Annotated in this window: 60 protein-coding genes (1 of these 60 only partly in view); 21 read left to right on the top strand and 39 right to left on the bottom strand. The window is 66.2% G+C overall.

Annotation, left to right across the window (positions count from 1 at the left end; genetic code table 11):
- Positions 1-147: 147 nt before the first annotated feature.
- Positions 148-1,140 (bottom strand): LysM peptidoglycan-binding domain-containing protein, encoded by a 993-nt coding sequence (locus L2A60_RS00005; protein ID WP_235702312.1) that lies wholly within the window; start codon positions 1,138-1,140, stop codon positions 148-150.
- 246 nt (positions 1,141-1,386) lie between these two features.
- Between L2A60_RS00005 and L2A60_RS00010 the strand changes: the two genes are divergently transcribed.
- Positions 1,387-1,986 carry an LOG family protein gene (locus tag L2A60_RS00010; protein WP_235702313.1) on the top strand — a complete coding sequence of 200 codons (600 nt, stop codon included), beginning with the start codon at positions 1,387-1,389 and terminating at the stop codon, positions 1,984-1,986.
- On the opposite strand, the gene L2A60_RS00015 is transcribed toward L2A60_RS00010, so the two are convergent.
- From L2A60_RS00015 to hisG, 6 genes are read right to left on the bottom strand one after another with little or no spacing between them, the layout of a single operon-like run.
- Complete coding sequence (locus L2A60_RS00015) at positions 1,935-2,099, bottom strand: DNA gyrase inhibitor YacG (RefSeq protein ID WP_235702314.1); 165 nt, start codon at positions 2,097-2,099, stop codon at positions 1,935-1,937. The genes L2A60_RS00010 and L2A60_RS00015 overlap by 52 nt on opposite strands.
- On the bottom strand, positions 2,096-2,965 hold the full coding sequence (locus L2A60_RS00020; protein WP_235702315.1) for a ribonuclease E/G: 870 nt from the start codon (positions 2,963-2,965) through the stop codon (positions 2,096-2,098). Before L2A60_RS00020 ends, L2A60_RS00015 begins: the two co-directional genes overlap by 4 nt.
- Positions 2,953-3,516, bottom strand: a complete 564-nt coding sequence (locus L2A60_RS00025; RefSeq protein WP_235702316.1) for a Maf family protein — start codon at positions 3,514-3,516, stop codon at positions 2,953-2,955. Before L2A60_RS00025 ends, L2A60_RS00020 begins: the two co-directional genes overlap by 13 nt.
- 14 nt (positions 3,517-3,530) lie before the next feature.
- Positions 3,531-3,749 carry a translation initiation factor IF-1 gene (gene infA, locus L2A60_RS00030; RefSeq protein WP_174503779.1) on the bottom strand — a complete coding sequence of 73 codons (219 nt, stop codon included), beginning with the start codon at positions 3,747-3,749 and terminating at the stop codon, positions 3,531-3,533.
- 58 nt (positions 3,750-3,807) lie between these two features.
- Positions 3,808-5,094 carry a histidinol dehydrogenase gene (gene hisD, locus L2A60_RS00035; protein WP_235702317.1) on the bottom strand — a complete coding sequence of 429 codons (1,287 nt, stop codon included), beginning with the start codon at positions 5,092-5,094 and terminating at the stop codon, positions 3,808-3,810.
- Positions 5,094-5,792, bottom strand: coding sequence for an ATP phosphoribosyltransferase (gene hisG, locus L2A60_RS00040; RefSeq protein WP_235702318.1), 699 nt, complete (start codon positions 5,790-5,792; stop codon positions 5,094-5,096). The genes hisD and hisG overlap by 1 nt, the downstream gene beginning before the upstream one ends.
- Positions 5,793-5,976: 184 nt before the next feature.
- On the opposite strand from hisG, the gene L2A60_RS00045 reads away from it, so the two are divergent.
- From L2A60_RS00045 to L2A60_RS00060, 4 genes are read left to right on the top strand one after another with little or no spacing between them, the layout of a single operon-like run.
- The gene (locus L2A60_RS00045) at positions 5,977-8,331 is read left to right on the top strand and encodes a TonB-dependent receptor (protein WP_235702319.1); all 2,355 of its coding nucleotides are present in this window, start codon (positions 5,977-5,979) and stop codon (positions 8,329-8,331) included.
- 59 nt (positions 8,332-8,390) lie between these two features.
- A complete protein-coding gene (locus tag L2A60_RS00050) occupies positions 8,391-9,311 on the top strand; it encodes a hydroxymethylglutaryl-CoA lyase (protein WP_235702320.1) in 921 nt (306 codons plus the stop codon).
- Entirely contained in the window at positions 9,308-10,495 is a 1,188-nt protein-coding gene (locus L2A60_RS00055) for a CaiB/BaiF CoA transferase family protein (RefSeq protein ID WP_235702321.1), read from the top strand. Before L2A60_RS00050 ends, L2A60_RS00055 begins: the two co-directional genes overlap by 4 nt.
- A gap of 11 nt (positions 10,496-10,506) precedes the next feature.
- Positions 10,507-11,373 carry an NAD(P)-dependent oxidoreductase gene (locus L2A60_RS00060; protein WP_235702322.1) on the top strand — a complete coding sequence of 289 codons (867 nt, stop codon included), beginning with the start codon at positions 10,507-10,509 and terminating at the stop codon, positions 11,371-11,373.
- A gap of 3 nt (positions 11,374-11,376) precedes the next feature.
- On the opposite strand, the gene L2A60_RS00065 is transcribed toward L2A60_RS00060, so the two are convergent.
- On the bottom strand, positions 11,377-11,571 hold the full coding sequence (locus tag L2A60_RS00065; protein ID WP_235702323.1) for an EexN family lipoprotein: 195 nt from the start codon (positions 11,569-11,571) through the stop codon (positions 11,377-11,379).
- Between the two features lie 138 nt (positions 11,572-11,709).
- Between L2A60_RS00065 and L2A60_RS00070 the strand changes: the two genes are divergently transcribed.
- The 3 genes from L2A60_RS00070 to rlmN are packed head-to-tail and all read left to right on the top strand — an operon-like array spanning position 11,710 to position 13,702.
- A complete protein-coding gene (locus L2A60_RS00070) occupies positions 11,710-11,949 on the top strand; it encodes a hypothetical protein (RefSeq protein ID WP_235702324.1) in 240 nt (79 codons plus the stop codon).
- 48 nt (positions 11,950-11,997) lie between these two features.
- Entirely contained in the window at positions 11,998-12,543 is a 546-nt protein-coding gene (locus L2A60_RS00075) for an invasion associated locus B family protein (protein WP_235702325.1), read from the top strand.
- A 4-nt stretch (positions 12,544-12,547) separates the two neighbouring features.
- Positions 12,548-13,702 (top strand): 23S rRNA (adenine(2503)-C(2))-methyltransferase RlmN, encoded by a 1,155-nt coding sequence (rlmN, locus tag L2A60_RS00080; RefSeq protein WP_407932495.1) that lies wholly within the window; start codon positions 12,548-12,550, stop codon positions 13,700-13,702.
- Positions 13,703-13,705: 3 nt separating this feature from the next.
- On the opposite strand, the gene L2A60_RS00085 is transcribed toward rlmN, so the two are convergent.
- On the bottom strand, positions 13,706-14,113 hold the full coding sequence (locus L2A60_RS00085) for a type II toxin-antitoxin system VapC family toxin (RefSeq protein WP_235702327.1): 408 nt from the start codon (positions 14,111-14,113) through the stop codon (positions 13,706-13,708).
- Complete coding sequence (locus tag L2A60_RS00090) at positions 14,110-14,349, bottom strand: type II toxin-antitoxin system VapB family antitoxin (protein WP_235702328.1); 240 nt, start codon at positions 14,347-14,349, stop codon at positions 14,110-14,112. The genes L2A60_RS00085 and L2A60_RS00090 overlap by 4 nt, the downstream gene beginning before the upstream one ends.
- A 149-nt stretch (positions 14,350-14,498) precedes the next feature.
- Between L2A60_RS00090 and L2A60_RS00095 the strand changes: the two genes are divergently transcribed.
- Both L2A60_RS00095 and L2A60_RS00100 read left to right on the top strand, forming a co-directional pair.
- The gene (locus tag L2A60_RS00095; RefSeq protein ID WP_235702329.1) at positions 14,499-14,975 is read left to right on the top strand and encodes a PRC-barrel domain-containing protein; all 477 of its coding nucleotides are present in this window, start codon (positions 14,499-14,501) and stop codon (positions 14,973-14,975) included.
- Positions 14,972-16,186, top strand: a complete 1,215-nt coding sequence (locus L2A60_RS00100; protein WP_235702330.1) for an MFS transporter — start codon at positions 14,972-14,974, stop codon at positions 16,184-16,186. Before L2A60_RS00095 ends, L2A60_RS00100 begins: the two co-directional genes overlap by 4 nt.
- Here L2A60_RS00100 and L2A60_RS00105 read toward each other — a convergent pair.
- Positions 16,165-18,291, bottom strand: coding sequence for an amylo-alpha-1,6-glucosidase (locus tag L2A60_RS00105; protein WP_235702331.1), 2,127 nt, complete (start codon positions 18,289-18,291; stop codon positions 16,165-16,167). The two genes, L2A60_RS00100 and L2A60_RS00105, sit on opposite strands and share 22 nt — an antisense overlap.
- Before the next feature lie 208 nt (positions 18,292-18,499).
- On the opposite strand from L2A60_RS00105, the gene rpmB reads away from it, so the two are divergent.
- The 3 genes from rpmB (at position 18,500) to proC (ending at position 20,290) form a co-directional block, all read left to right on the top strand.
- Positions 18,500-18,802, top strand: coding sequence for a 50S ribosomal protein L28 (gene rpmB / locus L2A60_RS00110; RefSeq protein ID WP_235702582.1), 303 nt, complete (start codon positions 18,500-18,502; stop codon positions 18,800-18,802).
- A 175-nt stretch (positions 18,803-18,977) separates the two neighbouring features.
- Complete coding sequence (locus L2A60_RS00115) at positions 18,978-19,481, top strand: type III secretion system chaperone family protein (protein WP_235702332.1); 504 nt, start codon at positions 18,978-18,980, stop codon at positions 19,479-19,481.
- Positions 19,478-20,290, top strand: a complete 813-nt coding sequence (gene proC, locus L2A60_RS00120; protein WP_235702333.1) for a pyrroline-5-carboxylate reductase — start codon at positions 19,478-19,480, stop codon at positions 20,288-20,290. The genes L2A60_RS00115 and proC overlap by 4 nt, the downstream gene beginning before the upstream one ends.
- Here the strand turns inward: proC and L2A60_RS00125 are convergent.
- Complete coding sequence (locus L2A60_RS00125) at positions 20,287-21,228, bottom strand: LysR family transcriptional regulator (protein ID WP_235702334.1); 942 nt, start codon at positions 21,226-21,228, stop codon at positions 20,287-20,289. The two genes, proC and L2A60_RS00125, sit on opposite strands and share 4 nt — an antisense overlap.
- Before the next feature lie 113 nt (positions 21,229-21,341).
- Here L2A60_RS00125 and L2A60_RS00130 point away from each other — a divergent pair, with 113 nt between their 5' ends.
- Genes L2A60_RS00130 through L2A60_RS00140 form a run of 3 tightly spaced genes read left to right on the top strand, consistent with a single transcriptional unit; the run spans position 21,342 to position 23,564 of the window.
- Positions 21,342-22,400, top strand: a complete 1,059-nt coding sequence (locus L2A60_RS00130) for an FUSC family protein (RefSeq protein ID WP_235702335.1) — start codon at positions 21,342-21,344, stop codon at positions 22,398-22,400.
- The gene (locus L2A60_RS00135; RefSeq protein WP_235702336.1) at positions 22,397-22,615 is read left to right on the top strand and encodes a DUF1656 domain-containing protein; all 219 of its coding nucleotides are present in this window, start codon (positions 22,397-22,399) and stop codon (positions 22,613-22,615) included. Before L2A60_RS00130 ends, L2A60_RS00135 begins: the two co-directional genes overlap by 4 nt.
- Positions 22,616-22,631: 16 nt before the next feature.
- A complete protein-coding gene (locus L2A60_RS00140) occupies positions 22,632-23,564 on the top strand; it encodes an efflux RND transporter periplasmic adaptor subunit (protein WP_235702337.1) in 933 nt (310 codons plus the stop codon).
- A 47-nt stretch (positions 23,565-23,611) separates the two neighbouring features.
- Here the strand turns inward: L2A60_RS00140 and L2A60_RS00145 are convergent, their stop codons facing one another.
- From L2A60_RS00145 to L2A60_RS00180, 8 genes are all read right to left on the bottom strand, one after another.
- Positions 23,612-24,076 (bottom strand): Hsp20 family protein, encoded by a 465-nt coding sequence (locus L2A60_RS00145; protein ID WP_235702338.1) that lies wholly within the window; start codon positions 24,074-24,076, stop codon positions 23,612-23,614.
- Positions 24,077-24,216: 140 nt separating this feature from the next.
- Entirely contained in the window at positions 24,217-24,684 is a 468-nt protein-coding gene (locus L2A60_RS00150; RefSeq protein WP_235702339.1) for a DUF1203 domain-containing protein, read from the bottom strand.
- A 101-nt stretch (positions 24,685-24,785) separates the two neighbouring features.
- On the bottom strand, positions 24,786-25,013 hold the full coding sequence (gene rpmE, locus L2A60_RS00155; RefSeq protein ID WP_235702340.1) for a 50S ribosomal protein L31: 228 nt from the start codon (positions 25,011-25,013) through the stop codon (positions 24,786-24,788).
- 92 nt (positions 25,014-25,105) lie between these two features.
- Positions 25,106-25,558, bottom strand: a complete 453-nt coding sequence (locus tag L2A60_RS00160) for a GNAT family N-acetyltransferase (RefSeq protein WP_235702341.1) — start codon at positions 25,556-25,558, stop codon at positions 25,106-25,108.
- A complete protein-coding gene (locus L2A60_RS00165) occupies positions 25,555-25,905 on the bottom strand; it encodes a cupin domain-containing protein (protein ID WP_235702342.1) in 351 nt (116 codons plus the stop codon). The genes L2A60_RS00160 and L2A60_RS00165 overlap by 4 nt, the downstream gene beginning before the upstream one ends.
- Before the next feature lie 51 nt (positions 25,906-25,956).
- A complete protein-coding gene (locus L2A60_RS00170; RefSeq protein ID WP_235702343.1) occupies positions 25,957-26,589 on the bottom strand; it encodes a DNA-3-methyladenine glycosylase family protein in 633 nt (210 codons plus the stop codon).
- A 10-nt stretch (positions 26,590-26,599) separates the two neighbouring features.
- Complete coding sequence (locus tag L2A60_RS00175; RefSeq protein WP_235702344.1) at positions 26,600-27,181, bottom strand: hypothetical protein; 582 nt, start codon at positions 27,179-27,181, stop codon at positions 26,600-26,602.
- A gap of 43 nt (positions 27,182-27,224) precedes the next feature.
- Positions 27,225-29,270, bottom strand: a complete 2,046-nt coding sequence (locus L2A60_RS00180; protein ID WP_235702345.1) for a DUF6600 domain-containing protein — start codon at positions 29,268-29,270, stop codon at positions 27,225-27,227.
- Positions 29,271-29,606: 336 nt separating this feature from the next.
- On the opposite strand from L2A60_RS00180, the gene L2A60_RS00185 reads away from it, so the two are divergent.
- Entirely contained in the window at positions 29,607-29,882 is a 276-nt protein-coding gene (locus L2A60_RS00185; RefSeq protein WP_235702346.1) for a hypothetical protein, read from the top strand.
- A gap of 237 nt (positions 29,883-30,119) precedes the next feature.
- Positions 30,120-31,442 carry a DEAD/DEAH box helicase gene (locus tag L2A60_RS00190; RefSeq protein WP_235702347.1) on the top strand — a complete coding sequence of 441 codons (1,323 nt, stop codon included), beginning with the start codon at positions 30,120-30,122 and terminating at the stop codon, positions 31,440-31,442.
- Between the two features lie 100 nt (positions 31,443-31,542).
- Here the strand turns inward: L2A60_RS00190 and L2A60_RS00195 are convergent, their stop codons facing one another.
- The 10 genes from L2A60_RS00195 to pspA all read right to left on the bottom strand — a co-directional run bounded on the left by L2A60_RS00195 (position 31,543) and on the right by pspA (position 40,676).
- On the bottom strand, positions 31,543-32,481 hold the full coding sequence (locus tag L2A60_RS00195; protein WP_235702348.1) for a dimethyl sulfoxide reductase anchor subunit family protein: 939 nt from the start codon (positions 32,479-32,481) through the stop codon (positions 31,543-31,545).
- Positions 32,478-33,221 carry a 4Fe-4S dicluster domain-containing protein gene (locus tag L2A60_RS00200; RefSeq protein WP_235702349.1) on the bottom strand — a complete coding sequence of 248 codons (744 nt, stop codon included), beginning with the start codon at positions 33,219-33,221 and terminating at the stop codon, positions 32,478-32,480. The genes L2A60_RS00195 and L2A60_RS00200 overlap by 4 nt, the downstream gene beginning before the upstream one ends.
- Positions 33,218-36,061, bottom strand: a complete 2,844-nt coding sequence (locus L2A60_RS00205) for a molybdopterin oxidoreductase family protein (protein WP_235702350.1) — start codon at positions 36,059-36,061, stop codon at positions 33,218-33,220. Before L2A60_RS00205 ends, L2A60_RS00200 begins: the two co-directional genes overlap by 4 nt.
- A gap of 73 nt (positions 36,062-36,134) precedes the next feature.
- Positions 36,135-37,580, bottom strand: a complete 1,446-nt coding sequence (locus L2A60_RS00210; RefSeq protein WP_235702351.1) for a pyridoxal phosphate-dependent decarboxylase family protein — start codon at positions 37,578-37,580, stop codon at positions 36,135-36,137.
- Positions 37,581-37,654: 74 nt separating this feature from the next.
- On the bottom strand, positions 37,655-38,320 hold the full coding sequence (locus L2A60_RS00215) for a head GIN domain-containing protein (protein ID WP_235702352.1): 666 nt from the start codon (positions 38,318-38,320) through the stop codon (positions 37,655-37,657).
- A 74-nt stretch (positions 38,321-38,394) separates the two neighbouring features.
- The gene (locus tag L2A60_RS00220; RefSeq protein WP_235702353.1) at positions 38,395-39,027 is read right to left on the bottom strand and encodes a GIN domain-containing protein; all 633 of its coding nucleotides are present in this window, start codon (positions 39,025-39,027) and stop codon (positions 38,395-38,397) included.
- A complete protein-coding gene (locus L2A60_RS00225; protein WP_235702354.1) occupies positions 39,027-39,287 on the bottom strand; it encodes a hypothetical protein in 261 nt (86 codons plus the stop codon). Before L2A60_RS00225 ends, L2A60_RS00220 begins: the two co-directional genes overlap by 1 nt.
- Before the next feature lie 28 nt (positions 39,288-39,315).
- Complete coding sequence (locus tag L2A60_RS00230) at positions 39,316-39,726, bottom strand: PspC domain-containing protein (protein ID WP_235702355.1); 411 nt, start codon at positions 39,724-39,726, stop codon at positions 39,316-39,318.
- Positions 39,727-39,741: 15 nt separating this feature from the next.
- Positions 39,742-39,966: a phage shock protein B gene (locus L2A60_RS00235; RefSeq protein ID WP_235702356.1), complete on the bottom strand. Its 225-nt coding sequence runs from the start codon at positions 39,964-39,966 to the stop codon at positions 39,742-39,744.
- Positions 39,967-39,992: 26 nt separating this feature from the next.
- The gene (pspA, locus tag L2A60_RS00240; protein WP_235702357.1) at positions 39,993-40,676 is read right to left on the bottom strand and encodes a phage shock protein PspA; all 684 of its coding nucleotides are present in this window, start codon (positions 40,674-40,676) and stop codon (positions 39,993-39,995) included.
- Between the two features lie 169 nt (positions 40,677-40,845).
- Here pspA and L2A60_RS00245 point away from each other — a divergent pair, with 169 nt between their 5' ends.
- Complete coding sequence (locus L2A60_RS00245) at positions 40,846-41,799, top strand: sigma 54-interacting transcriptional regulator (protein WP_235702358.1); 954 nt, start codon at positions 40,846-40,848, stop codon at positions 41,797-41,799.
- On the opposite strand, the gene L2A60_RS00250 is transcribed toward L2A60_RS00245, so the two are convergent.
- The 5 genes from L2A60_RS00250 to L2A60_RS00270 form a co-directional block, all read right to left on the bottom strand.
- Complete coding sequence (locus tag L2A60_RS00250; RefSeq protein WP_235702359.1) at positions 41,780-43,018, bottom strand: DNA polymerase IV; 1,239 nt, start codon at positions 43,016-43,018, stop codon at positions 41,780-41,782. The genes L2A60_RS00245 and L2A60_RS00250 overlap by 20 nt on opposite strands.
- A 73-nt stretch (positions 43,019-43,091) precedes the next feature.
- Positions 43,092-44,021, bottom strand: coding sequence for a sterol desaturase family protein (locus L2A60_RS00255; protein ID WP_235702360.1), 930 nt, complete (start codon positions 44,019-44,021; stop codon positions 43,092-43,094).
- Positions 44,021-45,022, bottom strand: coding sequence for a YVTN family beta-propeller repeat protein (locus L2A60_RS00260; RefSeq protein WP_235702361.1), 1,002 nt, complete (start codon positions 45,020-45,022; stop codon positions 44,021-44,023). Before L2A60_RS00260 ends, L2A60_RS00255 begins: the two co-directional genes overlap by 1 nt.
- A complete protein-coding gene (locus tag L2A60_RS00265; protein ID WP_235702362.1) occupies positions 45,019-46,344 on the bottom strand; it encodes an O-antigen ligase family protein in 1,326 nt (441 codons plus the stop codon). Before L2A60_RS00265 ends, L2A60_RS00260 begins: the two co-directional genes overlap by 4 nt.
- On the bottom strand, positions 46,341-46,928 hold the full coding sequence (locus L2A60_RS00270; RefSeq protein ID WP_235702363.1) for a class I SAM-dependent methyltransferase: 588 nt from the start codon (positions 46,926-46,928) through the stop codon (positions 46,341-46,343). The genes L2A60_RS00265 and L2A60_RS00270 overlap by 4 nt, the downstream gene beginning before the upstream one ends.
- Positions 46,929-46,991: 63 nt before the next feature.
- On the opposite strand from L2A60_RS00270, the gene L2A60_RS00275 reads away from it, so the two are divergent.
- Together L2A60_RS00275 and L2A60_RS00280 are read left to right on the top strand one after the other, a co-directional pair.
- Positions 46,992-47,753: an alpha/beta fold hydrolase gene (locus L2A60_RS00275; protein WP_235702364.1), complete on the top strand. Its 762-nt coding sequence runs from the start codon at positions 46,992-46,994 to the stop codon at positions 47,751-47,753.
- Positions 47,750-48,991, top strand: a complete 1,242-nt coding sequence (locus L2A60_RS00280; protein WP_235702365.1) for a Zn-dependent hydrolase — start codon at positions 47,750-47,752, stop codon at positions 48,989-48,991. The genes L2A60_RS00275 and L2A60_RS00280 overlap by 4 nt, the downstream gene beginning before the upstream one ends.
- Before the next feature lie 69 nt (positions 48,992-49,060).
- Here the strand turns inward: L2A60_RS00280 and L2A60_RS00285 are convergent, their stop codons facing one another.
- The 4 genes from L2A60_RS00285 to L2A60_RS00300 all read right to left on the bottom strand — a co-directional run.
- On the bottom strand, positions 49,061-50,863 hold the full coding sequence (locus L2A60_RS00285; protein WP_235702366.1) for an NAD(P)/FAD-dependent oxidoreductase: 1,803 nt from the start codon (positions 50,861-50,863) through the stop codon (positions 49,061-49,063).
- A 28-nt stretch (positions 50,864-50,891) separates the two neighbouring features.
- Positions 50,892-51,743, bottom strand: a complete 852-nt coding sequence (locus L2A60_RS00290; protein WP_235702367.1) for an alpha/beta fold hydrolase — start codon at positions 51,741-51,743, stop codon at positions 50,892-50,894.
- A 128-nt stretch (positions 51,744-51,871) separates the two neighbouring features.
- Positions 51,872-53,806 (bottom strand): acetate--CoA ligase, encoded by a 1,935-nt coding sequence (gene acs / locus L2A60_RS00295; RefSeq protein ID WP_235702368.1) that lies wholly within the window; start codon positions 53,804-53,806, stop codon positions 51,872-51,874.
- 67 nt (positions 53,807-53,873) lie between these two features.
- Positions 53,874-54,267: the 3' portion of a J domain-containing protein gene (locus L2A60_RS00300; RefSeq protein ID WP_235702369.1), read on the bottom strand. Its footprint extends 71 nt past the window's final position; 394 of the gene's 465 nt are visible here — the last part of the coding sequence; its start codon lies beyond the right edge, outside the window — the gene reads right to left on this strand; its stop codon occupies positions 53,874-53,876.

A 54,267-nucleotide genomic window follows, 5' to 3' on the forward strand; every position in this document is an offset into this window, starting at 1 on the left:
TGTCTGCTGAGGTTGGGATGGCAACCCAAACTTCTCAGACAGGAGACCGTCGCGTGAAGTGCGCCATCAACGGCGCCGCAAAATCAGCCGGAAATCACTACCGCAGAGCGGTTTTGTTCAATCCCCCCGGTCAAATGACGACACACCCTAATTCTGCGCCGGCTGCGGCAGCACGAATCTCTGGCCGGGATAGATCAGGTTGGGGTCGCGGATGCTCGCTTCGTTGGCGCGATAGATCAGAGAATATTCGGTGCCCTTGCCGTACACCGCGCGCGCGATCAGCCAGAGGCACTGGCCGCGCTTGATCACGACATGGCCGGGTGCCAGCGACGCGACGCGATGCGGCGCGAAGGCGGTCTGCATGGTCGCGGTGACGGCACCGTTGCTGCCCGTGGTTTCCAGCCGGAACGTGCCGGGCTTGGCTTGCATGTGATCGGTGCGCATCTGCCATCGCCCGTTGGCGCCGGCGATCGCGGTGCCGAGCTTGGTGTGGCCGAGGAACAGCGACACATGCGCGCCCGGCTTCGCGGTGCCGGCGATCACCGCGTTGCCGGTGGCGTCATAATCGACCGAACCGAGGCCGAGGCTGCCGGGTTTCGGCCCCTGGCCGGTCAACACCTCGGACGGGGTTTTGCCGATGCCGCTCAGCACCGCGAGCGCACCCTCGTTCGGCGCGTTGGGCACCGAAACCGTCACGCTGCGCGCGCTCGCCAGGGTCTGGCCATTGCCCAGCGCCTCGGAGATCGCGATCTGCTGGCCGCCCGGCGCCAGCGGCTTGGAGGTGACGAAGGCGAAGCTGCCCGAGGAATCCGCCTTCACCGTGCCGATCGGTTTGCCGTTGGCGGTGATCGTCACCGTGGCGCCGGGTGCTGCGCGCCCCGCGATCACCGCATTGCCGCCGGCATCGACGCGCACGGTGTCGAAAGTCGGTCCGTTCGGCGCTGCCTGCTTCTGAACCGTTGCCTGGGCGATTTTCGGCGCGGCCTTGGTCGGTTCGAAATGGCTCTTGCCGCTGAGGAATACGAGGCCGAGCAACGCGAGCACGCCGAGCGTGGCGATCGCCGCCGGGGCGGCCCAATCGGGGATCGCCGGTCGCCGATCGATTTTGTCGGGTCCGGCCTGCTGCGCGTTCTGAGACATCGGAGACTCTGTCGCTAGTGTGGCGGTTCTGAAGTTCCTATGCATTCGCGGCGGTGGTTTTAGGAACTCCAGAACCAAAAACCACACTAGAATCATATATTTGCTAGTGTTTTTCCGATTCGGAAGGTCGTAAAACGCCGCTTTTGGCACCGACGAACTTCCGAATCGAGACACTAGCTTGCTTCGGTGGAAAGACCCTGCCACGAAGGCGCGCTGTTCGATAGTATCGGTGGGTAATTCTGGATGATGAGTCACATTTCGGTCACGGTATTCTGCGGGTCTTCGGTGGGTGCCGAGCCCGACTACATGGCGGCGGCGCGCGCGCTGGGAAAGGGTCTGGCGGCGCGCGGCATGGGCCTCGTGTTCGGCGGCGGCAATGTCGGGCTGATGGGCGAACTCGCCGGTGCGGCGCTCGGCGCGGGCGCTCATGTCACCGGCATCATTCCCGAATTCCTGCGCGCCCGCGAGGTCGAGTTTCCCGGCCTCAGCGAGCTGATCGTGACGGATTCCATGCACACCCGCAAGCGGCGCATGTTCGCCCGCGCGGATGCCTTCGTGGTGCTGCCGGGCGGGCTCGGCACGCTGGACGAGCTGATTGAAATCATCACCTGGAAGCAGCTCGGCCGGCACGACAAGCCGATCATCCTGGTCGATATTCTCGGCTGGGCGCAGCCGGTCGCCGCTCTGCTCGACCACGTGATCGCGGCCGGTTTCGCCCGGCCTTCGGCGCGGGGTTTGATCGAGATGGTGAAGGATGTGCCGGTGGCACTCGCCCGGCTGGAGGCGCTGGCAGATTATTCCGAGCCGGAATCGTCCGTGGGGATTTCCGCGGTCGGCAGCCGGTAATCCTCGCCGAACCAGCGGCCGAGATCGACTTCCCGGCACCGGCGCGAGCAGAAGGGTTTGTGCTCCCGCGTGGCCGGTTTATGGCAGATCGGGCAGAGCGGCGGCGTGGTCACCGCAGGATCTCGTGCAACGGCGTGCGGACGCGCGGGCGCAGCACTTCGGCGAAACCGAGGACGGTGAAGCCGAGCAGACGGGGTTTCAGGGGATCGCGCGCGAGGGCGGCGGCGAGATCGGGGCCGAGTGCCGCGCGGGACGACGCTTTCATGCCGGCAAAATCGATCAGGATCGCGCCGCCGAGATTGCGCAGCCGGATCTGGCGGGCGAGTTCGGGAATCACCGCGCGGTTCAGCCGTGCCTGGGATGCGGCTTTGCCGCCGCGTTCGGCGGTCGCGGCGCCGGCGTCGATGTCGATCGCGGTGAGCGCGGGGGTCGGCGTGATGGTGGCGCGCGCGCCGCCGGGAAGGGCGATTTCGAGGTCTTCGAGAGACGCGATTTCGTCTTCGATGTCGGCAAAGCAGCCGGATTTGTATTCGACCAGGGCAAATCGGGGGCGGAGCGCGGCGATCAGGGCGTAGTCATCGGCGTAGATCGGGGCGGTCGGGTGCAGTGCGCGCCAGTCGCCGAGCGGGCCAGGCCCGCGCGCGATCAGGCCGGGTCTGGCGCCGGGCGCGTCCTTCGCGAGCGCGAGGCGCGGTCCCTTGGCGCCCTGGGCTGCGCGGGTGACGCGGAAGGCGGCGATATCGCCCTCCGACAGGGTCTTGCCGCCCGCGCTGTCGGGCAGGAAGCCGGTGGTGTCGCCAAGATCGGCGAACGCGCCGCCGAGGGCCGAAGCGCGGGTGCTGACTCGCCCGGTATAAAGATCGCCCACGCCGTCCGGGCTCGCCGGGCGCCAGAGCGTGTATTCGGCGAGCGCGCCGTTCTCGATCAGGGCGAGCCTGACGGCTTCACCACGCGCGGAGGCCAGAATTACGGTCGCCATCCGAGGCCGCGCAGCAGATTCGCCGTTTCGTGCAGCGGCAGCCCGACCACGCCGGAATAGGAGCCGGCGAGAAAATCGACGAAGCCGGCAGCGCGGCCCTGGATCGCGTAGCCGCCGGCCTTGCCGCGCCATTCGCCGCTGGCGATGTAGGCATCGACCATCGCGGGTTCGAGCCGGGCGAAGCCGACCACCGAGGCGACGTTGCGCGCGGCGATCCGCCCATCCGGCGCGCGGAGCGCGATCGCGGAATAGACCCGATGGCGGCGCCCGGCGAGCAATTCGAGGCAGCGCCGCGCTTCGGTTTCAGTGCCGGCTTTCGGCAGGACGCGCCGACCGAGCCCGACCACGGTATCGGCGGCGAGAATGAAGGCATCGGCGCGCGGCACGGCGGCGCATTTGGCGCGGGCGAGGCGAGCGGCGAGTTCGCGCGGGGTTTCGCCGCGCAAGGGCGTCTCGTCGATTTCGGGGACGACAATCGCGTCGGGCGCGATGCCGAGCTGGCGCAGCAGATCGAGCCGACGCGGGCTCGACGAGGCGAGAACCAGAGTCACTTGAAGCGGCCCGCTTACTTGAAGCGAAACGTGATCCGGCCCTTGGTGAGGTCGTAGGGGGTCATTTCCACGTTCACCCGGTCGCCGGCCAGGACGCGGATGCGGTTCTTGCGCATCTTGCCACTGGTATGCGCCAGAATCACGTGGTCGTTGTCCAGCTTGACGCGGAACATGGCATTGGGCAGCAGCTCGGCGACGGTGCCGCTGAATTCGATCATGTCTTCTTTCGACATCTATCCTCGTCGGTCGGTCATTGAACGATCGTTCCCATGAGCCCGAGCGGCGAATTGGTCAAGCTTCGAGCCGGATCGCGACCGAGCGGGCATGGGCGCCGAGCCCTTCGGCTTCGGCGAGGGTGACGGCCGAGGGGCCGATCGTGGCGAGGGATGCGGCATCGAGTTCCGCCCAGGTGGTGCGCTTAAGAAAATCATAGACCGACAGGCCGGAGGCGAAGCGCGCGGTTCCCGAGGTCGGCAGCACGTGGTTCGGCCCGGCGATGTAATCGCCGATCGCCTCGGGCGTGTGCCGGCCCAGGAAAACCGCGCCGGCATGGCGGATGCGCGCGAAATCCCGCGCCGGATCGGCGGTCATGATCTGCAGATGTTCGGGGGCGATGCGATTGGCAATGGCGGTCGCCTCGTCGAGGTTGCGCACCAGGACGATTGCGCCATGGTCGCGCCAGCTTGCCCCGGCGACGGCCGAGCGTGGCAGGGTTTTGAGCACGCGTGCGATGGTTTCGGCAACCGCGTCGGCGAAACCGGCATCGTCGGTGATCAGAATGGCCTGCGCTGCCTCGTCATGCTCGGCCTGGGCGAGAAGGTCGAGGGCGACGTGATCGGGGTTCTGCGCCGCATCGGCGATGACCAGGACTTCCGAGGGGCCGGCGATACTGTCGATGCCGACCCGGCCGAACACAAGGCGCTTGGCCTCGGCGACATAGGCATTGCCGGGGCCGACGATGCGATCGACCGGGGCGATGCGCGCCGTGCCGTAGGCGAGTGCTGCGACCGCCTGCGCGCCGCCGACGCGGTAGATCTCGGTCACGCCGGCGCGGTGGGCGGCGGCCAGAACCAGGGGGTTCGTCACCCCGTCCGGTGTGGGCACGCACATGGCGATGCGCGAAACCCCCGCGATGCGCGCGGGGATCGCGTTCATCAGAACCGAGGACGGATAGGCCGCCTTGCCGCCCGGCACATAGATGCCAACGGCATCGAGTGGTCCCCAGCGCAGGCCGAGGCGCGCGCCGGTTTCGTCGGTGAAGGCGAGGTCGGCGGGCATCTGGGCGCGGTGGAATGTCTCGATGCGGGTCGCGGCGCGGTCGAGCGCTGCACGCTGCGCCGCCGGCACGGCGGCGACCGCCGCGCCGATTTCGGTGGCGCCGATGTGGAGCGTGGTTTCGGTGAGCGGGAAACGGTCGAAGCGCGCGGTCAGGTCGATCAGCGCCGCGTCACCCTCGGCGCGCACGCGGGCTATGATCGCGGCGACGGCTTCGCTGACATCGATCGCCGTGGCGCGATCGGCGAGCAAGGCGGCGAGCGCGGCATCGAACCCAGGATCGGTGGTGGCGAGGCGGCGCATCAGGCGGCGGCTTCGAGGGCGGCGCGGAACCGGGCGATCCAGGCGCCGATTGCCTCGGGTCGGGTTTTCAGCGCGGTTCGGTTGACGATCAGCCGCGAGGTGACATGGGCGATCACCTCGGTCTCGACCAGGCCGTTGGCGACGAGGGTGCTGCCGGTCTGCACCAGATCGACGATCAGGCGCGACAGACCGAGGCCGGGGGCGAGTTCCATCGCGCCGTTGAGCGTGACGATTTCCGCCTGGATGCCGCGCATCGCGAAGTGCTTGCGGGTGATGCTGGGGTATTTGCTCGCCACCCGCACCCGCGACAGGCGCGAAAAATTGGTGCGCCCGGCCGCGTCCGCCGGTTCGGCGACCGAGATGCGGCAATGGCCGATGCCGAGATCGAGCGGCGCGTAGATATCCGGGTAGTCGAACTCCATCAGCACGTCGGCGCCGCAAATGCCGATTTCGGCGGCGCCGAAGGCGACGAAGGTGGCGACGTCGAAGCTGCGCACCCGGATCACGTCGAGCTCGGGGGTTTCCGTGTGAAAGCGCAGGCGGCGGGAGCTTTCGTCGGCATAATCCGCTTCCGGGACGATGCCGGCGCGGGCGAGCAGCGGCGCGCATTCGGCGAGAATGCGACCTTTCGGCAAAGCGAGAACCAGCGTGCGGCTCGCAACGTCGGCTGCCGGTGGAATAGGGGTCACGGCGGTCATGGCGCGGCGTTTACCACCGCACCGCGACCCTGCCAAACCTGCATCGGGCACGACGGTGCGTCATCGAGGCGCAACCAAACCGTCCCGAAAGCTTAACACCCCGCGCGGCCGGTTCCGGCTATCCCCCGCTCGATCTTTCGCGCCGTTACCGGCGCATTACCGACGCGATACAGAGGGGACTTCGATGAAAAGCGGTTTTTCCGGCCGGCGCATGGCGCGCCAGGGCTTGCGCGCGGCGTTGCTGGGTGCGGCGAGCATGATGGCCATGGCCGGAGCGGCACAGGCGCAGGCGGTAAACGCGGGAACGGTGTCGGCGAGCGGGACGATGAATGCCGCCGCCGCAGCGCTGAAAAAAACCGACCGGAGACTCACCAAAAAGCAGATTTTTGCCTCCGGCCAGAGCAAAGCGGTTCTGACCAGACAGCAGATTCAATCGGTCGGGCCGGCAGCGGGTGCCGCACAGGCATTGTCGCTGGCACCAGGCGTTGCGGTGCGTGGTTATGGCGGATCGGCAGGAACGGCGCGCTATGAGTTTTCGCTGCGTGGCGCGAAGGTTGGCTGGTCGTCGGTGAACGGCGATGCCGAGCGCAACGGGATCACGGTTCTGTTCGATGGCATTCCGATGAACAACCTAACCGCGCATAACGGCCAGTGGGATTCCAACGAAATTCCGATTCTGCAAATGATCAGCGGCATCAACGTGATCAACGGACCGGGCAATCCGGCGTCGCGCTGGTTCGACAGCATCGGCGGCACAGTCGATTTCGTGCCGGTGCAGCCGACCGCCAAGCCGGACTACGAGGTTGGCGGCACGTTCGGCAGCGATGCCACCTATGGCGGGCATTTCATCGCCAATTCCGGCCTGATCGATGGGTGGAGCATCCTTCTCGCGGGCGGCTATATCCGCAACGATACGTTCCGCGTTGGCGTGCCGGGCGTCAGTTTTCACGCGCCATCCGAATCCAATGCCTATTTTGGCAAGGTGACCCGGGTGTTCGACGGCGGCGCGATCAGTTTCGGCGGTTATGTCGACAACAATCATGAAGAGCGCCCCAGTCCACTGTTCATCCCGATCGCGCCGATCGCCGGAATCACGACTGAAGGGCTGGGTGCCAATGCGCCGCTCTACAGCCAGTCGACCAGCGGCTATTACAGTCTGTTGTCGCCCGCTGTCTGGTTCAAGCGCATTCAGGTGCGCGACTACATGCTTTACGGCAAACTGGCGCTCGATCTCGCGCCAGACTTGACCTTCCACAACAATACCTGGTTCCGGCACGGGGCGCGCGTTCATTACAGGATGAATAATTATATTCCGGGCAACGCGGCGAATACCGAGTATTATTATACCGAATCCGACACGTATGGCGATCAGGCCTACATGGACTGGAAACTGCCGGCGAACGATGTAAAGTTCGGGGGCTACGCGATCCATCAGCGCTATCAGCCGATCTATCTCGGCTATACGCCGAGCCTTGGCACCAACCAGCCGAATCCCTCTCAGATTTCAAACTTTACGCTCTATAACACGTTTCTTGACGCATACATTCAGGACACGATCACGCCGTTCAAGGGATTGAGCATTACCCCAGGTATTGCGGGTGTGGAGTATCAAACCAGCTTCTATAATAACGCCCTGGGCAATCCAAACAACGTTTCGGTGACGGGCAATACGCAGAAAACATTTACCAACCCGGAGCCTTCGGTGAGCGTGCGTTACCAACCGGTACCTTGGGGCGCGTTGTATGCGAGTTACGCGACATCCTATCAAAATCCAACCGATAACGGGTTCGGCGCCAACAACAGTAATGCCGGTGCCGTGGATATCGCGACGCTGAAGCCGGTCAAGAGCGTCGATTACGAAATCGGCGCCAAGCTGCTGTTTCACGATGCGGGCTTTCTGCACAACGCATCGCTCAACATCAATTACTTTCACGACAAACTAACCAACGAGACGATCGCAACCTATGTTACGAATTTTGCGCTGACCAAATTCGCATCTGCCAACGCCACGCTGAAGGGATTCAATATCGCGGCGACCGCCGATCCGAACTTCCATTGGCATCTGTTCGCCAATGTCAGCTTCAGCAACAACATCTACAATTCCTATCTGCCGGGCGGCGCGACCATGCCGCTCCAGGGCGTTCCGATCTCCTATAACCCGAAAGTCCTGGCCTCCATCGGTATCGACTACAAAACTTTCGTACGCGGCATTCTGGTGAATGTCGGCTTCCTCGATCAATATACCGGCTCGCAATATCTGTTCAACAATCTGACCGGTGCGCCCTCGAATGTGAAGCAGAAGAGCTTCAACATCGCCAATCTGAGTCTGGGTGCCGATATTCCGGTGCCGCAAAATGTTTCCCGCGCAGTGAAGGTGCTGAAACTGGCATTCAATATCAACAATCTGTTCGGCACCCGCTACAACCCGGTCCAGTATATTTCGAGTGGCGGGTATTTCGGCGGTAACAGTGCGGGAACGATCCTGGTTGCCCCAGGTGCACCGCGCCAGTATCTGGTATCGCTGACCGCGAAATTCTGAATGTCTGGGTAACCGGCACGACCCTTGCCGCGCCGGCGCGGGCGGCGCAGATTGGCCGCATGAGCGAACATGTAATGGTCTGCGAGGTCGGCCCGCGCGACGGGTTGCAGATGGCGAAATCGGTCATGCCCACCGAGGCGAAATGCGCCTGGATCGGCGCATTGGCGGCGTCGGGTCTGCGGGAGATCGAGGTGGGCAGTTTCGTGCCGGCGAAACTGATCCCGCAAATGGCGGATACCGATGCTGTGGTGCGGTTTTCGCGCGGAATTCCAGGGCTGACCGTGGTGGCGCTGGCGCCCAATCTGCGCGGCGCGGAAGCAGCCCTTGCGGCGGGGGCGCACCGGATCAGCATTCCGGTATCGGTCAGCGAGGGGCATTCCCGCGCCAATCTCAACCGCTCGCCGGACGAGCAGGTCGCGGTGGTGGCGAAGATCGTCGCCTGGATGCGCGAGGCGGGCGACAAGGCGGAAATCGAGGTCGCCTGCTCCACTGCCTTCGGCTGCTCGATCGACGGCGCGGTGCCGGAGCATGCGGTGGTGCGGATCGCATCGGCGCTGGCCGAGGCCGGGGTGAGCCAGATCGCGCTGGCCGATACGGTCGGCTACGCCAATCCCGCACAGATCAAGTCGGTGGTGCGCGCGGTGCGCGCCGAGATCGGGCCGGTGCTGCGCGGGCTGCATCTGCACGATACGATGGGACTCGGCATCGCCAATGCGCTGGCAGGGCTGGAAGCAGGCATCCGCGATTTCGATTCCGCGCTGGCCGGGCTCGGCGGCTGCCCGTTCGCGCCGGGGGCCTCGGGCAATATCGTCACCGAGGATCTGGTGTTCATGCTGGAGAGCATGGGGTTTGAAACCGGCATCGATCTCGCGAAACTGATCGCGGCGCGCGGCCTGCTGCATGCCGGATTGCCGGCCGAGCCGATGCACGGCCAGCTCGCGAAAGCGGGGATTCCCCGAACATTTCAGAAAGCCGCATGAGCGCCGCGGCGCTGGCGGGGCTCCGCGTCGTCGAATTCGCGCATATGGTGATGGGGCCAACCGCCGGGTTGATCCTGGCCGATCTCGGCGCCGACGTGGTGAAGATCGAACCGACGCCCGACGGCGACAACACGCGACGGCTGACCGGCTCGGGCATCGGCTTTTTCACCATGGCGAGCCGCAACAAGCGCAGCGTCATGCTCGATCTGAAATCGCCCGAGGGGCTCACGGTGGCGCGCCGACTGATCGGGCGCGCGGATGTGCTGACCGAGAATTTCCGCCCCGGCGCGCTGGACAAGCTCGGGCTCGGCTATGCGGAATGCGGTGCGGCGAATCCCCGCCTGATCTATTGCTCGCTGAAGGGTTTCCTGCCCGGCCCGTATGAGCACCGCACCGCGCTCGACGAGGTGGTGCAGATGATGGGCGGCCTCGCCTACATGACCGGCCCGGTCGGCCAGCCCTTGCGCGCCGGGGCTTCGGTGATCGACATCATGGGCGGCACCTATGGCGCGCTCGCGGTGCTGGCGGCGCTCGCCGAGCGGGAGCGCACCGGGCTCGGCCAGCACGTGCAGTCCGGCCTGTTCGAGAGTGTCGCGATGCTGATGGCGCAGCACATGGCACAGGCGGCGATTACCGGCACCGAGCCCAAGCCGATGAGTGCGCGCGATGTCGCCTGGCCGGTCTACGATATTTTCGATACCGCGGATGGACGGAAGATTTTCATCGGCGTGGTGACCGATACGCAATGGCGCGTGCTGTGCGCGGAATTCGGACTCGCCGGACTCGCGAACGACCCCGTTTTGTCCACCCAGGCGGAGCGCCGCGCGGCACGGCCGCGCACCCTGCCGGTGATCGCGAGCGCGTTCGCGCGCCTGACCGAAACCGAGCTGATCGCGCGCTGCGAACGGCTCGGCCTGCCGTTCGCGCCGATCGCGCGACCCGCCGATCTGTTCGAGGACCGGCATTTGCGGGATTCGGGAGGATTGGTTTCGGTGTCGCTGCCGGATGGGCGGCGCGTCGATCTGCCCGGATTGCCGATCAGCATGGGCGGCGAACGATTGCCGCTCCGGCGCGACGTGCCGGCGGCGGGGGCGGATAGCCGAAACGTGCTGGCGGAGCTTGGTTATGGCGAGGCTGAGATCGACGCGCTGATCGGCCTTGGTGCGGTGGGCGCAAACGGATAAGGAGCAAAAATATGGCGAAAATTGCATTCATCGGTCTCGGCGTGATGGGTTTTCCGATGGCCGGGCATCTTGCGTCGGGTGGGCACAATGTCACGGTCTATAACCGTTCTCCGGCGAAAGCCGAGGCCTGGGTCAAGAAACATGGCGGACGCAGCGCACCGACGCCGGAAGCGGCGGCGCGCGACTGTGCGTTCGTGTTCGCCTGTGTCGGCAATGACGATGATCTGCGCACGGTGACGATTGGCGACGGCGGCGCCTTCGCCGGGATGCAGCCGGGCTCGGTATTCGTCGACCACACCACCGCCTCGGCCACCGTCGCGCGCGAGCTGGACGCGGCGGCGCGGGAGCGGAAACTCGGATTTCTCGATGCGCCGGTCTCGGGCGGTCAGGCAGGTGCGGAATCTGGCAAGCTGACCGTGATGGTCGGCGGCGATGCGGGCGATTTCGAGCGCGCCAGGCCGGCGATCGGCTGTTTCGGTGCGGCGATCAGCCATATCGGCCCGTCGGGCAGCGGCCAGTTGACCAAGATGGTCAACCAGATCTGTGTCGCCGGCGTGGTGCAGGGGCTCGCCGAGGGGCTGCATTTCGCCGAGGCGGCGGGACTCGATGTCGCGGCGGTGGTCGGCGCGATTTCCAAGGGGGCCGCGCAAAGCTGGCAGATGGAGAATCGCTGGAAGGCGATGGTCGCGAAGGACTTCGATTTCGGCTTCGCGGTCGACTGGATGCGCAAGGATCTGGGCATCTGCCTCGCCCAGGCGCACGAAACCGGGGCGCGGCTGCCGGTGACCGCGCTGATCGATCAGTTCTACGCCGATGTGCAGGCGATGGGCGGCAGCCGGTGGGACACGTCGTCGCTGATCGCGCGGTTCGGGAAATGATCGTTAGAACAACTGGCTGTTGATCCGCAGCACCTTGCGGCAGAGCGGCGTGTTGGCCAGCGCGCCGCCGTTGTTTTCGCACCTCACCACTTCGCGCATCAGGGTGTGTGGGTGCTTGTGATAATAGGTGGCGGTGCTGTCGGCACAGCCGGCGAGCAGCGCGGTGGCGAGGATCAGCAGGATCGCGAGCGGTTTCATCGGTGCCTCAAAATTACGGCGTGCAGGTCGGATTGCCAAGACGATGGCCGTTTACATTTCGTTGCCGAACCGCCCGATACGCGCCATGATCCGCCGCGATAACGTGTTCGTGTTCAACACCGGATGGGAGACGAATTCATGACATTGAGCAAGACCAGAGCCGCGATCATGGCCGGCGTTCTGCTGGCGAGCGGTGCCGCGAGCGGGGTTGCCCTGGCCTATCAGGGTCATATGTTCCAGGCGCGCAACGCACTCTACGCCGCGCGCAGCCAGTTGCTCGCGGCAAGGCACAACAAGGGCGGCCATCGGGTCGCGGCGCTGCGGGCGGTCGATGCGGCGATCGCCCAGGTGAATATCGGCATCCGCGTCGGGCGATAAACGCGGGACAGCTTGTCGCGGCGGGGCGGGGCGCGTATTTCTCCGGTCATGAAACACGCACCCGCCCTCCTGCTTCTCGCCGCCGTCGCCCTGCCAGGCTTGGCCGTCGCGGCGCAAACCCCGGCCGCCGATGCGCCGAAACCGCTCGGCGTGTTCAAATCCTGGACCGCCGCGACCTACGGCACCGGCGCGGACAAGGCCTGCTATGCCTTCGCCACGACGAAACTGCCGAAAGGCAGCAAGGCCACGCCGGCGATGCTGACCGTGACCGAGCGCGCCGCGTTCCGCGACGAGATTTCGCTGAGCCAGGGCATCACCTATTCCAAGGGCGCCAAGGTGACGCTGGCGGTGGGCCCGACCACGCTGAAATTCTTCACCAAGGACAATATGGCCTATGCGATGAAGGGTGCGGCGACCACCAAGGCGTTCCTTGCCGGCAGTTCCGTCACCGCGACCGCGACGGCGCCCAACGCCAAGCCGGTGACCGATACGTTCGGGCTCGACGGGTTCGCCGATGCCTATAAGGCGATCCAGAAAGCCTGCCCGGCCGCTTCAGGAGCAAAAACGCCCGGCAGCACCAAGACGAAAAGCTGAAGAATTGTCCGCGACCCTCGACCTCGACGAAGCCGAACGCACGCGAATTCTCGCCAAGGCGGCAATTTTTGCGCCGCCTTCGGCGACCTTGGACGATGGGCGGCGCGATCTGGTCGGGCTGTCGCGCGCGGAACTGGCCGAGGCGGTGGCGAGCGTGGGCGAGGCGCCGTTCCGCGCCAAGCAGCTCTGGCACTGGATCTATCACCAGGGGGTGACCGATTTCGCGCTGATGGCGAATATCGCCAAGCCCTTGCGCGAGAAACTGGCCGCGCATTTCGCGATTTCCCGGCCGGATATCGCCGCCGACCGGCTCAGCGCGGACGAGACCCGCAAAATGCTGCTCCGCTTCCGCGACCATGAGGCGGTGGAGACGGTGTATATCCCGGATGTGACCGAGGATCGCGGCGCGGTGTGCATTTCCTCGCAGGTGGGCTGCACCCTGTCGTGCCGGTTCTGCCATACCGGCACCCAGCGGCTGACCCGCAATCTCTCGCCGGGCGAAATCGTCGGCCAGTTCATGACGATGCGCGACGCCTATGGCGAATGGCCGAGCCCGAAGGGCGAGACCCCGCGCCTGCTCTCGACCATCGTTCTGATGGGCATGGGCGAGCCGCTGTATAATTACGAGAATGTCGCGGCGGCGATGAAGATCGTGATGGATGGCGAGGGGATCGGCCTGTCGCGCCGGCGGATCACGCTGTCGACCTCCGGCGTGGTGCCGATGATGGACCGGGCCGGCACGGAACTCGGGGTCAACCTCGCGGTGTCGCTCCATGCGGTGCGCGACGACGTGCGCGACGTGATCGTGCCGCTCAACCGCAAATACAATATCGCCGAACTGATCGCCGCCTGCCGGCGCTATCCCGCCGCCTCGAACGCGCGGCGGATCACCTTCGAATATGTCATGCTCAAGGGGATCAACGACAGCGAAGCCGACGCGCGCGAACTGGTGCGGCTGATCGCGGGGATTCCGGCCAAAGTGAACCTGATTCCGTTCAACCCCTGGCCGGGCTCGACCTATGAAACATCGAGCGGCAACGCGATCCGCCGCTTCGCCGATATCGTGATGAATGCCGGCTATTCGTCTCCAGTGCGCACCCCGCGCGGACGCGACATCCTGGCGGCCTGCGGGCAGTTGAAGTCGGTCGAAGCCGCCTGAGCGTCAGACCAGCGCGGGCGTGATGTCGGTTCGGGCGAAATCATCGCCGAGAAACAGCAGCTTCGCATCGTTCGATCGCGCGCAGGCATAGGCGAAGCAATCGCCCATGTTGAGTGCGGCTTGGTGCCGGCCCTTGCCGAAGCGCGCATAAGCTTCGGTGGCGAGGGCAAATTCGCGTTCCGCAATGGGGACGAAGCCAAAACCCAGATTCTCAAGAAAAAGATCGACGCGGGCGCGGGTGATGTCGATCGGCAGGGCGTGGCTGCGGCAAAGCGCGGCGACGGTTTCCCACGCCGACAAGGCTGAACAGAGCCGTGATGACGCGGCATCGAGACAATCGGCCAAAGCGATTGCCGCAGGCTCCTTCGCGAGAATCGCGACCAGCGCGGAAGCGTCGGTGAAAACTCTCACGGTTCGCCGGAAAGGTCGTCGAAAAACGCCTTGTCGGCGACGAGCCCGGATTTCGGCGGCAAAGGATGTTCGGCCCAGAGCTGCCGGAGCCGCTCGCGCAGCGGGATGGCTTCGCGGTCGTGATCGAGAGCGGCGCGCACCGCCTGTTTCACCGCGTCCTGCTTGGTGCAATGGCGCTTTTGCGCGAGTTCGGCGACCAGCGCGGCGGTTTCGTCGTCCTTGATGAACAGGGGCATCGCACCCTCCATGGGGGGATATCCAATTTCATATAGTTGGATATCCGGCCGGGCGCAAGCCGGTTGGCCGGGTTGGAAACCCATGCGGCGCCCGCCATTTCGTACAGGATAAAGTGTGGAGGCCGGCGGCATGACAAGGAAGATGATCGATGCGGAATGATGCGCGGGCGGCCTGTCTCGCCGTGCTGCTCGCCGTCCCGGTGGCGCACCCGCAGACGCCCTATGGCGCGAGCGGCGCGGCGCGGCTGCCGCCGCCGCCGGTTCGACCGCCCAAGCCCAAGCCGCAGCCGCCGAAGCTGGAGCATTTGCGGAAAGTCCATGCCGAGGGGTTGCTTGGCCAGCCCGTGCTCGACACCAAGGGAAAAGCGATCGGCACTATTGTCGATGTGCTGATCGATCAGCGGGGTGATCCGAACGCCGCGGTGATCGAGTTTGCCGGGTTCCTCGGCGTCGGCAACCGCAAGATCGCGGTCGCCTGGACCGCGCTGCATTTCAGTGTGGTCAAGCAGCGCATCGCGATCACCATCGACCTCGACGCCGCCAAACTGAAATCCCTGCCGGAATACAAGCCGAGCGCGCCGTCGGTGCCCGTCGCCATCCAGCCCCGCGCCAAAGCGGCCCAGTGAACGGTGATCCGGTCTCGCCGCGCAGCCTGCGCGGCCTGGATTGGCTGAATTTCTTCGTCGCCGACGTGCAGACCGGCTTCGGCCCGTTCATCGCGATCTATCTGACCACCCAGCACTGGACCGATCTCGCGATCGGCGGCGTGCTCTCGCTCGGCACCATCGTCGCGATGGCGAGCCAGTTGCCGGCCGGCGCACTGGTCGACTGGATGCCGAGCAAGCGGCTGGCGGCGGCGCTGGCGATCGGCGCGATCACCGGCAGCGCGCTGTTGTTCGTGCTGATGCCGTCGCATTTCGGCATCGGCCTCGCCGAAATCCTCCACGGTTTCGCAAGCTGCATGTTGAACCCTGCGATCGCGGCGGTGAGTATTTCGCTGGTCAGCGTCGCCGCCCTTGGCGAGCGGCTGGGCCGCAACGCGCGCTTCGCCTCGATCGGCAACGGCGTGGCGGCGGCGGTGATGGGCGGTTTCGGCTATTATTTCGCGCCGGGTTCGGTGTTCTGGCTCACGGCGGCGCTCGGGGTGCCGTCGCTGCTGGCCTTGTCGCGGATCGAATCCCGCCGGGTGGTGCGCGATGCGGCCGAGCGCCGGCGCCCGCATGGCGGCACCTGGGCCGAATTGCGGGCGCTGTTCCTGGACCGGCGATTGCTCGCCTTCATGGCCTGCATCGTGCTGTTCCAGATGGCGGATGCGGCGATGCTGCCGTTCGTCGGCAGCGAAATCGCCGGCAAGGCGGGTAGTGTCGCCAATCTGGTGATCGCCGCCTGCATCGTCTGGCCGCAAATGGTGGTTGCGGCGATCTCGCCCTGGGTCGGGCGTGCCGCGCAGCGCCACGGACGGCGGCGGCTTCTGCTGCTCGGCTTCGCCGCGGAACCGTTGCGCGGGTTGTTGTTCGGCCTGACCGGATCGCCGGTGCCGGTGGTGCTGATCCAGGGGCTGGACGGCATCAGCGCCGCGGTGATCGGGGTGCTGCTGCCGCTGATCGCGGCCGACATCGCGCGGGAACGCGGCCATTTCAACCTGACCATGGGCGCGATCGGGCTTGCGGTCGGGCTGGGGGCGACGGTCAGCAGTGGCGCCGCCGGGGCGATCGCCAATGGGGTCGGGGTGCGCGCGGCGTTTTTCGCGCTGGCCGGCGCTGGGCTTCTGGCGACGGTGGCGGTGTGGTTCCTGATGCCCGAAACGGTGACGGATCAGGAGTCCACCACGACCTGACCGTCCGTGTTGCGCTGGAACGCGAAGCCGCGCGCGGCATTGCCGATGGTCAATCCCTCGATCCGCAAATGGGGAATACTGGCCGGAAGCGCCGGCAGGATCGCGCTGCCCGTGTCTGCCGCCGGGTCGACGCTGATCCCGGTACAGGCGTCCAGCAACGCGAACAAAGCGCCCGCCGCCCAGGCCTGCGGCGCGCAGGCGACCGGATAGGCGGTCGGCGCCCGGTCCCGCGCGCGGGGAAACCCGCAGAACAATTCGGGCAGCCGGTAGCGTTCCGCCCAGCTTGCGGTTGCGAACAGGGAATCGAACAGACGGGCGGCGGCGTCGCGGCGTCCGTAGCGGGCGAGGCCGAGGCCGATCAGCGCATTGTCGTGCGGCCAGACCGAGCCGTTATGGTAGGACATCGGGTTGAACCGCGCCTGGCCGCGCGCGAGGGTGCGAATGCCCCAGCCCGAGAAGAAATCCTCGCCCATCAGCCGGTCCGCGACCGATGCGGCGCGTTCGGGCAGGGCGATGCCGGCGAACAGCGCGTGTCCGGCATTGGAGGCCAGCACCCGGCAGGGCCGCTTCTCGCCATCCAGGGCGAGCACATAGAAACCGAATTCCTCGTCCCAGAACGCCGAATCGAAGGCCGCGCGGAGGGATGCCGCCTCGCCGGCAAGCGAAGCGGCGCGATCCTTCATGCCGAGCGATGCGGCGATGCGGCTCGCCGCCGATTTCGCGGCGAACACATAGGCCTGCACCTCGCACAGCGCGATCGGCCCGCGCGCGAGCGCGCCGTCGGCATGGAAAATCGAGTCCCGGCTGTCCTTCCAGCCCTGGTTGGCGAGGCCATGGGCCGATTTGCGGCCATATTCGACGAACCCGTCGCCATCGGCGTCGCCATATCGGTCGATCCAGTTCAGCGCCGCCTCGATATGCGGCCAGAGCATACGGATGAACGCGATATCGCCGGTGCGATCGGCATAGGCGCCGGCCAGCATCACGAAGAGCGGCGTAGCATCGACCGAGCCGTAATAACGCCGGAACGGCACTTCGCCGAGCCTTGCCATCTCACCGTCGCGGGCTTCGTGCAGGATCTTGCCCGGCTCGGCATCGGCGGCTGGGTCGGTTTCGGTGGCCTGATTGGCGGCGAGGTAGGCCAGAACGCCGCGCGCCAGCGCGGGCGCGAGCCACAGAACCTCCATCGCGGTGATGATCGCGTCGCGGCCGAACGCGGTGCTGAACCAGGGTACACCGGCATAGGGAAACGGCCCGTACTCGGTTTCGGTGGTCAGCATGAGCAGATCGTCGCGTGCCCGGCGCAGGATCGCATCGGCCAGCGGATTGCCGGTCGCGAGGGTGGCGGCATCGTCGCGCAGCCTCTGCCGCTGCGTGCGGGCTGCTTCCCGCGCGGGGGCGAAGCCCTCGATGGTCGGCGTATCCTCGTCGATCCCGGCCTGGATCGCCAGGGTGATCCTCTGTGTTTCACCCGGCGCGAGGTCGAGGACGAATTCGGCGCGCTCGCCATCCAGCCGGTCGGGCTTCGGGTCGAAATGCAGCCTGGTCCAGCGCCGCACGCCGTCGAGCCCGAGACAGGCGAGCGTGGCGCCGTGACCCGTGCAGGAAGGCGGCTGGATCGTGCCGTGCCGTGCGCGCCTGGTGCCGCGAATCTCGAACAGATCGGCGAAATCCGATCCAAAACCGATGGATACCGGCACGTGCTGCGCCAGTTGCGACCAGTTGGTGACGGTCAGAGTGTCGTGCCGCGCCGCGCGCCACAGGAAGCTTTCCCAGCGCAGCGCAATCTCGTTCGTATCGTCGCCCATGTCGGTGTTCGGCTTGGGCGCCGGACAGGCGAGATCGCAGACCAGGGCCGCGTTGTCCGCGCTGATCGCGGCACTCAGCAGGCGGGGTCGCGCGCCGGAGAGCGCGACCGCGAGCCGCGAGAGGTGGCGGGTGTCGCGATGATACAGCCCCTCCGCTCCGGCCTCCATGTCGCCGTTCGGGCCGAATATCGCGAAACTGTCGTCCGATTTCAGGGTGTGCGGTCGGTGTTCCGCGCGGGTGGCATCCGCCGCGACGGGAAAATGGCGCGGTTTCTTTTCTGGGATAGGCTGAGCCATCATAACTCCCTTTGCTGGTCTTCGTCGGGTACTTGGTACGTTGCCGGGCAGATTTCTCCGGTGAAATGGGGCGCCTTGCTTGACCCGAGCGCACGATTTGGCGATATAGCGCACGAACACCGTGGCACGGGGGCGTGTCACGGTTGATTTTTTATTGTCCGACACCAAACCGGCCTTGGCCGGGACTTTCTGGATCGAGGTTTCCGCCATGACCCGTCGCTGCGACATCACCGGCAAGAGCGTGCTCTCCGGCAACAATGTGAGCCGCGCGAACAACAAGTCGCGCCGCAGGTTCCTGCCCAATCTGCAGGACAGCTCGCTGCAGTCCGAGGCTCTGGGCCATTCGGTGCGGCTGCGGGTGACGCCGCGCGGCCTTTCCACCATCGAGCACAAAGGCGGGCTGGACGCGTTCCTGCTGGCGACGCCGAACCGCAAGCTGACCGACGAGGCGCTTCTGCTCAAGCGCCGGATCACGCGGGCGGCGGCCAAGCGCGAAGCGGCCTCCACCTGAAACTGAAGCCCGGCTGCACCACGGCAACCCGCCTTTCGAGGCGGGTTTACCATTTGGTGATATCCTGTTGGAAAAGCTTTGATTGCGGCGCGGCACCAAACTCCGGTAGACTCCGAGTCGGAGTCGGCCATCGCGCCGTGCGCTCCAGGCTCTTGCACGCAGGAGGAGACCCTCGATGACCTCCCTGACCTTGGAATCTCCCGGACATGCCGGCAATCCGCTCGATATCGTCGAACAGGTGATCGCGGCCAATGACTGGGCGTTCGACCGCCGCAGCGACAGTGAAATCGCCGCCGAAGCACCCGGCCGCTGGTGCGATTACGGGCTTTATTTTTCATGGTCGCATGAAATCTCGGTCATGCATTTCTCCTGCGCTTTCGACCTGAAGGCGCCGGAGCGGCGGCGTACCGCGCTCTACGAGCTGCTCGCCCGCGCCAACGAGAAATTATGGATCGGCCATTTCGGCATGGACCAGGACGACGGAATGCCGGTGTTCCGCCATTCCGTCCTGCTGCGCGGCGCGTCCGGCGCCTCGGCGGAAAGCGTCGAGGACATGGTGGATATCGCGGTCACCGAATGCGAGCGCTTTTTTCCGGCGTTCCAGTTCGTGCTGTGGGGCGGCAAGAGCCCAGACGAGGCACTGGCCGCCGCCATGCTGGAGTGTGTCGGCGAGGCATGACCGAGGCGTTGCCGCCGCTGCTGCTTCTGGGCGGCGGCAAGATGGGATCGGCGATGCTCGCCGGCTGGCGCGAGCGGGGGATTTCCCGCGTCGTCGTGGTCGATCCCGGCGCGCAGGCTGCATCGCTCGCCGACGGGCATGTCGTGGTAGTGGCTTCGGTGGATGCAATTCCGGCGGATTTCGCGCCCGGAGCAATCATTCTCGCGGTGAAACCCCAGGTCGCTTCCGAGGCGGTGGCGCCGCTCAGGCACCTTGCCGGCGGTGCCGCGATCGTCTCGATCATGGCGGGAAAAACCATCGCCTGGCTCGCATCCCAGTTCGGCGCCGGGGCGGCGGTGATCCGCGCGATGCCGAACACGCCCGCCGCCGTGCGCATGGGCATCACCGTGGCCTGCGCCGGGCCGAACGTCGCCCCGGATCAGCGCGATCTCGCCGAAACGCTGCTCGCCGCGGTGGGCGCGGTCGCGTTTGTCGAGGATGAAGCTCTGCTCGATCCGGTGACCGCGGTTTCCGGCGGAGGACCCGCCTATGTGTTTCTTCTGGCCGAATTGCTGGAAGCGGCGGCGGTCGAACAAGGCATTCCGCCCGAGCTTGCGCGCGATCTCGCCCGCCGGACGGTGATCGGCTCTGGCGCGCTGCTCGCCGCGAGCCCCGAGCCCGCCGAGGCGTTGCGCCGCGCCGTCACCAGCCCGAACGGCACCACCGAACGCGCGCTCGCCGTGCTGATGGAGCGATCCGCCTGGCCGGAGGCAATGTCGAAAGCGATCGCCGCCGCCACCGAACGCTCGCGGGAGCTGGCAAGGGGCTAATCGAAAATCGGCGCCTGCGGCACGCCCGCGATCGCGGCGGTGGATTGCAGGAACGGGGTCTGCGCGAATTCGGTGATCAGGAAATCCAGAATCGTGCGGGTGCGCGTCGGCACGTAGCGGCGGGTCGGCAGGATCGCGTAGACCTTCACCTTCATCGGGCAGAACGCGTCCAGCAGGGTGACCAGCCGTCCGGCATTGACATCGTCGATCGTGGTCAGGCGCGGCAGCATCGCGATGCCGAGGCCCGCGCGCGCCGCCCGGCGCACCGCTTCGCTGGAATCGGCGTGGAAGCGCCCCTGCACCGTCACCGTCTCCTCGGTGCCGTTGGTCGCGAAACGCCAGTTCCGGTCGATCCCCGGCCGGGTATAGACGATGCATTCATGCTTCAGCAGATCCTGTGGCGATTCCGGCGTGCCATGAGCCGCGAGATAGGCGGCCGACGCCACCAGTACCGAGGCGGCGCTGCCGATCACCCGCGTGATCACGCTGGCTTGCGTCGCCTCGGCGACCGAGATCGCGAGGTCGAGCCCTTCCTCGACCAGGTCGAACGGTCCGTCGCGCATTTTCAGGTCGATCGACATGTCCGGGAAGCGGGCGAAAAACTCCGGCAGCCGGGCCGCGAGATACATCCCCACCGAGGTCGGCACGCCGAGCCGGACCTGGCCCATCGGGGTTTTCTGTGCCGACCCGACACTGGCTTGCGCCGCTTCCATCGCCTCGACCACCGCGCGGGCGTGATCGAGAAACACCTGCCCGTCCTCGGTCAGGGACAGGCGCCGCGTGGTGCGCTGGATCAGCCGCACGCCGAGCTGATCCTCCAGGCCGGCGATCTGCCGCGAGACGACGGGCTGCGAGGTGTTCATCTCCCGCGCGACGGCGGAGAACGAGCCGCGCTCGGCAACCCGCACGAACGTATTGAGCAGCGTCAACTGGTCCATGGGGCGACCACCGTGTCAGTCGTGACCGGAAACATTCATTCTCCGCGACGCATGAGATAAATCCGAATTTCACGATATCGGTTAAGTCCGATTGTGAATATATTTCTGTCGTCATGGCCGCTATCAGTTTCGCCCGGTTGCGCCCGTCCGCTGCCGCGCTTTGCCGCGACCTGCCGCGCGACCTCATTTTTGCGTCGTGCACGGCGGCGGCGGCGCTGCTCGCGCTGTATCTCGCCATGGCGCTCAATCTCGACACGCCGCACTGGGCGGCCTGGACGGTGCTGACCGTCAGCCTGCCCTCGCCGGACCACGCGTTTTCCAAATCGCTCTACCGGATGATCGGCACGCTGGTGGGCGCGGCCATGGGCATCATCTTCATCGCCGCCTTCGCGCAAACCCCGCTGATATTCAGCGCCGCGATGGCGCTGTGGGCGGCGCTGTGCGTTTATATCGGCACCAGGGTCCGGCAATATCAGACCTATGCGCTGGCGCTGACCTGGCTGACCACCGGCATCGTCGCCTATGCGAGCGTGGCCGATCCCGGCAATGCTTTTACCATCGCGGTGAGCCGGACCGCCGAGGTCACGCTCGGGGTGGTCTGCGCCGGGCTTGCCGCGGCGCTGTTCGCCGGCCATCGGGCTCAGGGGCTGGCGCATGCGGCCTCGCCGGTGCCGGGACAGGCGATGCGCAACGCTGTCCGCGCGGCGCTGGCGATCGGGCTCGCGAGTCTGTTCTGGTATGTCTCGCAATGGCAGAACGGGCCGGATTTCGTGCTGATGTCCGGCGCGGCCACGACCCTGTTCGCCGCGCATCCCAGCAAGCTGACCGCGACGCTCGGGCTGTTGCGCGGCTTTCTGCTGGGCACCGCGCTCGGGCTGTTCGCCCGCTTCATCCTGTTCGCCCAGGGCGCCGATTTTTTCACCGAGGCGCTGATCCTGCTGCCGTTCCTGATTCTTGGCGGCCTCGGCGTGACCGATCCGCGCACCCAAGGGCCGGCGACCGGCTATAACCTGGCCTTCATGCTTGCCGCCGACCCGGCCAACCGGATCGATTTCGATCTCGGCGCCGCACTGAACACCGATCTTGCGATGATCCTCGGCGTGCTGTTCTCGATCGCCGCGTTCCTCGGCCTGGTGCCGATCCGCGAACTGCTGCGGCGGAGGCCGGCATGACCTTCCTTCCCCATCTCGCGGAGTTTTCGATCTTCGGTATCGGGATCGAGCCGGCGGTGCCGATGCTTCTGCTCGCGGTGGCGATCGCCGATGTGCTGCGCCGCGTGCTGACCCGGCTGGGGTTCGACCGGATGGTCTGGAACTGGCCGCTGTTCATGTTTGCCGTATTCGGCTGCATCGCCGGGGGATTGATCCTCGCGATGCCGCTGATCTGAGTCTTTGGAGATGGCTATGTTCGATTCGCCGCAGCGCGACGCCGTGCCGCAACAGGCCAAACCGCCGGCGCCGCGCCCCTATATGCCGGTGTTCTCGGTCCTGGCGACGATCCTCGTGGCGATCGGCGCGGTGTGGATCGGCGTTCTGGCCTGGACCCGCTACGACACCACGCCGTGGACGCGGGATGCGCGGGTGCGCGCCTTCGCCGTCGCGATCGCCCCGGAGATTTCCGGGCGGATCGATCAGGTCGATGTTCGCGCCAATCAGTTCGTCCGCAAGGGCGACGTGCTGATGCGCATCGACCCGAGCGATTTCGAAAACAGCCTCGCCGAAGCCAAGGCGGCACTTGCCGCCGATCAGGCGACGGCGCGGATGAAATTCGCCAATGCGCGGCGGCGGGCCAATCTGCCGTCGATCGCGGTTTCGGCGGAATCGCAGGAAAACACCCAGGCCGCCGCGCTCGCCGCCGCCGCCGCGGTTGCCGGCGCGAAAGCGCGGGTCGCGCAGGCGCTGCTCGATCTCAAGCGCACCGTGGTGCGCGCGCCGGTCACCGGCACGATCACCAATCTCACACTGCACGCCGGGGATTACGCCCATGCCGGGCAGAGCGCGCTCACCGTGGTCGATGCGCGGGATAGCTGGATCACCGCCTATTTCGAGGAAACCGAGCTTGCCCGGATCAAGCCGGGAGCGGCGGCGCGCATCAAGCTGATGGCCTATCCGGGCCGCATTCTGACCGGCCATGTCCAGGGGATCGGCCGGGGGATTTCGGTGGCGGACGCGCAAGCCTCGGCGGGCGGGCTGCCTGTCGTCAACCCGGTCTATTCCTGGGTGCGCCTGTCGCAGCGCATCCCGGTGCATATCGCGATCGACCACGTTCCGGCCGGGATTTTTCTCTCCGCCGGCATGACCGCGACCGTGCGGATTGTGGGAGCGCGCCGCCCATGAAAAAACCCCGCGCCTTGCGGCGCGGGGTTCGATTCAGGCCCTCGCGATCAGGCCGCCTTGGCGGTGTCCTGCTCGATCGTCGGGACCGCGGCTGGGGCCGCGGCTGAAATCGCGATCCGGCGCGGCTTCAGCGCCTCGGGGATCACGCGCTTCAGCGCCACGTGCAGCAGGCCGTTCTCCAGTGTCGCACCATCGACCACCATATGGTCGGCCAGCGCGAAGCGGCGCTCGAAGGCGCGGGCGGCGATGCCGCGATACAGCGTCTCGCCCTTGGCGGTCTCGCCGGCGATCTTGCCGCTGATGACGAGCGTGTTTTCCTTCACCGTCATTTCGATGTCCTCGGCGCGGAATCCGGCGACCGCCATGGTCAGGCGGTATTCCTCGCCGCTGAGCTTCTCGATGTTGTAAGGGGGATAGGCCGATGCACTCGCATCGGGAACGGCATCGAGCAATTGCTGAAGCCGGTCGAAGCCGATCGCGGTGCGGAACAGGGGTGAAAAGTCGAGAGTCATGGTAACCTCCTCGGTCAAGCAAGGTTTCGATCCGGGCTGTCGATTGACCAGCCCGTAGATAGGCGAAGGACCCAATGGCATCCTTCGCTCATAAATTTCGGTGTTCGATGGAGGGATTTCAACCCCTCGCGACTATGAGCCTATTCGCGGCCGATCCGGCAGGCATAGCAGCCGCGTTTCGCGTAATGCGCATGGATGTAGCGGATGCGCGCATCGGCGAAGAGCCGCTCGATCAGGCGTTCGACATCGGCGCCATCGACCAGATCGGCATCGACGATCATGTCCCGATCGTCGAATCCGCGCAGCGATAAAACCCGTCCCCGCAACGCGTTGGGCACCTCGTCAACCCGGTCGTAGGATTGGGTCGCGCCCTCCAGCACGAACACGGCATGGCGCGAGCGATAGGGGGTTCTGGCGGGAAGGTGTTCGTAATTGACCAGGATCACGGTCTCGCCGGGCACCCCGTCGCGCAGTTCGATGCGATCGGGAAAACCCGGCGTTTCATCGACGGTATAGCGCGCGGCGTCGAACCCGGCGAGTTCGGCGTCGGGCAAGCCGAACAGATGGCTGAACGGGGAGGCGGGCAGGCCGGTGATGCGAAAGGACATGGACAAACTCCGTCGGCATGATTGCCGCCGTCATCTGCCCGATGCTTTCGCGTGAAACACCCCGGTTCTTGCGGCCGAATTCCTGATCCGGCCGGAAAACCTTACTTCGTGCGCGCGCCGATGCTGGCGAAGCGCTTGTTGAATTTCGCGACCTGACCGCCGGAATCGACGATGCGATGCTGCCCGGTCCAGGCCGGGTGGGATTTCGGGTCGATGTCGAGGCGCAGCGTGTCGCCCGGTTTGCCGTAGCAGGACCGGGTCTTGAATTCGGTGCCGTCGGTCATGACCACGGTGATCTCGTGATAGTCGGGGTGGGTGTCGGGTTTCATCGCATAGCTCCTGGTTCGCGCCCGATGCCGACCGGCCGCGTCGGCCGGTCGCTTAGCCGCTCGGCGCGATCAAGGCAAGGCGCGGGCTGAAATCAGCCGAGAATTTTGGTCATGTAGACCCGCCGCAACCCCGTCTCCTCACCCCGGTGCGTCTCGACATAGCCGATCCGGGAGTAGAGCGCGATGTTTTCCGTCATTGCCTCGTTGGTATAGAGCCGGATCGAGCGATACCCCGCATCGCGGGCGGTTCGCTCGGCGAATTCCAGCAGCTTGCGGCCGAGACCGGTTTCCTGCGCCGCTGGGGCGACGGCGACATTGTCCAGAAGCAGCGTCTCCTGCTCGGGGATGAGCACGAGAAGACCCGCGACCGCACCGTCGCGTTCGACGACATGGACTCGTCCATCCTGGATGAGGGTTGCGTAGTTATCGCGCATCGGTCCGGGTTCGCGGCCGATGCGCGGCACATAATGGGAATAGGCGGCTTTGACGATCGCCTCGACGGCGGGGCAATCCTCCATCGTCGCGAGGCGCGGGTCGTCGCTCATGCCGGCGGGCCGGCTTCGCCGCCCGCGGCACCCCAGAAGATCACCCAGGCGGCGAAATCCTCGGAAAAATTCTCGAACCGGTGTTCGATGCCGGCTTCCACGAAAATGGCATCCTGCGGCGCGAAGCGACGGCGTTCGCCGCCTTTCACGAAATCGCCGGTGCCGCTCGCCACGATATAGAGTTCGTCCTGGGTATGCGGCTTCTGGATATCCCGGCCGCGCGGCGCATAGAGCCCGATTCGCATCGTGCCGTGGCGGAGACCGTAGAAAACCCTGGATACGTTGGGATCGTCCGGCAGTCTCGCCTCGGCGTCCCGCAGCGAAAACATCCAATCACCGTCCGGCATGGCGGATCGTCTCCCAAGTTGGCTGCTTGTGTGTGCAGGAGGCGGCCAGCCTCACGGTGCCGCCTGCTTCATCGTCTTGCCGCGTTCCGCCGCGCGCCAGAGATACCAGGCGGCGCTGCTGCGATAGGGTGCATAGGCTTCGCCGATCACCGCGAAATTGCGCGGCTTGGGCTGTTCCGCCAGCCCATGCAGCAGCCGGTAGCCTTCGCGCACGCCGAAATCGTCCACCGGGAATACATCGGGCCGGCCGAGAGTGAAGATCAGCAGCATTTCCACCGTCCAGCGGCCGATGCCGCGCACCATGCAGAGCCGCTCGATCAGCACCGCGTCGGTCATCCGGGCGGCGGCGCGGCGGCTCGGCACCGTGCCGTCGAGGCTGCGAGCCGCGATATCGCGCAGGGCGGCGATTTTCGCACCCGAAAAGCCGCAGCCGCGCAGCGCTGTCTCCGATAGCGACAGCAGCGTGGCGGGGTCGGGGATCGGGGTCGCGGCGAGTGCCGCCAGCCGCACCAGCATCGCCCCGGCGGCGCGGGCGTGCAATTGCTGATGCGCCACCGCCGAAATCAGCGCCTCATAAGGTTCGCGCGCCCGGTTCGGCTTCAGCCCGCACGGCCCGACCTCGCGGATCAGGGTGCCGAGCACCGGATCGGAGGCGGTCAGATGGGCGCGCGCCGCGCGGCTCATGGGAGCGTGCTCATTTCGAGGCAAACCCGGCCATGCGGGCGAGGCGCAGCCGCCATGCGGCGAGCCGGCGCGCGAGCCGGCCGCTTGCGCCGCCCCGGACGATCGCGCGCAGCCGGTTGCGGACCGGCGCGGTGCGCGCCAGCACCCAATCGCGGCCGGCGAGCGCCTTGTCGTGTGCTGTGGCAAACCACCGCACCGACATCAGGCTCGCTTCGCAGGATTGATAGATCCAGATGGCGAGCAGAATCGCGAAGCCCTTGACGAAGATCGCCACCGCCGTCGCGCCCAGCCAATTGCCCTTGACGAAGAGAAGCGTGGCCCAGAACCCGCTCAGATGGTCGATCACCTCGGGGATCAGGAACAGGAACACGACGATCAGCGGCGGCAGGCCCTGAAGGAAACGCCGCAGCCGCGCCACCGCCGGCAGCCGGGAGATCAGTTCGAGCAACGCCTTGGTGCCGCGCCAGATGATCCGGTCGAGAAACTCCAGCACCAGCGCGAGCGGCAGGAGTAGGGCATCCTCGACCGTGCGCCGCCAGCGGCGGCGGCGTGCCGCGCGGTCGAGTTCGGGCGATGCGGCGGGGTCGCTCATCAGCCTATCGTATCACGCGGCACCCCGCGCGCGATAGGGACGGTCAGGGATGCTGATCCTTCCGGTTCGGCTGCTGCGGGTGCGGTGTGGGACGCGGTGCCGGTGGATGGAATTGCTGCACCGGCGGGTGGAATTGTTGCGGCTGCGGGTGGAATTGCTGGGCCGGTGGGTGGAATTGCTGGGCCGGTGGGTGGAATTGCTGGGCCGGTGGGTGGAATTGCTGCACGGGCGGGTGGAATTGCTGAACCGGCGGATGGAATTGCTGCGGCCTCGGCTGCGGATGAGCCTGCTGGGCCGGCGGATGGAATTGCTGCGGATGCGGCTGCGGGTGGGTCTGCTGAGCCGGCGGGTGGAACGGTTGCGGATGAATTTGCCCATGGTTTTGCAGGGCAGGCGGGCGCGGCACTTGCGGCATGCCTGGCCGCTGGACCGGCGCGGGAGTCATCGGCCGACCGATCGCCGCCGGAGTCAGGTGTCCCGGCGCCGGATGGAAGGGCGCGACACGGATTTGCGGCCGCATTGCCGGCCCGCGGACCGGCCCCGGATGCGCGACCGGCAGGCCACGTTCGGCGGCGAAGGGAGCCGGGCGCGGCGCCGGCGCCGGCGCGCGATGGGCGAGCGGGGTAGGCGCCGTCGGCAGCCGTCCGAAAGCGGGCATCGGATGCGGCCCGGCATGAGGGCTCGGTTGACCGTTCGGTCCATGGTTCGGTCCGGGCAGCGCGCCGTGCAGAGGCCCCGGTCCGGGATGGAATCCGGCCGGTGGCACCGGCCGCGCCGCCGCCAGAACCGTATGTGGCACCGGGCGGGCGAATCGCGCCACCGGGTCGCCCCGGCGCATCGCCACCACCGGCATCACCGTCGCTCCACCCCGGTTGATCAGTCGCGTCGGGCCGTAATTATTGATGACGGTACGGTTGATGATCGTCGTGTTGTTGATGTTGACGATCCGGTTGACGTTGCGGACATTGTAGTAGTTGACCTGTCTGATGTAGCGCGGTGGGCAGTGATACCACGGCAGATAGGGTTCGTCCGGCGCCAGCGGCACCCAGCCGATCGAGCCGGCGGCGAATGCGCCCGTCGTGATGCCGACGCTCAGCGACACGCCGGAGCCGACATCGAAGAAGCTCACCAGCGCCGGGGCGTAGACCGGCTGGTAATAGGCGGGTGCCGCATAGGCGATTGGCGCGGGCGCCCAGCCCCAGCGGCCGCCATATTGCACCCAGCGCCCGTAATGGAACGGTGCGAAACCCCATGGATCGTTATCCACCCAGGTCCAGCCCCACGGCGCCACATAGGCCCAGTGACCATCGCGATACGGCACCCAGCCGGCGGCCACGCGCGGATACCAGATGGCGCCATATTGCGGCGTCTGCGACCAGTTGCCGTATTGGGAAAGCTGGTAGGCGCCGGTCATCTGATCGACCACCGGCGGGACATAGGAGGGCGGCGCCGCATAGCGCACCGCCATCATCCGCATGGTGAACGGGTCGCGCTCCGCGCCGCCAAGAGCCGCCGTAACCGGATTGGCGCCTTGCAGCGTCGCGGTTTCCCCTGGGCCGATATTCAGCGATACGTCCTGGCCCTGCAACTGGGCGGCGCCGTTGATCACGGTGACCATGGTGGGGGTGTTCTGATCGCCCGCCAGAATGTCGTAGCGCCCGTTCCGGGTGATGTTCACCGTGCCGCGCGGCGTGGTGATCACGTAACTCGCGCCGGGGGCGAGGTAGCGCAGGTCGAGGAACGCCTCGCCCTGCGGCAGCGCCGCTTCCACAGTGCGCGGGCCGATGCTTGTCACCTGCAGTTCGGTCGCGCCGTTGAGGGTGATCCGGCTCCAGTCGATCGCGATGGCGGCCTGAGCGTTCGGCTGGGTATAGAGCGCGTCGCCGCCGGTGACCGGATAATTCAGCGCCGCCTGGGTCCAGCCGCCGGTCGCGGACCCGTCGAACGACACCGAACCGTTAAGCTGCGCGATCTGGCCGACCCGGCCCGGCGGGGCGGACGCGGTCTGGGCATGCGCCGCTTGCAGGGCCGGCAGGATCAGGCCGATCGCCGTGGTGAAAGCGAGAACGAAGCGGATGTTGGGGCGCATGGTTAGTCTCCGTATGACAGTATCGAGGATACAACGATCACACTACGACCCAATATCGCCCGGATCGCGGCGAGATGAAGGCGGCCCGTGTCCATCTGTTACAATTTAGACGCCTCCGCGCCTCATCCTCGCCATAAGAGGTATCCTATATATTGGCAGTGTGGTGGTTCTGGAGTTCCTACGTATTTGCGGTAGCAATTTTAGGAACTTCAAAACTGAAACCACACTGAAATCATATGTTTGCTAGCGTCCTTTCGATTCGGAAATTCGTAAAACACTCGCTTCAGCTACGACGAGTTTTCGAATCGGGACACTAGCGTTCAACGAGGTGCGATCATGAAACCGATGTTTCGCAAGATCCTTCTCATGACGGCGGTGGGTGCCGCGGCACTCGCGCTTTCCGGCTGCGTCTATTATCCCGGCTATGGTTACGGCTATGGCGGCTATGGCGGCTATGGCGGCTATGGTTACGGCGGCGGCTACTATGCTCCACCGGTTTCCGGCAGCGTCACGCTCGGCGGTGGCTGGTGGGGCGGTGGCGATGATTGGGGTGATGGCGGCGGCGATTGGGGTGACGGCGGCGGTTGGCGCGGCGGTGACGAGCGCCATTGAACCGCTCCCTTGCCAGAAGGCTGGTTCGTGCTTTATATGCACTGCAACAGAGCAGTGCTCGTAGATGCGGCGTAACCGCCGCCGGCCCTGTTCACTGGATGCTTCGTACCCATTAGCAGGTGCGGCATCCCAGGTTGGCCTCGGTCGCAATACCGGACGCTTTTGCCGGGTAGCTGTTCTACGCACGCTTCCTTCAACCTTATTGTCGCCTCCCCGGCATGTGCCGGAGCGGCGGTGTTGAAAGCATTGTTCTTGACCCTCTTTACCGAACTCGGCCTTGCCGAGCCCGTGCTGCGCGCCGTCGTGGCCGAATCCTACACCACCCCCACCCCGATCCAGGCCCAGGCGATCCCCGTGGTTCTCGCGGGGGCCGATCTGATCGGCATCGCCCAGACCGGCACCGGCAAGACCGCCGCCTTCGTGCTGCCGCTGCTGCATAAGCTCGCGGAGCAGCGTCAGGCGCCGGAAGCGCGCACCTGCCGCGCGCTGATCCTCGCGCCCACCCGCGAGCTTGCCCAGCAGATCGCCGAAAGCACCCGCGCCTACGGCAAGTTCATCCGCCCCCGCGTCGCGGTGGTGATCGGCGGTGCGAAACCCGGCCCGCAGGCGCGGCAGTTGCTGGCGGGGCTCGACATCGTGGTCGCGACCCCAGGGCGCCTGCTCGATCACATCGCCACCGGCGTTTTCAGGCTGGATGCGACCGATACGATCGTTCTGGACGAAGCCGATCAGATGCTCGATCTCGGCTTCATGCCGGCGATCCGCCGCATCATGGCGATGCTGCCCGCGCGGCGCCAGACCATGCTGTTTTCGGCGACCATGCCGAAGCCGATCCGCGCGCTCGCCACCGAGTTCCTGCGCGACCCGCGCGAGGTCGCGGTGACGCCGGAATCCCGCCCGATCGACCGGATCGACCAGCAGGTGATGCTGCTCGACGCGAACGCGAAGCGCACCGCGGTGGTGACGTTGCTCGCCGACCGCGCGGTCGAACGCGCCATCGTGTTCACCCGCACCAAGCACGGGGCGGACAAGCTCGTGAAGCATCTCGAGACCTCCGGCCTTACCGCCGCCGCGATCCATGGCAACAAGAGCCAGAGCCAGCGCGAGCGCGCGCTCGGCATGTTCCGCGACGGGCGCATCCGCATCCTGGTCGCGACCGACATCGCCGCGCGCGGCATCGATGTCGACGGCATTTCGCATGTCGTCAACTACGAATTGCCGAACGTGCCGGAATCCTATGTCCACCGGATCGGGCGCACCGCGCGGGCGGGCGCGAGCGGAGTGGCCGTGTCGTTCTGCGAGCCGGCCGAGCTGGCCTATCTGCGCGATATCGAGCGGCTGATCGGCCGCCAGTTGATCCCCGGCGGGGCGGTTCCGCCGCGCGGCGTCGCGCCGCCGCATCTGAACCGTGTGAACAATGCGCGCAATCATGCCCAGAATCACGGCAACGGCCATAACCCGGCGCATAAGCAGGAGCGGGGCCGTCAGCAGCACCGTCCGGGCGCCAGCGCATCGCACGGCAACCGGAGCCATGGCGAGCGCGCGGCGAACCGCGCCTGATTGTTTGCTAACGCCGCGCGGTCTGGTTTCATTGTTTGGCGAGCAAGTGAGCCGGTTCTGATTGAACGGAATGGTTCAATCGGAACCTACCTTGCTCTAATCAGGCCGCGCGGCCGTAATAGAGCGCCGAAACATGGGTCGCTTCGGCAAAGAACAGCCAGCGCTCGATGAACAATCCTGCCCCGGCGAGAACGACCGCCAGCGGTGCGGCGATCGCCGGCAGAACGCCGAACGTCGCGATCAGGGCCAACAGCGCGGGGAGCAAAAACGCCATAATCAGCACGATCCGGCGCAGCCTCGCCGCGTGCTTGCGGGCGATCTGATAACCCATTTCGCGCAGAATGTAGTTTTCGGTGAAGTGCGGCTGATCCAGCGGCTTGACCATGCCGAAATTCGCGAGACCGGTCGCCGAGGCGAGGGTCGCGAGCGGCGATTGTGCGTCGATGAAGCGCCAATAAGCGAGTTTCGCGCCAGCACCGATCAGGGCGGCGATTACCGCCACGATCCCCGCGATCAGCACGTGTCCGAACCACATGCCGAGCAGTGCCGCGAGCAGAACCGCCCCGGAAAACAGTGCGAAGATCAGGTAATCCGGCGCGGTATGCCGGTTGTGCCATTGGCGGATCGGCTTCAGGCTCGCATAGATCATCGCGGTGCAGAATACCGTGACCATGCCCAGGATCGCCGCGAGCAATCCCACCGCACGGGTCGCGATTGCTCCCGGTCCCATGAGCCACCACAGCGCCGCGAAGGCCATTGCCGGCGGATAGGTGAGCATCGAGGCGACACCTTCGCGCGACAGCCATGACGAACGCCATTGGCTGAACGCGCGCCACGCCCGTTCCGGCCGGCCGAGATGCAGGGTGGACGCGAGCAGACCCGCGCTCGCGAACGCCAGTCCGATCACCACCGCAACCGGCACGAACCAGGGCGATGCCGGCAGTGCGCGCGCGGAAGCGAACACGCCAAGCCAGGCCAGCAACCCATAGCCGAAGCCGGTCAGCGTGGTGAGCAGAAGAACGGAACTTGCCGGTGTCATCGCGACAGCACCCGGTCCACCAGATTGAGCAAGGCAGAGCCGACGCCCTTGCCGTTGCGCATCGGCGCTTCGGTGGGCTTGGTCGGGATCTGGGCGCGGCGCGGCGGCAGATATTTGTTCACCGGCTTGTAGCCGAGTTCCGGCATCAGATCGACGCCGCCGCGCGACGCCACCAGTTTCGAGACCTTGCTCTCGGGATCGCCCAGATCGCCGAAATGCCGCGCACGGGACGGGCAGGTCGCGACACAGGCGGGCTCGCGTTCGGCTTCCGGTAACGAGGTGTTATAGATGCGGTCGATGCACAGGGTGCATTTCTTCATCACTCCGGCATCCTCGTCGAACTCGCGCGCGCCATAGGGGCAGGCCCAGGAACATAGTTTGCAGCCGATGCAGATATCGGTGTTGACCAGAACGATGCCGTCTTCCGCCCGTTTGTAGGATGCGCCGGTGGGGCAGACGGTGACGCATTGCGGCTGCTCGCAATGCAGGCAGGAGCGCGGAAAATTCACCGTGCGGCCGCCGCAGTTGCTGTCTTCCGCTTCATAGGAATGGATGCGGTTGAACCAGACGCCGTCCGGCTCCGCGCCGTAGGGGGCATGATCGGGGAGCGGCGCGTAATGCCCGCCGGTATTCCATTCCTTGCAATTCACCGCACAGGCATGACAGCCGACGCAGGTATCGAGATCGATAACCAGCCCAAGTTTTTTCGCACCCGGCAGCGATTGCGGCAGGCTGGTCATCGCACGCCCTCCTTCGCACCAAAGCGCAGGATCGCCGGATTATTCACGGCAAATGGCGGATCGAGCGGCGCCATGCGCGGCTGGGTTTCGGCGATGGTGTCCGCCTCGCATTTTTCCAGCCGCACGGTGAGATCGAACCACGCCGCCTGTCCGGTCACCGGATCGGAATTGGATTGGCGCGCACCGCCGGCATCCGCCGGCAGATATTCCGAAATAATGTGGTTGAGCAGAAAGCCGCGCCGCGCTTCGGGGGCGTCCTTTGCGAGTGCCCAGGCGCCCGAGCGTTTGCCGATCGCGTTCCAGGTCCAGACCGTGCCGGGGTTGACGCCGTCCATCAGCCGGACCTGGCATTTCACCCGTCCGTTGCGGGATTCCACGAACACCCAATCTTCGTCAGCGAGATCGTGCGCCGCGGCGAGATCGCGGTGCAGATACAGCCGGTTTTCCGAAAGAATCTGGCGCAGCCACGCGTTTTGCGATCCCCAGGAATGATACATCGCCATCGGCCGCTGGGTGATCGCGTGCAGCGGGAAACGCTTTGTGTCCGTCAGCGTTTCCTCGACCGGTGGATACCAGATCGGCAGCGGGTCCATGACGCGGGCGATGCGCGCGCGCAGCCGCTCGGGCGGCAATCGGCTGCCATGGCCTTCGCCGGCGAGACAGAAACGTTGCATGATTTCGCTGTAGAGATGCAGAACGATCTGATCGTCGGACTCGACAAGCCCCATCGCCTTGGCACCCTCCAGATAGGCGCGGTTGGCGTGCTTGTAGTAGAGCTGTTCGGGCGGCAGATGGTGGCGCCAGAATCCGTGATTCTCCACATAGCGGCGAAGCTGATCCGGGTTCGGCGCACCCCGGCCGATCGCGGTGCCGTCTTCGCCGCGAAATCCCGCCAGCGGCCCGATACCGGGCTTGCGTTCGTGGCGGACCATGTAGTCGGCATAGCTCGCATAGAGCTTGTTGCCGGATTCGTCGACGAAATTCGGCAATCCAAGCCGGCCAGCAAGGTCGATCAGCACGTCCTGGAACGGCCGCACGTCGCGGTCGGGCTTGAGCACTGGCACGCGGATCGCATCGGCCGGGCCGTGCGCCGAGCCGATCGGCCGGTCCAGCAAGGAAATGCAGTCGTAGCGTTCGAGATAGGTGGTGTCGGGTAGCACGAGATCGGCATAGGCGACGGTTTCGGAGAAGAACGCATCGGCATAGATCACGAAGGGGATGCGATAATTGCCGCCGGCGTCCCGATCGGTCAGCATCCGGGTGGTTTCGCCGGGGTTCATCGCCGAGTTCCACGCCATGTTCGACATATACATGAACAGCGTGTCGATTTTGTCCGGCCCGGCTTCATGGGCCTCGGCGATCGCCATATGCATCAGCCCGTGAATGCCGAGCGGTGCGTCCCAGGAAAATGCGCGGTCGAGCCGCAGCGCCTCGCCCGCATCGTCCACCAGAAGATCGTCGGGCCCGCGCGGAAATCCTAACGGGGCGTTGGCAAGCGATCCGTCCGCATGGCGCCGCACGCCGCCCGGCGCGGGACCGGCGGGAATCGGCTTCGGGTAGGGCGATTTGTAGCGCCAGGAGCCGGGCGTATCCACCGCGCCGATCAGCATTTGCAGCACATGGATCGCGCGGCAGGTATGAAACCCGTTGGAATGGGCGGAAATGCCGCGCATCGCGTGCATCGCGACCGGCCTTCCGATCATAGTGGCGTGACGGCGGCCGGCGCTGTCGATCCAGGGTTGATCGAGGGTGAGCGCGTGATTGAACGCGATTTCGGCGATTTCCGCGGCGATCCGGCGGATTGTCGCGGCATCGACGCCGCAGCGTTGCGCGGCCGCTTCGGGCGCGTAGTCCGGCGCCGAATAACGCTCGGCCAGAAGTGCGAACGCCGGCCTGGCCTGTCTGCCATCGGGCAGGGAAAAGCTGCCGAGCAGCGCGGGATCGGTGCCGGTTGCCTGCGCATCGACGAACGCGCGGGTCGTCCGGTCATAGGCCAGGGGCTTGTCGAATTCATTGCGGATAAACAGTCCGTTACCTGGTTCGCCCGGCGCGTCGATCACCAGATAATGCGCGTTGGTATAGCGGATCAGGAATTCGGTATCGATGCTGCCCGATTCGAGCAGGCAATGGATCAGCGCGAGAACGAACAAACCGTCGGTACCCGGTGTGATGCCGATGAACTCGTCGGCGATCGCGGAATAGCCGGTGCGCACCGGATTGATCGAAACGAACTTCGCGCCGCGTTCCTTGAGCTTCGAAAGCCCCAGCTTGATCGGGTTGGAATCGTGGTCCTCGGCGACGCCGAACAGCAGAAACAGCTTGGCGTGCTCCCAGTCCGGCTCGCCGAATTCCCAGAATGCGCCGCCCAGCGAATAGATGCCGGCGGCGGCCATGTTGACCGAACAGAACCCGCCATGGGCGGCGAAGTTCATTGTGCCGAACATCTGCGCGAAATAGCCGGTGAGCGATTGCGACTGGTCGCGGCCAGTGAAGAAGGCTAGGCGGTTGGGGGCGGTCGCGCGGATTTTGGCGAGGCGCTCGGTTGCGATCGCCATCGCCTCGTCCCATTCGATTTCGATGAATTCGCCCGCGCCGCGCGGGCCGATCCGCTTGAGCGGCTTGCGCAGCCGGGCCGGCGACAGCGCCGTCATGATCCCCGCCGAACCTTTGCCGCACAGCACGCCGCGATTGACTGGATGGTCGCGATTGCCTTCGATGTAGCGCAGCGCACCGTTCTTCAGATGGACTTTGATGCCGCAGCGGCAGGCGCACATGTAGCAGGTGGTATAGGCCACCCGGTCGCCGACGGGTTCGGAATAGGCAATGCGGTCTTCGGGCATCGTGCACCTCTGCCACGACTATGGGAGCACCAATCCGGCTCGTCCACGGGCGGGTGGCGATGGAACCGATCGGTTACGGCGATCGGTTGCGCCGCGCCTGTCCTGCCGCGATCACTGCCTCCGCCAGCGCATCGATATCGGCCTCATTGGTGCGATGGTTGACGATGGCGGCGCGGATCGCGCGTTTGCCGCCGATCATGGTGGTGGACGGCACGAACGCTCCGGCCTCCTGCAGATCGGCGACGATATCGGCGTTGAGCGCATCGAGGTCATCGCCGCCGTCATCGTAGCGAAAGCACACGATGTTGAGCGGTACCGGGGCGAGACGGTTCAGGGCATTGGTCGCGTCGATCCGCGCGGCGAGGCGCTGGGCCAGCGCGCAGGTGCGATCGACGACGGCGCCGAGCCGGTCGGCCCCATAGCTTTGCATGGTCATCCAGACCTTCAGCGCCCGGAAGCCGCGCGACAGATCGGGGCCGAGATCGCAGGGCCAGGGCGCGCCGCCGGCGAGGCCGCGCGCGTCGCTGACCAGGTAATTCGCCGCCTGGGCGAAGGTATCGAGCATCAGACGTTCGTTGCGCACCAGGATGCAGCCGGAATCGTATTGCACCTGCGCCCATTTGTGAAAATCGAACGCCACCGAATCGGCCCGCTCGATGCCGGCGAGCAAACCGCGTTTGGTGGGCGAAAGTGCGGCGAGCGCGCCGAACGCGGCATCGGCATGGAACCACAGCCCATGCCGGGCGGCGATATCGGCAAGCGTCGCGAGATCGTCGATCGCGCCGGTATCCACCGCGCCCGCGGTGCCGACCAGAAAGAACGGGGTCATGCCGGAAGCGCGATCGGCGGCGATCCGCTCCTCCAGGGCGGCGAGATCGATCCGGCAATCGGCATCGGCCGGGATGCGGCGCAGCGCCTTGGTGCCGAGTCCCGCCATGTCGAACGCGCCGGGGACGCAGCGATGCACGCCCGCCTGGGCATAGCCCACGAGCTTTGCGCCCCTTAGCCCGTCGGCGCGCACCGGAGCACCCAGAACATGCCGCCGCGCGCATAGGAGCGAAATGAAATTGGCCATCGACGAGCCGGTGACCAGCAAGCCGCCGGTCTCGCGCGGCAGGCCGAGCATTCCGGCCGACCAGGCGATGACCTGCCGCTCGACGGCAAGCCCGACATGGTCGCGCCCGCCGCAATTCTCGTTGAGCCCGCCCGCCAGCAATTCGGCGAGCATCCCGGCCGGGTTGCCGCCGCCCTGCACCCAGCCCATGAAGCGCGGATGCGCATTGCCCGAAGCGTAGGGTGCTATGGTTTCGGCGAAATCCCGATAGGCTGCCTCGGCGCCGACACCCTGGCGCGGCAATTCGGCACGAAATCCGGCGCGCACCGGATCGGGCATCTGCTGCCACACTTTACCGTCGCGGATTGCGGCGAGCCGGTCGATCATGTCGTCGATCATGCGGTGGCCGAGCGCACGCAAATCGGTCCAGTCCTCGGGGTCGAGCGTGGTGCGGATTTCCGTCATGGCAACGGACTTATCGGCCTATCGGGCACGGGTAAAGGGCCGCGCCGGCCTCGCGTTCGAGGCGGCATGATCTACTACTTTGAGGACACGACCCCATAGGCCATCGCCTTGAACTGACGGATCGGCGGATGGCCGAGCACGTCGACCCGCCCTTCGCCATACATGTCGACGATCGCGCTGTGGCTCGCGAAAACCCGCAAATTTCCCTGTCCCCGGACCTCGACCTTGAGATCGCGCGCGTGCAGCGCCCCGGCATCGATCGAGACGACGCCGCGCGAGGCGATGTCGAGCCGCCGCACCGAGCCGGACAGCGTGGCCGCCGCGGCGCCGTGATTGTCGAGGGAAAACGTTTTCCCGGTGAGGCCGCTCAGTTTCGCGCGAATCCGGCCGCGCAGATCGAGGCTGGTGAGGCTGGGCGCGGTCACGGTGACGACGACCGTTTGGTGTTTCGGCATATAAAAGCCGCTGGGCCGGACGATGCCGAGCACGCCGCGCGACGCCGAGACCAGCAATGCATCGATGACGTAGCGATTGCCGGTAAGGCTGACCGTTTCCCGTGCCGATTCGGCAAAATCGAGGTGGAACCGGCCGGACAGGCGCAGCGCCGAGAACGCGCCGGGTCGGGGATGGGTGGTGACCGTGGCGGCGCGGGCCTGTGCCGCCACGGCGAGGGCTGCGAGCGATAGGGCGATGGCGCGACGGCATCCTTTGCCGCAATGGCCGGTGCGTTTTCGGACCATGTTCCGCTCCCGTCGATATTGAACGGTCGTTATGGCCGGTTCGGGGTTCCGCGCAACCGGAAAATCGGGCCGGATCAGTCGAAGCTGACCGACCCGACGCCGCTATTGGTGATCTGGCGGATTTTCGGGTTGCCGGCGATCGCCACCGACCCGGCCCCGCTGATCGAGACATGGCAGGACTGGCTGGCATAGGCGCGCAGCGAGCCGGCACCGCTGAGCCGGACGACCAGATCCTTTGCCATGAGCGAGCGCGCATCGACGCTGCCGGCCCCGCTGATCGATACCGAAACGTTCGCGACGGTGCCGGCAAGGGTCATCGATCCGGCACCGGACAGGCTCAGCACGAAGGTCGCGCCGGACAGGTCGCGGGCCCAGCCGCTTACGGCGCCGTCGATGCCGATCCGGTCGAGCGCGGGGGCGGTGACGACGAGGTCGAGCCTACGGCGTCCGAACAGGCCGAGGCCGTGCCGCTCGTCGACATGCAGCACGCCGTCCCGCACCCTGATCCGCACCCGGCGCAGCAGTGACGGCCTGGCCGTCGCCGTCACCGATTGAGCCGGCCCCTCGGTGAAGTCGAGATGGGCCGCGCCGTCGATCGCGATGGCGTGGAACGGCGGCAGCGCGAAATGTTTGGTGCGCGCCTCGGCCGGTGCCGATGCCGCCACCAGGATGGCCGCCGCGCCGAGCGCGATGAGCGGAGCGCGCATCACAATACGAAAATCGCGGTGTGCGTTGCCGTGGCGGCGTGACGGCCGCCAGTCGCGGCGTCGCCGGCACCGCCGGCGAGCGCCAGGGCGAAGGAGACGACAAGCATGGCGGCCAGGGCGAAGCCGATCACCGGGCCGGCGAGCATGGCGAGCCGGGCGAGCCGCACCTCGCGCGGCGCCTCCGGTGCTGCGAGCGCACCGGGAGACCAGCTTGGCGGCGGTTCCTCAGGAGTGCGGTATTTTACCAGTTTTTCAGTCATAGCCGTGTCCTCACGAGACAATCACATGTTAGAGCGAATCGAAGCGCCGGCGCAACAGACGATCGGGGTCGGCGGCGCGGGCCTCCAGCTCGGCGAGCCGGAGGTCGAGAGTGGCGAAACGGGAGGCGAGACCGTCGATCGGCGGGACCGGCGGCGGGTGGTCGCCAAAATCGGGCCGGCGCGGTGGGGCGACGCGATCGCGCAGGGCCGACAACCGTTGGGCGAAAGGCGTTCTGCCGTGGCGGATGAAGGCGGCGCAGGCGAGATAGGCCAGGACGATGACGATCGGGTGCCAGAGCAGGAGCAGCACCGCGACGGCACGGATGATCCAGACCGGCACCCCGACCATCGCGGCGAGCGAGGCGCAGACGCCGGCGGCCATGCCGCGCCGCGGCGGGGTGCTGGTGCTGAAGTCGTATTGGCTCATGGTGGTGCTCATGATTGCGATTCCTGGTCAGACCTTGGTGCCGAATTGTCGTTCGGCATCGAGCAAGGCGCGTTCGAGTGTCGCGACTCGGGATTCGAGCCGCTGCGCGGTCGCCTGCAGCCCGTCGATCGCCTGCCGGTCGGCGGTGGAGAGACCGGCGCCATGGGCGCGCAGGTAGACTTTGTAGGCCGAGAGCGCGTAGGCGCCGGCGATCGCGATGATCGGGATCATCAGGGCCAGGAAACTTGACATGAAACCTTCTCTCCTTGCGTGCGTTGTTACGCTGCCTTGTCTTCCGGCTTGATCCGCGATTTCAACTCGGCGAGTTCGCGCTCGACCTTGTCGTCCGCTTCAAGGGCGGCGAATTCCTCGCTCACCGTGGGCGCTGCCGGGCGGCGGCCGAGATCATAGGCCTCGGCGCGGCCTTCCATCATGTCGAGATTGCGCTCGACCTGCTCGAACCGGGCGAAGGCGTCGGTCACCCGCTCGTCGTAGAGCGACTGTTTCACCCGCAGCCGCGTGGTCGCACTTTGCTGGCGGAGTAGGATGGATTTTTCGCGCCCCTTGGCATCGTCGAGCTTGGCCTGGAGCTTGCCGACATCCTCGTTCTGCTGGGCGATGGCACCCTGAACCGCCTCGATCTGCGCTTGCGCCGCCGCGATCGCCTGCGCTGCGCGGCTTTTGGCGAGCAGCGCGGCCTTGGCGAGATCCTCGCGGCCGCGCTGCACGGCGAATTCCGCCTTGCGGTGCCATTCGTCCTGATCGCGGGTGAGGGCAGTGATGCGGCGTTCGAGTTCGCGCCGCTCGGCGATCAGCCGCACCGCGGCGGAGCGCACCTCGACCAGCGTATCCTCCATCTCCTGGATCACCAGACGGATCAGCTTCTGGGGGTCTTCCGCGCGATCGAGCATGGCGTTGAGGTTGGAGTTCACGATGTCGGATAGGCGCGAGAAAACTCCCATGGAACCCTCCTATCGGGTGAGAAATCGTTTCTGAAAACCATGTTGCATGTCCCGTGCCAACTGTGTCGAGCGTCACGAGTGCGGCTAACCCGTTGATTCGCAGAGGTCGGGATTGCAAGCCGGCTTGGAATATTGCTAATAATTGGCGCTAATTTATGGTATTAACACCATGTCGAGTCCAATGCCGCCCAGCCCGGCGGAGACCAACCTGATCGGCGAGAGTGCGCCGTTCCGCGCGATGCTCGCCCATGTCTCCGATCTGGCGCCGATCGACCGGCCGGTTCTGGTGATCGGCGAGCGCGGCACCGGCAAGGAACTGGTGGCGAGCCGGCTGGCGCTGCTGTCGGGGCGATGGAACCAGCCGCTGCTGCAACTGAACTGTGCCGCTTTGTCGGAATCGCTGCTCGATTCCGAATTGTTCGGCCATGAGGCCGGAGCGTTTACCGGCGCGGTGCGGCGGCGCGCCTCGCGCTTCGAACTCGCCGATCGCGGCACGTTGTTTCTCGACGAAATCGCCAATGCCTCGCTCGCGGTGCAGGAAAAGCTGCTGCGGGTGATCGAATACGGCGTGTTCGAACGGGTCGGCGGCAACGAGCCGGTGCGTGTCGATGTCCGGGTGATCGCCGCGACGCACGAGGATTTGCCGGCCCTGGCCGGAAGCGGGAAATTCCGTGCCGATCTGCTGGACCGGCTGGCCTTCGACGTGATCCGAATCCCGCCGCTGCGCGAGCGGAGCGAGGATATCCTGCTCCTCGCCGAGCATTTCGCCCAGCGCATGACCGCCGAACTGGGGCGGGATTTCTTCGCCGGGTTTGCCGAACCCGCGCGGGACGCGCTGCTGGCGCATCGCTGGCCGGGCAATGTGCGCGAGCTGCGCAACGTGGTGGAGCGCAGCGTGTATCGTCAGGCGGAGTGGCAGGCGCCGCTCGAAGCGGTGCGGATCGATCCGTTCGGCGCGGCGCCGGAGGTCGAAGCCGCGCCCGGCGAACGCGAAACCCTGGCCGCCTCGCTCGCCGAGCACCGGCACAATCAGCGGCGCACAGCATCAGCGCTCGGCCTGACCTACGATCAGTTGAGGCATCGGTTGCGCAAGCACGGGCTGCTCACGAACCGCGCCGGATGATGTCCGCACCGAATTTTTCGCGGAGTTTGTCGAGCGCCTGTTGGCGGGCAGCGCGGCGAGGGGTTTCCTGGTCCACCAGGTCGCCGCGATCGGCCTGATCGGCGCCGGCCAGCCGGGATGCGCCGATGCCGATCAGGCGGAATGCCGTGCCGTCGGCGGCGCGCAGCAGAACCGGTTTCGCGGCTTCGAACATGGTTTCGGGCAGTTGCGTGGGTGAAGCGAGCGGGACCGCCCGCGTGTGGGTCTGAAACCGCGCGGTCTTCAGTTTCAGCGTGAGACCCGCGGCGGCGAAATTCTCCGCGCGCAGCCTGCGGCCGAGTTTTTCGCAGAGCGGCCAGAGTTCGCGGGCGAGCCGGGCGGGATCGGCGATACCCTCGGCGAACGTGGTCTCCGCGCTGATCGACTTGGCCGAGCGCGTCGGATCGACGACCCGCGCATCCTCGCCGCGCGCGCGGGCGGCGAGCGCGGGTCCGTCCTCGCCCAGCCGGGCGCGGGCGGTGCGCGAATCGAGCGCGGCGAGCTGGCCGATCCGGGTAATTCCGATTTCGCCGAGCTTGCGCGCCAGGCCGGGACCGATGCCGGGCAGGATGCCGACCGGCTCCGGCGCCAGGATCGCGGCGGCGTCGGTCCCCAGAACGGCGAAGCCGCGCGGCTTGTCGCGTTCGGTGGCGAGTTTGCCGAGCAGGCGGTTGGGTGCGAGTCCGATCGAGATCGTCACGCCGACCTCGCGTTCCACCATGCGGGCGAAGCGGCTGAGCACCGCGGCGGGCGGTGCGCCGTGCAGCGCCTCGGTGCCCGTCAGGTCGAGCGCCGCCTCGTCGATCGAGAGCGGCTGGACCAGGGGCGTGAGCGCGTTCATCAAATCCCGGATCTGGCGCGCCGCGGCGGCGTATTTCCCAAGATCGGGACGGATCACCGTCGCGTCCGGGCAGAGTTTCAGCGCCTTGAACATCGGCATCGCCGAGCGCACGCCGGACAGCCTGGCGATGTAGCAGCAGGCCGCGACCACACCGCGCGCCCCGCCGCCGACGATCACCGGGCGGTCGCGCAGTTCAGGCCGGTCGCGTTTTTCGACGCTCGCGAAAAACGCGTCGCAATCGATATGGGCCACGGCGAGGCTGGCGAGTTCGGGATGGCTGACCAGCCTGGTTCCGCCGCAGCGCGGGCAGGGTGCGGTTTTCGGAAAGATCGCGTCGCAGTCGCGGCAGAGCGTGTGCACCAATAAAATGCCCTCAAACGCCGGGCGGAGCCGTCGGCAGCGAAACGAGCTGACGCTCCGTTTCGCTGTTCTATTAGAACGAACGCATCAACTGAACCAGGCCGGACCATTGCTGCGCCAGATAGCCGCCGGTCGCCATCGCCTCGGGGGCCGTCTCATCGCCGGTCGGCGGGAAATCGCGGGTGAAATCGGCGGTGCGGAACAACATGTCCCAGAACGGAAACACCGCGCCGTAGTTGCAGGAGCGCTGGCCGGCGGCGAGAATGCCGTGATGCGCACGATGAAAGCGCGGCGAAACCAGCAGCCGCTCGCCGATCCGCCCGAACGAAAGCCTGATATTGGCGTGGCTGAAACTCTCGACGAAGCGGAGCATCAGCACCAGTACCGGAAATTGCAGCGGCGGAATGCCGATCAGCAGGCCGACCGCCATGAACCAGAGAAAGCCGATGAGTTCGTCGAGAATATGGTTGCGGTCGTCGGACCAGAAGGTCATTTGCCGCTGCGCATGATGCACGGCGTGCAGCGCGTACCAGAGGCGGAATCGGTGCGACAGCCGGTGCCGCCAGTAATCGGCGAAGTCGAGGATTAGCGCGTAGAGAATGAAGGTGACGACCGGATGGCCGAACAGCGGAGGGATGATCGTCTCCAGCATCGGCGGGATATAGCCGCGATCGGCGAGAAACCCGTCGAGCCGGACCTGGGCGGCATAGAAGACCACGAAGGTCATCACCGGCAGCACGCCGACGCGCGCGAGGAATGTGTAGAACACATCGACCAGGACGGGTTTTTTTCCCGTCCATCGCTCGATCGGGAAGCGGCGTTCCAGCGGCACGCAGACCGCGTAGGCGAGGATCATTTGCGCGACACCGTAGACCGCCACCAGGGTCCAGCCGAACGAGACGAATTCCCATTGCATCAGCCCGAGCCGGTACAAAGCCGGCAGAACCGCGACCTGTTCGATCCAGCCGGCAAGATCGTTGAACGGGTGGACGGGGATCGGCATCAGGCGAGCCGCATCGCCGAAAAGGCGGGCCGGTCGGTCAACAGCGTCGAAATGAAAATTCCATGCGGTGAACGGCCGACCGGAATACGCTCGGTATGGCCGGTCGCGGGATCATAGACGCCGACGCGCGAGGCAAAGCGCAGCGCGATCCACAGCCTGCCGTCCGGCGCGAAACATAGATCGTCCGGGCCGCCCGGCATCGGAATGTGCTTGACCACATCGAGCGTCCTGGCGTCGAGCACGGAGAGCGACCCTGCGACGCGGTTGGTGACGTAGATATGCTTGCGGTCCGGCGTGAGGAACAAATTATGCGCGCCGCGATCGGTGACGATGCGGCGCATCACTTTGCCGTCCTTGGGATCGACCACGACGACGTAATCGCGCCCCATGATCGCGACCAGAACCACGCCGTCATGCCACATCACCCCGGCGGGGGTTTTGCCGACCGGCACGCGCCAGCGCTCGGTCATGGTGGCGAGGTCGAAGGAGGTCAGCGCGTCGGAACCCTGCAGCGAATTGAACACGGTGCGCGAATCCGGCGCATAGCTCAGATGACTCGGCATCGAGCCGGGGCGGAAGCGTTTCGCGAGCGTCAGCGTGTCGGCTTGGTAGACATCGACATGGTTGAGCCGCAGGCAATTGACCGTGAGATATTGCCCGTCCGGGCTGAACCAGAGCTGATACGGGTCGGGGATCAGCTTGTGGCCCAACTCCGCGCCGGTCGTGGGGTCGAGGAAGAAGATCGCATTGCCCGAGGCGTCGGCGATCAGCAGTTTCCTGTGATCGGGGCTGAGCGCCCAATGGCTCGGCTCGCGAAAGGTCGGCACCGTGCGCAGCACGCGGCGCGTGGCCATGTCGATTTCCGAAACCGTCGCGCCGCCGGAATTCATCACGATGCACAATGGCGGTGCAGCGGCGGCGCGCGCTATCGCCGGCAGCGCCAGCCCCAGCGTGGGAACGGCGAGTAACGTGCGGCGAGACAGCGGAGCGGAATCAGTCATGCGGCAGGGGGTCCTTCATCGGCGTCGGCGAAGACCGCTCGCGCCCATGTGAAGAACGCGAGACTAGTCGTTGCAATCAAGGTATTATCCGTGAAAGATTGCACCGCGAAGGCGAGAAATACAAGACGGATCACAAGGCGCTGCCCCGCCGGCAGCGCGGCTGTGCCCCGCCGGAGCCAGAGACAGAGCAGGGCGAAGAGCAGCACCGCGCCAATCACCCCGCCCTCAGCGGCGATGCGCAAATATTCGTTATGCGCCGCGTTGGTGCCGAGAAACCGGCCGAGATGCGATTGTAGCGGTACGATCACCTTGCCCGCGCCCACGCCCCAGCCCAGCAACGGCGAGCGGGCGATCGCCGCCTCGAAATCGGGCCAGATCAGGTTGCGGTTCGACAGATCCCCCGCCTCGCCCAGATGGATCAGATCGACCACCCGGATGGCATGCAGCGCGGAAAACGCCATGATCGCCGCGCCGAGCACCACCCCGCCGGCAGCGAGCAGGGCGATGCGCCGCGATGCCGGCAGATGGGGCGAAGGCGTGGCGAGCAGGGTCGCCAGCGTGACGCAAACGGCCAGCGCCAGCGGCGCGCGGGCGCCGGTGGCGAGCAGGATGACGAAATTGACCGCGATCCAGCCCGATTCGCGCAATCGCCCGGCGCGCAGGAATTCCACCAGCCCGGCGAACACCGCGATCATCGCGAAACCGCCGAGAAAGGCGGGATTGCTGGAGGCGATCAGCCGCACCGCGCCCTGTTGCGTGCCATAGAGTGCGCGCACGCCGAGCGCGGCCAGTGCCGCGCCATAGGTCATGGTCACGCTCGGGCCGATGATGGTGCAACGGACGATGCCACGCCGCATTGCTGGGGTGAGGCGCAGGAATCCCGGCGCGAAGGGCGCGGCGGACCCCACCAGCGAGCGGAACGACGCGATCATGGTCAGCCCGGGCCAAAATCCGTGGACCAGCCCGGCGCCGAACATCGCGGCGAAGGCATAGGACGGGTTGAACCGGTCGAATCGCGCACCGTTGCGCAGCGCCGCGAGCGCCACGATGAGCAGCCCGGCGGATTTCAAGGCCGCGATGATCAGTTCGTGATGGCCGATCATGTCGGACAGCCACATTTCCGGCGTGGTTTCGACCAGAAGCAGCCAGGCGGCCATGGCGGCGGCCGGCCGGGCATAGGCGACGGCGGCAACAAGACCCAGTCCGGTCAGCACCAGCAGCGTCCCGGTTACCGGCGGCATTATGAATGCGGTAGCGGCGAACCCGGCGAGCCCCGCGAGGGCGAGCCACCGGACCGGATCGCGCCGCGCCGCGCGGATCATGTCGCGTGGGCGAGGATGATATAGTGTTCGTCCGGCGCATCCGCGTCGCGAGTCACGGCAAAGCCCGCATCCGCCAGCATTGCGCGCACGCAGGCGCGCGGCAGGCGCTTTGCCGGCGGGGCGCCGACCGCGCCTGGCGCCGCGGGATCGTATTCGGCGATGAACAGCGTGGCGTGTTCCGGCATGGCGGCGCGGATCGCCCGCAGCCCGGCACCGGGATCGTCCATGTGGTGCAGCGCGTCGGTCAGCATGACGCGGTCGGGCGCGGCGGGAAGCGCCGGAAGCGATTCGATCGAACCGGTGATCGTGCGGAGCCGAAGCCCGCGCCGATCGGCCTCGGCGCTGGCGTGGTGCAGGCAGAGCGCATCGGGGTCGAGGGCGATGACCCAGCCGTCCGGCCCGACGATTCGAGCATATTCGAGCGCCAGCGCGCCGGTGCCCGCGCCGATATCGAGCACGACCATCGCGGGCGCGAGCCCGGCGGCCTCGGCCCAGATGGCGGCGAGGTGGCGCTTCTCCGCCTGCCGCGCGATCAGCCGGGCGAGGCGCGCAGCGGGCGTGGCATCTTGCATTAAGTCGGTCATCGGGCGAGTCTTAACCTCTGATCGTTAATATTCAATCAACAAATGGAACATTAGAGATCCACGATGATCCTGCACGCGACCGCCACCGGCGACGGCCCGGACCTTCTGCTGCTTCACGGCCTATTCGGGGCGGGCAAGAATCTTGGCGCCATCGCGCGCGGGCTGGCCGCGAAGTTCCGGGTGAATTCGCTCGATCTGCGCAATCACGGATCGAGCGGTCACGCAGCGGATATGCGCTACGCGGCCATGGCGGCGGATGTGCTGGAAACCATGGATTCGCTCGGCATCGGCAATGCCGTGGTGGCCGGCCATTCGATGGGCGGCAAGGCGGCGATGATGATGGCGCTGACCGCGCCCGCGCGGGTGGATGCGCTGGTGGCGATGGATATCGCGCCGATCGCCTACGGCCACGATTACGATGCCTATCTCGCGGCGATGCGCGCCTTGCCGCTTCGCCCCGGCCTGACCCGGCACGAGGCCGATACCGCCCTGGCGGACGCCGCGCCCGATGCCGCGATGCGCGCCTTTCTGCTCAACAATCTGATCCTGGCGCCCGCGCCGCACTGGCGCCTCGGGCTCGACGAGATCGCCGGCGCGATGGAGGATCTGATCGACTGGCGCGACCCCGAACCGTTAACGCCTTATGATGGTCCGGCATTGTTCCTGTGCGGCGGCCATTCGCCCTACGTGCCGGCGCGCGCTCACGGCGCGATCCGCGCGCGGTTTCCGAACGCGGCGATCGAGACGCTCGATGGCGTCGGCCATTGGCTCCATGCCGAGAAACCAGCCGAGGTGATCGCGGCGTTGAAGGGGTTTTTGCAATGAATCGGGACAGCAACTACCGCATCGACGGCAAGCGGCTCTGGGGCGCGCTGATGGCGATGGCGGAGATCGGTGCGACGCCGAAAGGCGGGGTGAATCGCGTTACGTTGACCGAGGTGGATCGCGCCGGCCGCGCGCGATTCGCCGAATGGTGCGGCGCATTGGGATTGTCGGTGCGCGCCGATTCGATGGGCAACATGTTCGCCCGCCGCGAAGGCCGCGACCCGGCGCGCAAGCCGGTGCTGTTCGGTAGCCATCTCGACAGCCAGCCGACCGGCGGCAAGTTCGACGGCGCGCTCGGCGTGATCGCCGGGCTTGAAGTGATGCGCGCGCTGAATGAACTCGGCATCGTCACCGAAGCGCCGCTGGAACTGGTCAACTGGACCGACGAGGAAGGGTGCCGGTTCGGCCGCGCAATGATGGGCAGCGCGGTCTGGGCCGGGGTGCATGACGAGCAGACCATCAAGGCGCTGCGCGACGCCGATGGCGTGTCGGTCGGCGAGGCGCTGACCGGAATCGGCGCCGCCGGCAGCGCGCCAGCGCGCGCCTTCGCGGCGGATGCCTATTTCGAACTGCATATCGAGCAGGGGCCGATCCTGGAACGCGAGGCGAAGACGATCGGCATCGTCACCGGCGCGCAGGCGCAGATCTGGTTCGACGCGGTGCTCCGCGGGCGCGAATCGCATGCCGGCACCACCCCGCCCGATGCACGGCGCGACGCGCTGGCCGGTGCGGCGGAAATCATCCTCCTGGTCGAGGCGACCATGCGCGAACGGGGCGATGCCGGGCGCGGCACGGTGGGGCGACTCACCGTGCATCCCAATTCGCCGAACGTGATCCCCGGCGAAGTGCGATTCGCGGCGGAGTTTCGCCACCCCGACGATGCGGCGATCACGACGGTCGCGTCGCGTTTTCCCGAGCAAGCCGCAGCGATCGCGCAAGCGCGCGGGCTCGATCTGTCACTGACGCCGGTGTTCCGCGTCGCCGCGACGGAGTTCGATCCGGGTTGCGTCGCCCTGGTGCGCGACGCTTGCGCGCGGCTGGGTTATCCGGCGCGCGAGATGGTCTCCGGCGCGGGACATGATGCGGTGCATGTGGCGCCCCGCGTGCCCACGGCGATGATTTTCACGCCGTGCAAGGACGGCTTGTCGCATAACGAGGCGGAGTCGATCACCGAGGCCGAAGCCGCCGCCGGCGCGCAGGTTCTGCTCGATGTCGTGCTCGCGCGCGCCAATCGTTAGAGCAATATGGCTTTAAGTGGAATCGCGCAGCGATCCACAAAGCCATGAAATTGCTCGCCCAAACAAAGACTAGTGCAGATGGTGCACCGCTCCCATGCCATAGACCGGGGTAGAAATCCCCTCCATCCGGGCCTTCAATTGCAAAGCGAGGTAGAGCGAGTAGTGACGCGACTGGTGGAGATTGCCGCCGTGGAACCATAGCCCGTCCTGGTGCGTCGGCTTCCACATGTTGCGCAACTCGCCTTCGAAGGGTCTGGGGTCTTTTTTGGTGCCCGAGCCGAAACCCCAGCATTTGCCCACCTTGTCGGCGATGTCCTGGGAAATCAGCCTGGCCGCCCAACCATTCATCGAACCGTAGCCGGTGGCGTAGACGATGAGATCGGCGGGCAATTCCGACCCGTCGCTGAACACGACGGAATGCTCCTTGATCTCCTTGACCGAGACGCCGGATTTGAGCCTGATCTTGCCGTCGGCGACCAGGTCGGACGCACCGACATCGATGTAATAGCCTGAGCCCCGGCGTAGATATTTCATGAACAGGCCGGAATCGTCCTCGCCGAAATCGAGCATGAACCCGGCTTTTTCCAGACGCGCGTAAAAATCCGCGTCACGCTGCTTCATCTCGGCATAGATGGGTTTCTGAAGCTCCGCCATGATCCGGTACGGGATCGAGGCGAAGATCAGATCGGCCTTGTCGGTGGTGATGCCGTTCGCCACCGCCTGTTCGGAATAGAGCCCGCCGAGCGCCAGATCCATCAGCGTGTCGGATCGCGCGATATGGGTCGAGGACCGTTGTACCATCGTCACGTCCGCGCCGTGTTCCCACAGATCGGCACAGATATCGTGCGCGGAATTGTTGGAGCCGATGACCACGGCCTTCTTACCCTTATAGGCTTCGCCGCCGGGATGCTTGCTGGAATGATGCTGTTCTCCCTTGAATTTATCCATTCCAGGGTAATCGGGCATATTCGCGATGCCGGACATGCCGGTTGCGAGAATGAGCTGTTTCGGCCGCAATGTCAGTTGCTTGCCGTCGCGTAGAACCTCCACCGCCCATTCGCCCTTCGCCGCGTCATGGCGTGCGGATATCGCCTCGCTGCTGGTCCAGTAGTTCAGTTCCATGATCGAAACGTAGGATTCCAGCCAGTCCCCGATCTTGTCCTTCGGGGAAAATACCGGCCAATGGTCCGGGAATGGCAAATAGGGCAGATGATCGTACCAGACCGGATCGTGCAGGCAGAGCGATTTGTAGCGCTTGCGCCAGGAATCGCCGCCGCGCTCGTTCTTTTCGAGGATGATGGTGGGCACGCCGAGGCGCCGCAGCCGCGCGCCGAGCGCGATGCCGCCCTGGCCGCCGCCGATGACGACGCAATAGGGTTGGGTTTCGGAGCCGAGTTTTGCTGCCTCCTCGCGCCGATGATCGAGCCAGGTCTTGCGGCCCGGATGCACGCCGTGCTCGGCGCCTTTCGGCCGTGCCGAACCGCGCGGTTCCTCGAACCCTTTCAACTCGGTCATGGTGGTCAGCAGCGTCCAGCATGTCCCGTCCTTGAGGCGGATATGGCCGCGCCCGCGCGCCGCCTCGGTCTCGAAGGAGAACCAGCCTTCGGTAACGCCATCGGCCTCGGCGGCCTCGCTATCGATCAGGAAATGGCGTGGCTTGACGGCCTCGAGCACCGCGTCGAGCAGCGCCGCGATCTCGCTGCGGCCTTCGACGGTTTTGATGTTCCAGGTGAAACTGACGAGATCGCGCCAATAGCACTCATCCGCGAAAAGCGCGGTGGCGGCTTCGATATCGCGCTGCGCCAGCGCGGATTCGAAATCGGCGAGCCAGTTCGAAACGGCGGTGCCGGAATTGGAGACGATGGCGTCCATGGTTTCCTCCGCTTGATGTGCTCCGGTCTCAAACCTGCTGGGCGAGTGCGGTCAATTTCGCATTGAACCGTTCGGTGTATTCCTGCTGCGGTGCATGGCCGCAGGCAGCGTAGCGCGACAGTGTCGCCCCCGGCACCGATGCCGCGATATGCTCGGCCATCGAGGGCAGCACGATGCAATCCTCGTCGCCCTGGGTGATCAGGCAGGGCCGGTCGAGCTTTGCCAGGGTGTCGGTAAAATCGAGCGTGCGCATCAGCAGGAAGGCGCGCACCGCCGGCGGGGTCAGGCCGAGGGCGACCAGCGCGCGTTCGGTATCGGCCACCGGCAGGGGCTTGAAGGTGGTGGCGTGAACCACGTGGCGCACGCCCTCGATCATCACGGCGGGGTCGTCGCTCGCCGCCATCAGCGCGCCATCGATGAAACGCTCGCCGACATGAGTGGGCGGATTGGAGGAAATGACGGCGGCGCCGACGAAGTTGACCGCGCCGACATTGGTGGTGCCGTGGCGGGTGAGATAGTCCGAGATCACGAACCCGCCATAGGACCAGCCGACCAGAACCGGCCGCTTGAGCCGCAACTCGATCATCACGGCGGCTACGTCGTCGGCCCAGTGTGCGCCGGTCTGATAGGCTTCGGGTTCGAGCGACTTGTCGGAAAATCCATGGCCGCGCAGATCCATGCAGACGATGCGGAAGCGCTCGCGCAGGGCGCTGTCGAACTGGTTATGCCAGGCGAGGTAGCACGCCGACCAGCCATGGATGAACAGGATCGGCTGCGCGCCGTCCGGCCCCCATTCGCGCACGTGAAGCCCCACGCCGCCGGACCCCAGGATGCGGTGAACCTTGCCGGCCTGATGGTCGATCGTGTCGGTTGCGCTCATGTCGATGTCTCCCGCAAAGAAGGTCGGTGGTTTTGCATCCGGGTTTGCGCGAAGCCGGCCCCGGTCGCGCCGAACAGCGCCGCCACGGCCAGGAGAATGCGTGCGCGGCGCTGCCGGCGCGTCACGCGCTACGCCGCCCGGTTGGCGACGAGGTCGTCCACCACGCCAGGATCGGCGAGCGTCGAGGTATCGCCCAGATTGGAGGTTTCGTTCGCGGCGATCTTGCGCAGAATCCGGCGCATGATCTTGCCCGAGCGGGTCTTGGGCAGGCCGGGCGCCCACTGGATCGCGTCGGGTGCCGCGATCGGGCCGATTTCCTTGCGCACCCAGGCGACCAGTTCGCGGCGCAGCGCTTCGGTCGGCTCCTCGCTGGCGATCAGCGTGACATAGGCGTAGATGCCCTGGCCCTTGATGTCGTGCGGGAAGCCGACCACCGCCGCCTCGGCGACTTTCGGGTGGGCGACCAGGGCGGATTCGACCTCCGCCGTGCCCATCCGGTGGCCGCTCACGTTGATCACGTCGTCGACCCGTCCGGTGATCCAGTAATATCCGTCCTCGTCGCGGCGCGCGCCGTCGCCGGAGAAGTAGTAGCCCTTGAAGGTGGAAAAATAGGTCTGGACGAAGCGCTCATGGTCGCCGAACACGGTGCGCATCATCCCCGGCCAGCTATCGGCGATGCAGAGATTGCCTTCGGTTGGCCCCTCCAGAACGTGGCCCTCGCCATCGACGATCACGGGTTGCACGCCGGGCAGCGGCAAGGTCGCCGAGCCGGGTTTCTGGTCGATCGCGCCGGGCAGGGCGGTGATCATGATGCCGCCGGTTTCGGTCTGCCACCAGGTATCGACGATCGGGCAGCGCTCATCGCCGACCACGCGGTAATACCAGAGCCAGGCTTCCGGGTTGATCGGCTCGCCGACGGTGCCGAGCACGCGCAGGCTGGCGCGCGAGGCGCGTTTCACCGGCGCCTCGCCGTCGCGCATCAGCGCACGGATCGCGGTGGGGGCGGTGTAGAAGATATTGACCTTGTGCTTATCCACCACCTGCCAGAAGCGCGAACTGTCCGGGTAGTTCGGAATCCCCTCGAACATCAGCGTGGTCGCGCCGTTGGCGAGCGGGCCGTAGACGATATAGGTGTGGCCGGTCACCCAGCCGACATCGGCGGTGCACCAGTAGATCTCGCCCGGATGATAGTCGAACACGTATTCATGGGTGAAGCTCGCCCAGACCATGTAGCCGCCGGTGGTGTGCAACACCCCCTTCGGCTTGCCCGTGCTGCCCGAGGTGTACAGAATGAACAGCGGGTCTTCCGCGCCCATCGGCTCGGGCGCGCAATCGGCGGAAACCTGCGCCGCCGCCTCGTGGTACCAGTGGTCGCGCCCCGCCTGCATCGGCACGTCGCCGCCGGTCGCGCGTACCACCAGCACCGATTTCATCATCGGGCAGGATTTCAGCGCCGCATCGGCATTGGCTTTCAGCGGAACCTTGCGCCCGCCGCGCCGCCCCTCGTCGGCGGTGATGAGAATGCTGGAATCGCAATCCTGAATGCGGTTGGCGAGGCTGTCCGGCGAGAAGCCGCCGAACACCACCGAATGGACCGCGCCGATGCGGGCACAGGCGAGGAGTGCCACCGCCGCTTCGACGATCATTGGCAGGTAGATGGTGATCCGGTCGCCCTTTTTCGCGCCGAGCGATTTCAGCACGTTGGCCATGCGGCAGACCTCGGCGTGAAGCTGCCGGTAGGTGACGTGCTTCTGATCGTTCGGGTCGTCGCCTTCCCAGATGATCGCAACCTGATCGCCGCGCGCGGCAAGGTGCCGGTCGAGACAATTGGCGGAAGCGTTCAGCACCCCGTCCTCGAACCATTTGATCGAAACCGCGCCGGAAAAACTGGTGTTCTTGATTTTCGTCGGCGGCTTGATCCAGTCGAGGCGTTTCGCCTCCGCCGCCCAGAATGCATCGGGGCCGGTGCTCGCGCGGCGTGCCATGTCGTCGTATTTCTGGCGGTTTATCAGGGCATTGGCCGCGATGTCCGGCTTCACCTTGACGAGCTCGGGATGCGACATTCTGGTTTCCTCCTTGGCTTGTGCGCAAAGTATGGCAAGAATCGCCCCGGATCGGAAGGGTTGTCCTTCACCGCTTCAGCAGCACGTCCCGCGCCTCGTTGAGCCGGTCCGCCAGCCATTGCGAGCCGCCGTGGTCGGGGTTGGCGAACCACATCATATGGCGATAGGCCTCCAGCACCTCCTCGCGCGTGGTGCTCGGCGTGAGGCCGAGAACGGCCAGCGCTTCCGCCCGCGTCATCGCCTTCGGCGGCGGGACGGCACGCGGCGCGGGCGGAGGCTGGGGCTTCGCGCCGCCGCGGTCCGGCCAGAGCGCGCCGAGAAACGGCAGCACGCCGAGAGCGACGATGCCGTGCCCGGCGAGCAGGGCGGTCGCGCCGAAACTGACCGCGAGCGAGATCAGCACCCAGAGGGCCGGGTGGCGCAGCGCGCCCCGCCAGTCGCGCCTGCCATCCTTCTGCGGC

The organism is Acidiphilium iwatense (assembly GCF_021556475.1).
Taxonomy (GTDB): Bacteria; Pseudomonadota; Alphaproteobacteria; order Acetobacterales; family Acetobacteraceae; genus Acidiphilium; species Acidiphilium iwatense.

Bases quoted from the DNA above. Each gene is read 5' to 3' on its own strand.
- L2A60_RS00005 (WP_235702312.1), bottom strand. From the start codon at position 1,140: ATGTCTCAGAACGCGCAGCAGGCCGGACCCGACAAAATCGATCGGCGA.
- L2A60_RS00010 (WP_235702313.1), top strand. From the start codon at position 1,387: ATGAGTCACATTTCGGTCACGGTATTCTGCGGGTCTTCGGTGGGTGCC.
- L2A60_RS00020 (WP_235702315.1), bottom strand. From the start codon at position 2,965: ATGGCGACCGTAATTCTGGCCTCCGCGCGTGGTGAAGCCGTCAGGCTC.
- infA (WP_174503779.1), bottom strand. From the start codon at position 3,749: ATGTCGAAAGAAGACATGATCGAATTCAGCGGCACCGTCGCCGAGCTG.
- hisD (WP_235702317.1), bottom strand. From the start codon at position 5,094: ATGCGCCGCCTCGCCACCACCGATCCTGGGTTCGATGCCGCGCTCGCC.
- hisG (WP_235702318.1), bottom strand. From the start codon at position 5,792: ATGACCGCCGTGACCCCTATTCCACCGGCAGCCGACGTTGCGAGCCGC.
- L2A60_RS00045 (WP_235702319.1), top strand. From the start codon at position 5,977: ATGAAAAGCGGTTTTTCCGGCCGGCGCATGGCGCGCCAGGGCTTGCGC.
- L2A60_RS00050 (WP_235702320.1), top strand. From the start codon at position 8,391: ATGAGCGAACATGTAATGGTCTGCGAGGTCGGCCCGCGCGACGGGTTG.
- L2A60_RS00055 (WP_235702321.1), top strand. From the start codon at position 9,308: ATGAGCGCCGCGGCGCTGGCGGGGCTCCGCGTCGTCGAATTCGCGCAT.
- L2A60_RS00060 (WP_235702322.1), top strand. From the start codon at position 10,507: ATGGCGAAAATTGCATTCATCGGTCTCGGCGTGATGGGTTTTCCGATG.
- L2A60_RS00065 (WP_235702323.1), bottom strand. From the start codon at position 11,571: ATGAAACCGCTCGCGATCCTGCTGATCCTCGCCACCGCGCTGCTCGCC.
- L2A60_RS00070 (WP_235702324.1), top strand. From the start codon at position 11,710: ATGACATTGAGCAAGACCAGAGCCGCGATCATGGCCGGCGTTCTGCTG.
- L2A60_RS00075 (WP_235702325.1), top strand. From the start codon at position 11,998: ATGAAACACGCACCCGCCCTCCTGCTTCTCGCCGCCGTCGCCCTGCCA.
- L2A60_RS00090 (WP_235702328.1), bottom strand. From the start codon at position 14,349: ATGCCCCTGTTCATCAAGGACGACGAAACCGCCGCGCTGGTCGCCGAA.
- L2A60_RS00095 (WP_235702329.1), top strand. From the start codon at position 14,499: ATGCGGAATGATGCGCGGGCGGCCTGTCTCGCCGTGCTGCTCGCCGTC.
- L2A60_RS00105 (WP_235702331.1), bottom strand. From the start codon at position 18,291: ATGGCTCAGCCTATCCCAGAAAAGAAACCGCGCCATTTTCCCGTCGCG.
- rpmB (WP_235702582.1), top strand. From the start codon at position 18,500: ATGACCCGTCGCTGCGACATCACCGGCAAGAGCGTGCTCTCCGGCAAC.
- L2A60_RS00115 (WP_235702332.1), top strand. From the start codon at position 18,978: ATGACCTCCCTGACCTTGGAATCTCCCGGACATGCCGGCAATCCGCTC.
- proC (WP_235702333.1), top strand. From the start codon at position 19,478: ATGACCGAGGCGTTGCCGCCGCTGCTGCTTCTGGGCGGCGGCAAGATG.
- L2A60_RS00125 (WP_235702334.1), bottom strand. From the start codon at position 21,228: ATGGACCAGTTGACGCTGCTCAATACGTTCGTGCGGGTTGCCGAGCGC.
- L2A60_RS00130 (WP_235702335.1), top strand. From the start codon at position 21,342: ATGGCCGCTATCAGTTTCGCCCGGTTGCGCCCGTCCGCTGCCGCGCTT.
- L2A60_RS00135 (WP_235702336.1), top strand. From the start codon at position 22,397: ATGACCTTCCTTCCCCATCTCGCGGAGTTTTCGATCTTCGGTATCGGG.
- L2A60_RS00140 (WP_235702337.1), top strand. From the start codon at position 22,632: ATGTTCGATTCGCCGCAGCGCGACGCCGTGCCGCAACAGGCCAAACCG.
- L2A60_RS00145 (WP_235702338.1), bottom strand. From the start codon at position 24,076: ATGACTCTCGACTTTTCACCCCTGTTCCGCACCGCGATCGGCTTCGAC.
- L2A60_RS00150 (WP_235702339.1), bottom strand. From the start codon at position 24,684: ATGTCCTTTCGCATCACCGGCCTGCCCGCCTCCCCGTTCAGCCATCTG.
- rpmE (WP_235702340.1), bottom strand. From the start codon at position 25,013: ATGAAACCCGACACCCACCCCGACTATCACGAGATCACCGTGGTCATG.
- L2A60_RS00160 (WP_235702341.1), bottom strand. From the start codon at position 25,558: ATGAGCGACGACCCGCGCCTCGCGACGATGGAGGATTGCCCCGCCGTC.
- L2A60_RS00165 (WP_235702342.1), bottom strand. From the start codon at position 25,905: ATGCCGGACGGTGATTGGATGTTTTCGCTGCGGGACGCCGAGGCGAGA.
- L2A60_RS00170 (WP_235702343.1), bottom strand. From the start codon at position 26,589: ATGAGCCGCGCGGCGCGCGCCCATCTGACCGCCTCCGATCCGGTGCTC.
- L2A60_RS00175 (WP_235702344.1), bottom strand. From the start codon at position 27,181: ATGAGCGACCCCGCCGCATCGCCCGAACTCGACCGCGCGGCACGCCGC.
- L2A60_RS00180 (WP_235702345.1), bottom strand. From the start codon at position 29,270: ATGCGCCCCAACATCCGCTTCGTTCTCGCTTTCACCACGGCGATCGGC.
- L2A60_RS00185 (WP_235702346.1), top strand. From the start codon at position 29,607: ATGAAACCGATGTTTCGCAAGATCCTTCTCATGACGGCGGTGGGTGCC.
- L2A60_RS00195 (WP_235702348.1), bottom strand. From the start codon at position 32,481: ATGACACCGGCAAGTTCCGTTCTTCTGCTCACCACGCTGACCGGCTTC.
- L2A60_RS00200 (WP_235702349.1), bottom strand. From the start codon at position 33,221: ATGACCAGCCTGCCGCAATCGCTGCCGGGTGCGAAAAAACTTGGGCTG.
- L2A60_RS00205 (WP_235702350.1), bottom strand. From the start codon at position 36,061: ATGCCCGAAGACCGCATTGCCTATTCCGAACCCGTCGGCGACCGGGTG.
- L2A60_RS00210 (WP_235702351.1), bottom strand. From the start codon at position 37,580: ATGACGGAAATCCGCACCACGCTCGACCCCGAGGACTGGACCGATTTG.
- L2A60_RS00215 (WP_235702352.1), bottom strand. From the start codon at position 38,320: ATGGTCCGAAAACGCACCGGCCATTGCGGCAAAGGATGCCGTCGCGCC.
- L2A60_RS00220 (WP_235702353.1), bottom strand. From the start codon at position 39,027: ATGCGCGCTCCGCTCATCGCGCTCGGCGCGGCGGCCATCCTGGTGGCG.
- L2A60_RS00225 (WP_235702354.1), bottom strand. From the start codon at position 39,287: ATGACTGAAAAACTGGTAAAATACCGCACTCCTGAGGAACCGCCGCCA.
- L2A60_RS00230 (WP_235702355.1), bottom strand. From the start codon at position 39,726: ATGAGCACCACCATGAGCCAATACGACTTCAGCACCAGCACCCCGCCG.
- L2A60_RS00235 (WP_235702356.1), bottom strand. From the start codon at position 39,966: ATGTCAAGTTTCCTGGCCCTGATGATCCCGATCATCGCGATCGCCGGC.
- pspA (WP_235702357.1), bottom strand. From the start codon at position 40,676: ATGGGAGTTTTCTCGCGCCTATCCGACATCGTGAACTCCAACCTCAAC.
- L2A60_RS00245 (WP_235702358.1), top strand. From the start codon at position 40,846: ATGTCGAGTCCAATGCCGCCCAGCCCGGCGGAGACCAACCTGATCGGC.
- L2A60_RS00255 (WP_235702360.1), bottom strand. From the start codon at position 44,021: ATGCCGATCCCCGTCCACCCGTTCAACGATCTTGCCGGCTGGATCGAA.
- L2A60_RS00260 (WP_235702361.1), bottom strand. From the start codon at position 45,022: ATGACTGATTCCGCTCCGCTGTCTCGCCGCACGTTACTCGCCGTTCCC.
- L2A60_RS00265 (WP_235702362.1), bottom strand. From the start codon at position 46,344: ATGATCCGCGCGGCGCGGCGCGATCCGGTCCGGTGGCTCGCCCTCGCG.
- L2A60_RS00270 (WP_235702363.1), bottom strand. From the start codon at position 46,928: ATGACCGACTTAATGCAAGATGCCACGCCCGCTGCGCGCCTCGCCCGG.
- L2A60_RS00275 (WP_235702364.1), top strand. From the start codon at position 46,992: ATGATCCTGCACGCGACCGCCACCGGCGACGGCCCGGACCTTCTGCTG.
- L2A60_RS00280 (WP_235702365.1), top strand. From the start codon at position 47,750: ATGAATCGGGACAGCAACTACCGCATCGACGGCAAGCGGCTCTGGGGC.
- L2A60_RS00285 (WP_235702366.1), bottom strand. From the start codon at position 50,863: ATGGACGCCATCGTCTCCAATTCCGGCACCGCCGTTTCGAACTGGCTC.
- L2A60_RS00290 (WP_235702367.1), bottom strand. From the start codon at position 51,743: ATGAGCGCAACCGACACGATCGACCATCAGGCCGGCAAGGTTCACCGC.
- acs (WP_235702368.1), bottom strand. From the start codon at position 53,806: ATGTCGCATCCCGAGCTCGTCAAGGTGAAGCCGGACATCGCGGCCAAT.